This is a genomic window from Sulfitobacter maritimus (genome assembly GCF_013346665.1).
Taxonomy (GTDB): Bacteria; Pseudomonadota; Alphaproteobacteria; order Rhodobacterales; family Rhodobacteraceae; genus Sulfitobacter; species Sulfitobacter maritimus.
Genome location: NZ_JABVBB010000038.1, coordinates 1 through 55062 on the forward strand (window position 1 = coordinate 1; position 55062 = coordinate 55062).

Consider the following 55062-nt stretch of genomic DNA (forward strand, 5'->3'; position numbering starts at 1 on the left):
CGCAGGCCGTTTTCCATGGCGATCGGTGCGATCAGCTCAACGCCGAAGGACACGTTGTCGCCGGGCATGACCATCTCGGTGCCTTCTGCCAGCTGAACGGTGCCGGTCACGTCAGTTGTACGGAAGTAGAACTGCGGACGGTAGTTCGCGAAGAACGGCGTGTGACGGCCACCTTCCTCTTTGGTGAGGATGTAGGCTTCGGCTTCGAACTTGGTGTGCGGTGTCACGGAGCCGGGCTTGCAGAGAACCTGACCACGCTCAACGCCGTCACGCTCAACGCCGCGCAGCAGGGCGCCGATGTTGTCGCCAGCTTCACCACGGTCCAGCAGCTTGCGGAACATTTCCACACCGGTGCAGGTGGTTTTCTTGGTGTCGCGGATGCCGACGATTTCAATTTCGTCACCAACGTTGATCACGCCACGCTCAACACGGCCTGTCACAACGGTACCGCGACCGGAGATCGAGAACACGTCTTCGACGGGCATCAGGAAGGGCTGGTCCACGGCGCGCTCAGGCGTCGGGATGTACTCGTCCACAGCAGCCATCAGCTTCTTGATCGCTTCTTCGCCGATCTCGGGCTTGTTGCCTTCCATCGCCGCCAGAGCGGAACCTGCAACAACAGGGATGTCGTCGCCGGGGTAGTCGTAGGAGGACAGCAGCTCGCGGATTTCCATTTCCACCAGCTCAAGCAGCTCTTCGTCGTCGACTTGGTCAACTTTGTTCATGAAGACGACCATGGCAGGGATGCCAACCTGACGGCCGAGCAGGATGTGCTCGCGGGTCTGGGGCATCGGGCCGTCGGCCGCGTTCACAACCAGGATCGCGCCGTCCATCTGCGCGGCACCGGTGATCATGTTCTTCACATAGTCAGCGTGGCCAGGGCAGTCGACGTGAGCGTAGTGACGGTTCTCGGTCTCATACTCGACGTGCGCGGTCGAGATGGTGATGCCGCGGGCCTTCTCTTCGGGCGCGCCGTCGATCTGGTCATACGCTTGGAAGTCACCGAAATACTTGGTGATCGCCGCGGTCAGCGTGGTTTTACCGTGGTCAACGTGGCCGATTGTGCCGATGTTGACGTGTGGCTTGTTACGTTCAAACTTTGCCTTTGCCATGGTGGCGCCCTTTTAATTGAGGGGCCCCAACGGGGACCCGAACCCTATCTGGCGGGCGATGTATTGGGTCTGGCAGGTAAAATCAAGCAGGACTTGCACCTGTTGTCCTTTTTAAACCCCGCTCTGCACGGTGCCGCGCCCGACGTTCGGCGTTACCTTTCGTCCGAACTGCTTGCCGAGGCTGTCCCGACACCGCCGTTGAACCAGCCCTGCTCGCGGTTTTGCTTCACGAGATAGGTCTCAATCGCCTTAGCGGCGTTCTGGCTGAGGTTTTTCAACTGCTCCTCGGCGGATTTAGTATAGCCCGAGCCGACCACCGGACCTTGGTCAAAGGACTCAAAGACAGTGATCTGATGCGGCTCAGGGTTCAGCTTTTTGTTCTTCGCATCATCCCAGACGGTTAGGTTCAGGATCAGGATCGACTTCGGCGCAAAGACCAGCGGGATGCCGGGTTGCGCCAGCACATAGCCTTCGACGCTGATGCCAAAGTGATAGAAGCGCTCCCCGTCATAGCGATCAAACCGTTCTGCCGTTGCGGCCTGCACGGCGGCGGCCAGTTCATCCTTGCTGACCTCGCGACTGAGCGGGCCTTTCTGTGCTTTCGGTGCCACGACGATATTGTGATGCAGGTTAAAATCCCCCAGCGGCGTCGGCGCATCGCCCAGATCGGAGGCGCCGTTGCAGGCGGCCAAACTCAAAACAGTCATCAGCACGGCAAGAACACGGATCATCAGCACATCCTTTGGGGCGTTAATAATTGCAAAAGGCGTAGCCGATGGGCGCAAGCGGCGCAATCAGTTGCCGCAGTTGCATGGCCGGGGTGTGGCCCTATCTTACCTGAAACTGAGGATAGCATCATGACCCAGCCAGACCGCCTGCCCGTGCGCGTGCCGCTTGTGACCGAACCTGTCGGCCTTTGGGGCAGTCTGCAAATGGCGCGGCGCAATGTGCTGAGCATTATTCCGAAAATCGCCACCACCCAGCCGATGGTTTCGGGCAAGACCGGCAAGCGCTGGCATATGGTCATGGACCCCGGTGCGATCCGACAGATCTTGCTTGATCGGTTGGAGGATTATCCGAAGTCCGACGTCACCAAGAACCTGCTGCGCCCAGCCATCGGGGAGTCGCTCTTTATCGCTGAAGGTGCGCATTGGCGCTGGCAACGCCGTGCCGCAGCGCCTGTGTTCTCCCAGCGTAATGTGCGCAATCTTGCCCCGGTGATGACTGGCGCCGCGAGCCGCGCCACTGACCGGATCGCCGCCGCTGGCCCACGCGCGGTGAATATGCTGGACGAGATGGTGACCACCACCTTTGACGTGATTGGCGATGTGACCTTTTCGGGCGATGGCACCTTTGACCGTGACAAGGTGCATGGTGCGATTGACGACTATATTGCCGAGGCTGGCAAGATCAGCCTGTTCGACATCTTGGGCTTTCCCGACTGGCTGCCGCGTCCGGGGCGGATGATGTCCGGCCAAGCGTTGAAACAGATGAAAGCCATGGCGGATCAGGCTATTGAAGCCCGCGTGGCACGTGGCCATGACGGCACGCCTGACCTGCTGGACCTTCTGCTCGACGGCGTTGACCCCAAGACAAAGCGCAAGATGAACACCGGCGAGCTGCGCGACAATCTGCTGACTTTCATTGTCGCGGGGCATGAGACAACGGCGCTGACGCTGGCGTGGTCAATGTATCTGATGGGATTTGACCAAGAGATGCAGGCCCGCGCCCGCGCCGAGGTGCAGTCAGTTCTGGGCAACCGCCCCTGCACCGGACGGGACGTCGACCAACTGCCACTGGTGCGGATGATCGTGGACGAGGCGCTGCGGCTTTACCCCGCTGCCGGGATCATTTCGCGCACGGCATTGAAGAAGGACACCCTCTGCGACCGCGATATTCTACCCGGCGATACAGTTATGATCCCGATCTATGCGCTCGGTCGCAGCGAACTCCTGTGGGACGAGCCGGATGCCTTTCGCCCTGAGCGGTTTGCTGACCGTAAGGCGATTGATCGCTATGCCTATCTGCCCTTCGGCGATGGGCCGCGCATCTGCATCGGGGCGAGTTTCGCGCTGCAGGAAGCGGTGATCATCCTTGCGACGCTCTTGGGGCGCTTCAAGTTCACCCCGGTGCCGGGCAAAGACCCGGAGCCGGTAATGATCCTCACCCTGCGGCCCGAAGGCGGCGTCTGGATGACCGCAGAACCGCTAGGCTGACCCCGCCCTACGGCGGCGCCTGCCAAATCAGTTGAACTTATTGTCGCGCGGGAAGCCACGGGGTGCCATGCGGCCTGAACTGGCGCGTTTGCCGGTCCATTCCGCCAGATCGACCTCGGTGCGCGTGCGGCCCGCCGGGTCTTGCCAACTGATACCCGCCGCCCGTTCAAAGGTGGTGGCATCCGACAGCCCGCCGTCCTTGTACTTTTGCAACCGCACACCTTTGCCCCGCCCCATTTCGGGCAGTTCATCAAGGCCAAAGACCAGCACCTTGCGGTTCTCGCCCACGGTGGCCACGCTGTCGCCAGACACCGGATGGCACACCAGCGCCACGACACCTTCGCCGCGCACATTTAACACCTGTTTCCCGCTGCGGGTCTGCGCCACAACCTCATCTTCAGGCACGATGAAACCATCCCCAGCCGAAGACGCCACCAGCAGCTTGCGCCCCGGTTGGTGAATAAAGAGCGAGACGATCTGCACCTCATTCGGCAGATCAACCATCAGCCGCAGCGGTTCACCCATGCCCCGCCCACCGGGCAGGTTGGCAGCGGACACGGTGTAGAAACGCCCGTTCGAGCCAAAGACCAGCAAACGATCCGTGGTTTCCGCATGGAAGATAAAACGCGGCCCGTCGCCGTCTTTGAACTTCAACTCGCGGTTCAGGTCGATATGGCCGGTCATGGCGCGGATCCAGCCCATCTGCGAGCAGACCACGGTGATCGGCTCACGATCGATCATCGCCTCGATCGGCACGTCTTCGACCTCGCCCGCGGTTTCAAAGGTGCTGAGACGCTGGCCGCGTTTGACGCCGTCGATGACCCAGTCCTTGCCGAACTGCTTTTTCGTCGCGCGCAACTGGTCGGCGATGGTGGTCCACTGCAACTCTTCGTTCTCAAGCAAGTCCTCTAGACCCGCCCGTTCCGACATCAGCGCATCGCGTTCGCGCACCAACGCGTCTTCTTCCAACCGCCGCAAAGACCGCAGACGCATGTTAAGAATCGCTTCGGCCTGCACATCGGACAGCCCATTCTCGCGGCCCGCATAGCTGTGCGGCACGGCGCGTGTGTCGCCGCTCTCGGCCAATACACCCGTCGCCTGCGCCTCGGCATCGGCGATCATGGCGAGTTTAGAGACATCGACACCGGCGAGCGGGGAGACATAGGCGGCCTCATCCATCGCGCGGGTCAGCGTGTCCTGATGCGTCCGGCTCCAATCCTCATACATCAAGGCGGCTTTGGGGTCGTCATCATAGCGGATGATCTCGATCACCCGGTCGAGGTTCAGGAATGCCGTAATAAGCCCCTGCAAAACCTCCAGCCGGTGGTCGATCTTGTCCATCCGGTGCCGCGAACGGCGTTGCAGCACCTCGCGCCGGTGGTCGAGGAAGGCACGCAGCACCTCTTTGAGCGAGCAGACTTTGGGCGTCTGCCCGTCGATCAACACGTTCATGTTAAGCGAGAACCGCACCTCAAGGTCAGAGTTGCGGAACAGCATCCCCATGAGCACAGCCGGATCAACGTTCTTCGAACGCGGTTCGATGATCATGCGGATGTCGTCAGCAGACTCATCGCGAATGTCGGCGAGAATCGGGATTTTCTTGGTCTGGATCAGCTCCGCGATCTTCTCAATCAGCTTGGATTTCTGAACCTGATAGGGAATTTCGGTGACCACAATCTGCCACGCACCTCGGCCAAGGTCTTCAACCTCCCAACGGCAGCGCAGACGGAAGGAGCCGCGGCCTGTGCGGTAGGCGTTTGCAATGTTCTCAGCCGGTTCAACAATTACGCCGCCTGTGGGGAAATCCGGGCCGGGGACGTAGTTCAGCAGCGTGTCGTCACGGGCATCGGGCGTTTTGATGAGGTGGATACAGGCGTCACAAAGCTCGGCAATGTTATGCGGTGGGATATTGGTGGCCATGCCCACAGCGATCCCCGATGACCCGTTGGCCAGCAGATTCGGGAACTGCGCGGGCAGCACGACCGGCTCGGTCAGCGTGCCGTCATAGTTCTCGCGGAAGTCGACAGCGTTCTCGTTCAGCCCTTCCAGCATCGCCTCAGCGACAGCAGTCATCCGCGCTTCTGTATAGCGCGAAGCGGCGGGGTTATCGCCATCGATATTGCCGAAGTTGCCCTGCCCGTCGACCAGCGGATAACGCACGTTAAAATCCTGCGCCAAACGCGCCATCGCGTCATAGATCGCGGCGTCGCCGTGCGGGTGGTAGTTACCCATCACATCGCCCGAAATCTTGGCCGATTTACGGAAACCGCCGGTGGAGGACAGCTTCAACTCGCGCATTGCAAAAAGAATGCGGCGGTGGACCGGCTTCAGACCATCGCGGGCATCGGGCAAGGCGCGGTGCATGATCGTGCTGAGCGCATAGGTCAGGTAACGCTCCCCCAAGGCGCGGCGCAGCGGCTCAGAAAGATCATTCGGGTCGCGTTCAGGGGGGGTAATTACGTCAGACATGACGGGTCTTTTAGCCAAGCACCTGCGGACGGGCAAGCATCGGTTTCATAAAGACGCGGCTCAGATCACCAAGCATATCACTGTCAAGGGAGGGCAAAGCGCAAAAATTAACCATCCGCGATTTTTTGCCAAAAGGATTTGAACCATCGGCGTAGCTTCGCGTTGGGTCGATGAGAAAACAGTGATGTTCACAGACTTGAGGTATGGCGCAATGAAACGGTTCATTTTTTTGACATTCGGCTTCATGGGCTGGGCTTTCTACGAAATGAGCGGCGGTGCCAGTTTCGACCCTGCAGGCCAGCGCACAGCGCACCTGTCCGACAGCGAGACCGCGCCAATTGCGCAGGCAAAGACAGAGACCGGCAAGCTCGTTACCGCCGCTGCAGAGGAAGCTGCCCGCAAGCGCATCCTGCGTGAACAGCGGATCGCTTCGAAAGACACGAACGTCGACAGAATCGACGATGCAAACGTCACCCGCGTGGCCCTGAACCTCACCACATTAAGCGATCTGCCACGTGCCGGGGATATGCCTATCGTCGAAAAGGCCGTTGCAAAACCCGCCGTGAATAAGGGGGTCGCAACCACCACCGCGTCTATCAGCGACACAGGCGCGAAGGTTATCAAGGCTTCTGCCACTGTTCCGCAGACCGCTGGCTACACCGTGACCTCCACCCAGACACCAGCCATCATCCCCAGCCTGATCGACCCAAACGACGACGGTAAGATCGACGCAAGCACCACAACTCACGTCAGCACATCGCAGCAGGACATCCGCACCGTGAGCGGCAACCGCGTGAACGTGCGCCGTGGGCCGGGGACGAACTTTGGTATCGTTGGCAAACTGAACGCCGGCACTGCGGTAAAGGTAATCGAAGACAATGGCGCCGGCTGGGTACGTTTGCGGGCATTGGACAGCAACGAAATGGGTTGGATGGCTGAATTTCTGCTCTCCGCTGGCTAACTTGCTAATTCGCGAACATCACGCGATGAAGGGCCTTTCACTTGAAAGGCCCTTTTCATGTCTGCCACGCGTTCGATCCTGATTACCGGTTGCTCCAGCGGGATCGGCTATGCCGCTGCACATGGGATGCGCGCCCGCGGCTGGCGCGTTTTTGCAGCCTGCCGCCAGCAAGAAGATTGCAATCGACTCGCAGCAGAGGGTTTTGACGCACCTCGACTGGATTACACCGACGAGGCCAGCATCCACTCTGCACTCGCGCATGTGCTGGATCAAACGGGCGGGACTTTGGACGCACTGTTCAACAATGGCGCCCATGCCACGCCCGGCCTTGTCGAAGACCTGCCCACAAACGCGCTGCGCGAAATATTTGAAGCGAATTTCTTTGGCTGGCACAGTCTGACCCGCGCGGTCATCCCGGTAATGCGCGCGCAGGGTCATGGGCGGATTGTGCAATGTTCCTCGGTGCTTGGCATGGTCGCAATGCCGTGGCGGGGGGCGTATAACGCTACCAAATTCGCGCTCGAAGGCCTGACGGATACCCTACGGCTTGAGATGCGCGGCACCGGGGTGCGCCTGATCCTGATCGAACCCGGCCCTGTCACGTCCAAGCTGCGAACCAAAGCGATCCCACGGTTTGAACGTTGGATCGACTGGAAGAACAGTCCCCGCGCGACGGAGTATGAAACCACCATGCGCCCTCGGCTCTATGATGACAGCGGCAAGGACCGCTTTGAATTGCCCCCTGAGGCGGTGGTCGAGAAGCTCGCCCATGCTGTCGAATCTCGTCGCCCCCACCCGCGCTATTTCGTCACAACCCCCACCCATATCGCCGGTATTTTACGCCGTATTCTGCCGACACGGGCCTTGGATTGGGTCACCAGCCGTTGATTTTTGTTGCGCGGCGGTCTGCTGCCGCTACATCTCGAACCAACGAAAGGACAGCCCATGCCAAATGATCCGTTTTTCGTGATCGTCCTGCTTGCCGTGGTCGCGGTCGCCGTCGTGCTCCTGATGGGGTTGGGCGGCTTTGCCACAGGCGGCAAGTTCAACAAACGCAACGCCAACAAGCTGATGCGCTGGCGGATTATCGCACAGTTTATCGCCGTGCTGCTGATCCTCGCCTATGTTTATTTCCGTGGAGGGACGATTTAATGGTGGTGCTGAACAAGATTTACACCCGCACTGGCGACAAGGGCACAACTGCACTTGGCAATGGGGAGCGCGTGGCGAAACACGACGCGCGGGTCGAAGCCTATGGCACGTCAGATGAATTGAACTGCTTTGTCGGCGTTGCACGGCTTGAGGCCACGGACGCCACGGACGAAGCGTTGGCCCGCATCCAGAACGACCTTTTCGATCTTGGCGCAGACCTCTGCCGCCCGGACATGGAAGCCGACCGCGACGCGGAGTACCCTCCCCTGCGCGTGACGCAGGAGCAAGTTGACCGGCTTGAGCGCGAGATCGACGTGATGAACGCCGAGTTGGAACCGCTACGCAGCTTTATCCTGCCCGGTGGCCGCGCGCTGGCGGCGCATCTGCATGTCTGCCGCACCGTGGCGCGCCGTGCCGAGCGACTGGCAGTGCTGCTGTCCGAACAGACCGACATTAACCCCGCCACCGTCACCTACCTGAACCGCCTGAGCGATTGGTTCTTCGTCGCGGCCCGCATGGCAAATAACGCGGGTAAGGAAGATGTGCTCTGGGTACCGGGCGCGAACCGCTAGATTATTAGCGCTAACAAAGAAAAACCGAGGAAACGCCGCGTTCAAAACAGTCAGAAATCCGATTTTGGCCTGTTTTGTCCTGATTTGCTTCGTTACACCCATCTTGAGAATTAGGGAGACCGGGCCAAGCCCGCGTCACAAACTGAGGAGAGAGACCGCATGAAGGTACTGGTACCTGTCAAACGCGTGATCGACTATAACGTGAAAGTTCGCGTCAAAGCGGACGGATCGGGTGTCGATCTTGCCAACGTAAAAATGTCGATGAACCCTTTCGATGAGATCGCCGTCGAGCAGGCGATCCGCCTGAAAGAAGCCGGTCAGGCCGAGGAAATCGTCGCGGTCTCCATCGGTGTGAAGCAGGCGCAGGAAACTCTGCGCACGGCGCTGGCAATGGGCGCAGACCGCGCGATTCTGGTTGTCGCATCGGACGATGTCCACAAGGACATCGAGCCGCTGGCCGTGGCCAAGATCCTGAAAGCGATTGTCGATGAAGAGCAGCCGGGCCTCGTGCTCTGCGGCAAGCAAGCGATCGACAATGACATGAACGCCACCGGGCAGATGCTTTCGGCGCTGATGGGCTGGTCGCAGGCAACATTCGCCTCTGACATTGCCATCGAAGGCGACAAGGCCAAGGTCACCCGCGAAGTTGACGGCGGCTTGCAGACCATTGAAGTCACCATGCCGACAGTCGTCACCGTGGACCTGCGGCTTAACGAGCCGCGCTATGCCTCGCTGCCTAACATCATGAAGGCCAAGAAAAAGCCGTTGGATGAGAAAACCGCCGAAGACTACGGCGTCGATGTCTCCAACCGGTTGGAAATCGTCAAAACCGTCGAGCCTGCTGAGCGTGCCGCTGGCATCAAGGTCGGTTCGGTTGACGAGCTTGTGGCGAAACTCAAAGAAGCGGGGGCTGTGTAATGGCTGTTCTTCTGATTGCCGAAATTTCCGATGGCGAATTGTCCATGGACGCAACCGCCAAGGCCGTGACCGCGGCCAAGGCTCTGGGCGACGTGACCGTTCTAGCGGCTGGCAGTTCTGCTGCGGCGGCGGGCGAAGCAGCCTCCAAGATCGACGGCGTGTCTAAGGTGCTGGTCGCGGAAGACCCGATGTTGGGCCACCGTCTGGCCGAAGCCACAGCGGCGCTGATCGTGTCGCTGGCGGGTGACTATGACCACATCGTGGCCCCTGCCACCACCGACGCTAAGAACGTGATGCCCCGCGTCGCGGCGCTCTTGGATGTCATGGTGATCTCTGACGTCTCCGGTGTTGTCGATGCCGACACATTCGAGCGTCCTATCTATGCCGGTAACGCGGTTCAGACTGTGAAATCCAACGATGCCAAAAAAGTCATCACCTTCCGCACATCGACCTTCGATGCGGCGGGTGAAGGGGGCTCTGCCTCGGTCGAGACCATCTCGGCTGCGGAAAACCCCGGCCTGTCCACATGGGTCGAAGACAAGGTCGCGGAATCCGACCGTCCTGAGCTGACAAGCGCGGGCGTAGTGGTTTCCGGTGGCCGTGGCGTTGGGTCCGAAGAGGACTTCGCGCTGATCGAGAAGCTGGCCGACAAGCTGGGTGCCGCCGTTGGCGCGTCCCGCGCGGCGGTCGACTCGGGTTATGCCCCGAACGACTGGCAAGTTGGTCAGACCGGTAAGGTCGTAGCGCCGGACCTCTATGTTGCGGTTGGCATCTCCGGCGCGATCCAGCACCTTGCGGGCATGAAGGACTCCAAGATCATCGTCGCGATCAACAAAGACGAAGAATCGCCGATCTTCCAAGTCGCGGACTACGGTCTGGTCGCCGACCTCTTCGACGCGGTGCCTGAGCTGATCGAAAAGCTGTAAGGCTCTTCACGTGAAACAATGAAAGGCCCGCCAATTTTGGCGGGCCTTTTCGTTTTGCGCGGTGCTTTCATGCGCCACTTGCCTCGCGATACGTGGGATGCCGCTACAACAGGCCATGCAACACAGTGGAAACTGCCGCCGCCGCATCGCGATGCGCTCGCGGCCCGAGCATCTCGGACGCAGCCAGCGCCTCCATCTGACCAAAGATCATGCCCTCAGCCGGTTCCCTCGTCGCGCCTTTAGGTGCGACCACCTGCACCACGGCTGTGGCATGCTGGGAGACTTCTTTCATCATCTCCTCTGTCACAAACAACGGGTCCGCACCGAGGTTCGTCGCGCCCTTGCGGCCTTCGGGTTGTGGCGCGTGATCGGCAAGCCAAAGCAGAATGGTTTTGCCTTTGATCTGCCCTAGCATCAGCCGCATTCGCGCCTGCCACGCCTGCTGAAGCTCATGCCGTACGGCGTCAAACCGTTCTGGGGACAGCTGCAACAAATGGTTCAGCATGTGGCGGGTAAAGTGGAACTCCGAAAAATCCACCTCCCGGTAAATCGTTTGAAGCAAGGGAGAGGCACCCACGAACCGATCATTGCGGCGCGGGTGGACCGAGTAGAAACGATTTGTCATATTTTGAGCGCCCATGATCTGGACCACAGTCACATCTGCTTCCGATGCTGCCTGTGCGACAAAAGGATCATGGGCAAAAACATCAATACCGGCATTGGGAAAGCCAAAGTTTACGCAAGTCCGCCCGAGCGTTTCCTCGACCAGAGCCGGAAACGGTTTCTCAATAAACTTTCCATAGGTCTCTGTCCCGCCTAGGAAAGCGATATAAGGCGCCTCAAGATTGCGGCGCGGACCGCGGAACATAAGTTTCGACGTACCATATCGGCACGGCAGATAATCCAGAGGCCCCGGCCCCAGTGCATCATAGGTCATAACACCCACCTTTTTCATTCACCCAAAGCCAGATTGCATGGGCGGGGCTGCGATTCTGTTAACGGGTGAATTTTGCGCAAGATTTCCTAAACACCTGCCCTTGCGGCACCCCCGCAACGCACCCTATTGTGCGCCGAAGCAATGCAAAGGACAGGCCATGGACATCCAGACAATCGGTATCGTGGGCGCGGGGCAGATGGGCAACGGCATCGCCCATGTCATGGCGCTGGCGGGCTATGACGTGCTGCTGAACGATGTGAGTGCAGATGCGCTCGCCAGAGCAATGAAGACCATTACCGGCAATCTGGACCGTCAAGTGAGCCGCGAGAAGATTTCGGCTTCTGACCGCGACTCGGCTCTGGCGCGGATCACCACCACAGAGACGCTCAGCGATCTGGGGAAAAGCGATCTGGTGATCGAGGCGGCCACTGAGCGCGAGACCGTAAAACAGGCCATCTTTGAAGACCTGATTCCGCATTTAAAACCGGACACCATTCTCACCTCGAACACCTCGTCGATCTCCATCACCCGTTTGGCCAGCCGCACCGACCGGCCTGAGAAATTCATGGGGTTCCACTTTATGAACCCGGTGCCGGTGATGCAGTTGGTCGAATTGATCCGCGGGATCGCCACGGACCGCGAGACTTATGATGCCTGTAAAGCTGTGGTGGAACGCCTCGGCAAAACAGCCGCTTCAGCAGAGGATTTCCCGGCCTTCATCGTCAACCGGATCCTGATGCCGATGATCAATGAAGCGGTTTATACGCTGTATGAAGGGGTCGGTAATGTGCAGTCGATTGATAGTTCGATGAAACTGGGCGCCAACCATCCGATGGGGCCGTTGGAATTGGCGGATTTCATCGGGTTGGACACCTGTCTTGCTATTATGAACGTCCTGCACGACGGATTGGCAGACACCAAATACCGCCCCTGCCCATTGCTAACCAAATATGTTGAGGCGGGCTGGCTGGGCCGCAAGACGCAGCGTGGGTTCTATGATTATCGCGGGGAAAAGCCGGTGCCGACGCGCTAAGCGATGAGATCTTTGGGGGCGCTGTCCCGCTGTTAAATGCAACCTCCCGAAGCGGTTACGGAAATATAACGTGTTGGCGTTTTTCGCTGACCGAGGTCGTCACCGTATTCTTAGTATGAAGTGGTGACTGCCCGTAATTGTCGAGCGGCTCTGTATGCGTTGGCAGGGGGGCGCCGCCCCCATCGCGCCAAGGCGCGATTCCCCCGCGGGTATTTGTAAAAGGATGAAGTTTAGTCGGTCAGCGCCAGCGTATGAGCGCGCAGCCATGCCATAAAGCCGCGCGGGTCGTCTGCCCAACGGTCAATCTCGGCTTGGCTCAGCGGATGGCCCACGATGGGGGCCTGGGGCTTGCCGCAGGCATGTGCGATTTCATGCAACAGCAGGCCTTGGCGCAGGATGGGGCTAATTTGGTTCGCGATCTGGTAGGCGCGGCTGTTTTGACCGGGAAACCGCATGGGCACCACCTGCGCACCGGAGCGGCGGATCATCTTGGCGGTAAAGACGTTCCATTCCGCCTCGACCGCTGGCCCCCACCATGTTTCCGATGCAGCGACCACGCCGGAAGGAAACAGCGCCACCACGCCGCCGTTTTTCAGATGCGCCATCGCTTTAGCGCGCATTTCCACCCCTTTGCGCTGTGCGTCAGGGTCGTGCGGGAATGGCACCGGGATCATGTAGCTGCCGGCGACCTCGTCAATTGAGGTGAGCAAGGAGCGGGTCAGGATACGGTAGTCAGGGCGGGCGCGGCCGATAAGGTCGGCAAAGATCATGCCGTCGACCATGCCATGCGGGTGATTGGCAACGACCACCACTGGCCCCTCTTTCGGGATGCGGTCAAGTTGGTGCTGCGGGGTTGTCAGGTCAATGCCCATTGTGTCGAGCGCCGCGCGCCAGAAGGCTTGGCCGGACGGCGTGCCGCGGCGCTCAAACTTTCGGGTGAGGCGCAGGATTTTCAGTTTGCCGGTAAAGAGTTCCAGCGCCGAGATGACGCGGGCTTTCCATGGGTCATCGAAAGTTGAGGCATAGGACAGGCTGCGCCGGTCATACTTGGTAAATGTCACCGTGCCATCTGTCGCAGGTCGGCTGTGCGGCTCTGACTGCTCTGTGTCTTCCATGAGATAGGATGATCCTTGTCGTCGCCGGGTGGTTCAGAAACCTTCGCCGAATTTATCGGCCACCAGTGCTGTTAATGCGTCGGCCAAGGCTTCGGCATCCGGACCAGAGGTCTGCACATCAATGGTTGTACCGCGTGCAGCGCCCAGCATGAGAAGCCCCATGATGCTGTCGCCGGAGGCCGACATGCCATCCTTGCTGACTTCGGCACGGGCGTCGAATGCTTCTACCACCTCCACCAGTTTGGCAGAGGCGCGGGCGTGTAGCCCTTTTTCATTTACGATTTTAAGGGAAAATTCGGGCATTCGAACAAGGGCCTTTTAACCTGCACTGATATTCTGACTATCAATATATTTCTTACCCGCTTCGAGTGCTGCACGCACGGCATCGGGGACTTCCATCTGGCGGGATTTTGCGAGCTTGATCAGCATCGGCAAGTTCGCGCCATAGATGATGCGTCGGTTTTCGGGACGGCAGGCCAAAAGGCTGAGGTTCGACGGGGAGCCGCCAAAGAGGTCGGTGACCACGACGACACCAGCACCTTGATCGACTTCGTCAGCGGCGGCGCAGATCTCACGCTCTTTGTCAGCCCGGTCGTGATCAGGCTCGATCGCGATAGCGCGGACGCCGTATTGAGATCCCACGACATGTTCGATGGCGGCAAGATATTCCTGCGCCAATCCCCCATGTGCGACGATCACGATCCCGATCACGGCTTGCTTCCTTCACGCTGCTGGCGGTCCAGTTCCCGGTGCCTAATTGACACCTGCCACCCCTGCTCTGCAAGGCGCAAAGCATGGTTTTCGGCCATGGCAACGGAACGGTGCTGCCCGCCCGTGCAGCCAAAGGCGATGGCGATATGGGATTTGCCCTCCTCGCGGTAGGCGGGCAGCAGCAGCAGGCTGAGATCCAGTACCTTACCCGCGAAGGCGGCGAACCGTTTGTCGCCGGCGACATGGGAGGCCACAGCGGCATCGCGGCCATCGCCGCTGCGCAGTTCCGGGACCCAGTAGGGGTTGCGCAGAAAGCGGCAGTCATGGACGACATCCACCCCGCGCGGCAAGCCGCGTTTGTAGGAGAAGCTCTGCACGGAAACTGTAAGATGGTGCTGGCCACCGGGGGCAAACCACCGTTCCACCTCAGCGCGCAACTCATGTACGTTGAGCGTTGTCGTATCGATCAGAACATCGGCGCGGGCGCGGATCGGGTGTAGCAGGTCCTGCTCGCGGCGGATTCCGTCAGCGGGGCGGTCTTCGGGTGCCAGCGGGTGGCGACGGCGGGTTTCGGAAAACCGTTGCAACAAGACATCCGGGGCACAATCGAGATACAAGACTTCGGTGCTCCAACCGGGCAGCGCAGCCAGACGGCCGAGCAGTTCCAGCACCCCTTCGGTGGAGAAATCCCGGTTGCGCGCATCAATGCCCAGAGCCACTGAATGCGCATCGCCTGGTCGATCCAGTAAGACAGGCAGCAACCGCAAGGGCAGGTTGTCGATCGCCTCAAATCCCGCATCCTCCAGCACATTGAGCGCAGAAGATCGGCCGGCGCCCGAAGGACCGGTTACGAGGACCAAGCGGCGGTGCAGCTGGTCGGGCGTGGGAGGCTGAGAGGTCAAATCCTATGGTCCATACTGCTTGTCATATACAGATGAAGTGCTGCCGGAAAATGAGCGCTATCGCATTTGTGATAACAGGGCAACGCGACACCCTGTATCAGGTGCGTATGCTGCTCCGGCAAACGCTGCTGTTCAGTCTGGTCCAGATCGACAACAAGGGCCAGAGGCACCGGTCCGAAATCCGCAACACGCAGCAGTCCGACAAAACGCGCTTCGATCAGCCCCCTGATGCGGGCGGGCGCGCTGGCGATTACCTGATCCCCGACCCGTTCAACATCCGTGCGATCGTCAGCCACCAGACTGGCGCCAAGCGCCATCAATTGCAGCGCCAAGGCAGATTTCCCCGCGCCTGAGGCGCCCAAGATGAGCACCCCGCGCCCGGCAATGGCCACGCAGCTGGCGTGTAGGTTTTCCGGTTCAACCGTCATATTTGCCCCGGCATTTCAGGCTCTAGGGGGCCGCTCAGGTTGGCAAGCCTACAACGAAACGGGCGCCGAGCGGCTCAGAGGTGATGTCGGCTTCGGTTGGGCGAATGTTTTCAGCCCAGATCACGCCGCCATGTGCTTCCACGATCTGTTTAGAGATCGCCAGACCAAGACCGGAGTTGTTGCCAAAATGCTCTTCAGGACGCTGCGAATAGAACCGTTTGAAGATTTTCCCAAGCGCCTGATCGGGGATGCCGGGGCCGGTGTCTTCGACCACGATCAGCACGCGATTGGCCCGTTTGCGTGCCCACACGCGGATTGCATCGCCATCCTCGCAAAAGGAAATTGCGTTGGTGATGAGGTTGACGAAAACCTGTGCCAAACGCGCTTCAAGCCCATGTACGATAATTGGTGCTGCAGGGAGATCAGTGATGAAGTCAATGCCCTGCGCCTTTGCGTCTTCGCCGAGGTATTGCCCGAGATTGCCCAGCATCTGCAGCAGATCGAAGGGTTCTTCCTCTTCCTTGACCAGTTCTGAATCCAGCCGCGACGCGTTGGAGATATCGCTGACCAACCGGTCCAGACGGCGCACGTCATGTTCAATAACGTCCAGCAGTTTGTCCCGTTGATCGTCACGCTTGACCACGCGCAAAGTGCCGACCGCAGAGCGTAGGGAGGCCAGCGGGTTCTTGATCTCATGCGCCACATCCGCGGCGAATTGTTCGTTACCGTCGATGCGATTGTAAAGCGCCGAGACCATGCCGCGTAACGCACCAGAGAGGCGGCCGATTTCATCGGGACGCGCGGTCAAATCAGGGATGCGAATGCGACCGGGATTCATCTTACGCGCATCCTTGTCGCGGCTCAGTTCGGCAGCGGCAGAGAGATCGGCCAGCGGATTGGCGATGGTGGACGCCAGCACGAGGCTAAGACCAATCGACACCAGCGTGGCGATAACGAACATCTGCAAGACACGCTCACGCTCGCTGCGCACGAGCTTGTCAATTTCGCCCGCCGCAGAGGCCACGGCGACCACCCCCACAGGCTGATCGCCCTGCATGATCGGCGTTGCAACGCTGAACAGCGTGCTGCCAGCCATATCGATATTGTCTCTGAGTTGGGTGCCGTCCTTCAGGCTTTGAGACACCATCGCACGCAACTGATCTTCGAGCGGCGGCGGGGCAACTGCACCTGCGCTGAACGGGGCCGAGACCCGCTCCCACAGCCAGTTCAACCCGTCGTTCAGCAGGGTCCGGTCCTCGGCCTGCGCGGCGGCGAGCGTGTCGGAGATTGTCAGACTGCCCGCGCTGCGCGACACCAGCGTTTCTGCCGGATCATAGACCAAGACCTCAATCCCGCCGCGCAGGTCCAGCCCAGCCAATGTGTCCGCCACATCGATCCCGTCTCCGGTGGTGAGGTTAACAGGTGCGCCGGCAGGCAGTTGCGCTTCAATCACATCAGCGATGAGCTCCGCTTCCGAGATAAGCGCCGCAGCGCGCTGCACCGCGAGACTGTCGCGAGAAGAATTAAGGTAGAGAATACCGGCAACCAGCACATTCAACGCGATTAGGTTAAACGTGATAATCTTGCGTGTCAGCGGTGAAGAGCGCAGCGAGAACAGGCCGCGCCGCTCCCGCTTAACGCGGATTTCATCCGGCGCGGCATTGTCCGGCGTGACCCAATCGTCACCCAGAACAACGTCCCCGTCCCTACCTGCAGCCATGTCCCGCACAAGTGTCCTTTCGACCAGCGTTAACCGCTGTATTTACTCTTCGTTGTATCTGTAGCCGATGCCGTAAAGCGTTTCGATCGCCGAGAATTCATCATCGGCGCTGCGCATCTTTTTGCGCAGGCGTTTGATGTGGCTGTCGATCGTGCGGTCATCCACATAGACCTGATCGTCATAGGCCACGTCCATCAGTTGATCCCGCGATTTTACGAAACCGGGGCGCTGCGCCAGCGCTTGCAGCAGCAGGAATTCGGTGACGGTCAGGGACACGTCCTTGCCCTTCCAGCTTACTGCGTGACGCAGTGGGTCCATCCGCAGATCGCCGCGCTCCATGACTTTGGTCTCTTCGGTGTCGCCGACCTCATCTGTGGCCACTGCGTCCTGACGGCGCAGCAGCGCGCGAATACGCTCAACCAAAAGACGCTGGCTAAAAGGCTTTTTGACGTAGTCGTCAGCCCCCATGCGCAGGCCCAGCACCTCGTCAATCTCGTCATCCTTGGAGGTCAGAAAGATCACCGGCATCGCGGTTTTCTGACGCAGCCGCTGAAGCAGGTCCATCCCGTCCATCCGCGGCATCTTGATATCCAGCACGGCCATATCAGGAAGCTTTTTGTTGAAAGCGTCCAGCGCGGCCTGCCCGTCGTTGTAGGTTTCCACCTCAAAACCTTCGGCTTCAAGAGTCATCGAAACGGATGTCAGGATGTTCCTGTCATCGTCCACCAATGCAATCTTCGACATTGCCTGCTTCCTTATACTGCTCAATTCATTCTTAATTTTTGGAGCCAGTGATCCGCAATATTGCCGATCGAATCAATCCTTAAGTGCGAATCGTGCCTTTGAGATGCGCCAATTCGGTCATAATTTGGTTAGGAATGGCTAAATTGCCGCACATTGGACTGCAAGATTCTCACCGACCGTGGGCGACTGGCTGCGCGTCGGGGGTAGAAAATGGTCAGGTCGAAACAAAGTTTTAGATGGTGGCGCTAACTGTGACAAAGCCGCCTGTTCAAGCTCAAAACCGCCGTGTTAAGAGGCTCGCACGGTCTTAATTGGCCCCGGGCAATACAGCCCAGTCGGATACGTTTTGCGCCTCTCATGCGCCGCTACAGGAGACATCACATGACATTTGGACGGGTAAACCCGCAGTTCAGCCTCGAAGATCAGCAGATCACCGGGCTCGGCGATGTCTATTACAACCTGACCGAACCTGCGCTGGTTGAAACCGCGGTAAAGCGTGGCGAAGGCACCCTGGGCAAAGGCGGCGCGTTTTTGGTCACCACCGGCAAGTTCACGGGCCGCTCGCCCAAGGACAAACATGTTGTCAAGACCGACAGCGTGGCCGACAGCATCTGGTGGGAAAACAACGCCGAGATGTCGCCCGAAGGCTTTGACGCGCTTTACGAAGACATGATCGCCCATATGCAGGGCAAGGACTATTTCGTCCAGGACCTCGTGGGCGGTGCCGACCCCAAACACGCGATCAATGTCCGTATGGTCACCGAACTGGCCTGGCATGGGCTTTTCATCCGCACCATGCTGCGTCGCCCCGACGCGGAGGCCATCAAGGACTTTACCGCTGATTTTACCGTCATCAACTGTCCGAGCTTCCAAGCCGATCCGGCCAAGCACGATTGCCGCAGCGAGACCGTCATCGCGATGAACTTTGACCGCAAGATGATCCTTATCGGCGGCACCGAATACGCAGGCGAGAACAAGAAGTCGGTCTTTACCCTGCTGAACTACCTGCTGCCCGAAAAAGGCATCATGCCGATGCACTGCTCGGCCAACCACGCCACTGGCAACCCGGTCGATACGGCGGTTTTCTTTGGCCTGTCCGGCACCGGCAAGACCACCCTCTCCGCCGACCCTGAGCGGACGCTCATTGGCGATGATGAACACGGCTGGTCCGACAACGGCACCTTCAACTTCGAAGGCGGCTGCTATGCCAAGACGATCAACCTCAGCCCTGAGGCCGAGCCGGAAATTTACGCGACGACATCCAAGTTCGGCACGGTGATTGAGAACATGGTGTTCGACCCCCACACCTTTGAGTTGGACTTTGATGACGACTCACTCACGGCCAACATGCGTGCCGCCTACCCGCTGCACTACATCTCCAACGCCAGCGAGAAGGCCGTCGGCGGTCACCCCAAGAACATCATCATGCTGACTTGCGATGCCTTCGGCGTGCTGCCTCCGATTGCGCGGCTGAGCCCGGCGCAGGCGATGTACCACTTCCTCTCGGGCTTCACCTCCAAAGTGGCGGGCACCGAGCGTGGCGTGACCGAGCCTGAGCCGACCTTCTCCACCTGCTTTGGCGCGCCTTTCATGCCCCGGCGCCCCGAGGTTTACGGCAACCTGCTGCGCGAAAAGATCGCCCAGCACGGTGCAACCTGTTGGCTGGTCAACACGGGCTGGACCGGCGGCGCCCATGGCACTGGCTCGCGTATGCCGATCAAAGCCACACGTGCGCTGCTGAGCGCTGCGCTTGAAGGGCGCTTGGCGGATGTGGAATACCGCAAAGACCCCAACTTCGGCTTTGACGTGCCTGTTTCGGTGAATGGCGTGGCAGACATCCTGCTCGACCCGCGCCGCACTTGGGATAACCCCGAAGCCTATGACCGTCAGGCGGCAAAACTGATCAAGATGTTCTCGGACAACTTTGAACAGTATCTGCCGCACATCGATGATGACGTGAAAGCTGCTGCGATCGGGTAAGACCTAACGGCAACCGGACAGTCAAAAGGGCGGCCAGTTTAGGCCGCCCTTTTTGTATCCAATCTCATGTCTTGGCGGCTACGACCGCAGAGCGCGGCGACCGACCCTCGGACCGATCACCCGTCGAAATTCACCTTGGCATCGGACGGCATCTCATCAAGGAACTGCTGATCGACCCCCTCAATATTCACGGTCGAAGAACGGTCAATCGCGGCAATCAGGGCAAAGCTCTTGTCGGGATACCGCCCAGCCATCAACAACCGCTTATAGGCCAGTGGCATCGCCGCGCCGCCCTCTTCGCGCGGGACACGGGTAACCACTTCATCAAACCTGATCCCCTTGGTCGCCTGTACCTCGCGAAAGGCGTAGTTCAGCATATCTTCAAAATCCGGGCCGCCTGCGAACTGCTTCAGCGGACGGCCAATGCTGCTGCGGGCATTCGCCCAGCCCCACCATCGGGTATAAAAGGACTTCTCACCAACCTCGGTACAGATCCAACCGTTCGGCGAGTCGCGATAGACCAGAACATAGGGCCGGATAACACGAAAAGCCTCGCTTTCAAGCCGCCCTCGGCTGTGGGTCCAGGCATCGAGCGCCGCTTGCAGCATCGGAGACCCGCCATCCCAAAGCAGGGTCAATGGCTGCTGTTGCTGATAAAACGACCAGCCCTTCTGGTCAGCATAAGAAAGCCTCTGCAATCCGTGCGTGTGGCGCGACTTGCCTTCGATCCACAACTTTCCCCGCGCCAGAATATCCCGCGCCGCGGGCAGCGCATCAATCGCGGCAGGGGTGAGGGAGTAGCGACGCGCGTCAATCTCAAACAGCGGCGTTCCCATCGCATCTTCCAACTGCTGGATATGACGCCGCACGGTCTGCCGGGTGCTGTTTAGCTCCAACACGGCATGGCTAAGATTCAACGTGTTTGCCAAAGTGACGAAGGAGCGGATCATCTCGAACAAAAGCGGCGGTGCCGGCTCTTTTAAAGAGAGGGGCGGCACCGGATGTACGGGTTCGTGAAGTGGCAAATGTTGGTTCATAGGGGCCTGATGGTACAGTAATCACCCATCACTGCAACGATTTTCACCTATCAGTTAAATAAAAATGAACGGAAAGCACACATATCTGTGCAATTGAACGCTAACTTCCACTGAGTACTGAATTAAGAAGCACAACTAGAGGTACTCACTTATGGCTCATCCCGTAGATGCACATGTAGGTCTGCGGCTTAAACAAGCGCGCACCCTGCGCCGCATGTCTCAGACTGACGTGGCGCGCAAGCTCGACCTGTCTTTTCAGCAGATCCAAAAATACGAAATCGGTTCCAATCGGGTCGCGGCCAGCCGCTTGTTTGATCTGGCGCAGATATTGGACGTGACCCCCGGATATTTCTTCGAGGGCATGGAAGAAGCCGAAGGCAAAGGCGAGCGCAAAGATCCAACGATGGACATCGTCAACGCTATCGCATCCATCAAGGATGACGGCGTAAAGACCCGTATTCTAACGTTTATCGAAGACGTCGCGGGCGTGACCGTTGCACGTCGTGGCTAGGATAGCTGCTCCCGACGGGGGCGCGCAGCCTCCCCCGGCAACGCGCGGGCTTTAACCCGCATCGGTGATTATCTCCGCCTGATAAGGCGAGAGTTCCCGACCTATATCACGCAACCAGCGTTTCCGCTTTTTTCAAATCGACAGAGACCAGCTGACTGACCCCCTGCTCCGCCATGGTCACGCCAAACAGCCGATCCATACGCGCCATTGTCACCGCGTGGTGGGTGATAATGAGGAATCGCGTGTCCGTCCGGCGGCACATTTCGTCCAGCAGATCACAGAACCGGGTCACATTTGCGTCATCAAGCGGGGCATCGACCTCGTCCAGCACACAAATCGGCGCCGGATTGGCAAGGAATACCGCGAAGATCAGCGCCATTGCGGTCAAGGTCTGCTCACCACCAGACAGCAAGCTCAGGGTGCTGAGCCGTTTGCCCGGCGGCTGACACATGATCTCCAGACCTGCCTCAAGGGGATCGTCGCTTTCGACCATCACCAAATTGGCCTCGCCGCCGCCGAAGAGATGGGTGAACAACATCGAGAAATTGGCGTTCACCTGCTCAAAGGCCGTCAGCAACCGCTCCCGGCCCTCTCGGTTCAGCCCCGCGATCCCGCTGCGCAATGTCTTGATCGCCTCTTCAAGATCGCCCTTTTCGGTAAACAGGTTGTCGTGCTCCTCCTGCACCGCCTTAGCATCATCCTCAGCCCGCAGGTTTACCGCACCCAGTGAATCGCGCTGACGCTTGTGGCGATTCACCTCCTCTTCCAACGTCTCAATGGCGGGAATCTCGGCGGCCTCGATTTTCAGCGACGAAAGAAGTTGCCCTGCGGTCATCTGGCGGTCATCACTGATCCGGCTTTCCGCCAGTTCCACGGTTTCGCGAGCGGCATCGTTGCGGGCCTCTGCCCGCGCACGGGCTTCGCGTGCGTCAGAGGCTTGGCGTTCCGCATCGCGTTCGGCGGCGGTAGCGGCTTTCAGGGCAGTCTCTGCTGCTGCCAAAGTCTCTGTTGCGTGGGCGCGACGGGCTTCAGCGCTGGCAATCGCCTCTGACAGTTCTTCGCGTTTGGCGGCGATCTCGGCGGGCGCGGCGCTGGCTTCGGCCAACTCCGCTTCTGACGCAGTCTTGCGCTCCACCAACTCGGTTGAGCGTTTCTCAGCCGTTTCTAACCGCTGGCGCCAACTGGTGACCTCTTGCGTCACCTCGCCCTGCCGTTTGCGGCGGGCCTCCCCCTCGCGGCGCAGTTCGTCATGCGCGGCGCGGCGGGTCATCATGGTGATGCGCGCGGCTTCGACCGTCATGCGCAGATCGTCCACCGCTGCCCGTGCCGCGGCCAAATCCTCCAACTCTGCCAAAGCCTGCTCTGCCTCTTGAACCTCGGCGCGGGCGGCAGTTGCGGTATCCTCGTGACGCTTTACGGCCAGACCCAGTGATTCGAGTTTGCTTTGCAAAAGGTTGCGATCTGCTTCGGCACGGCTCAGGGCGCGGCCTGCATCAGCCACCTGTCGGTCTGCATCGCGGCGCGCGTCGCGGGCGCGTTTGTCGGCCTCGGCCTGCTCAGCCAATTGTTTTTGCAATGCCTCATGTGCCTCGCGGGCGACATCGGCGCGCTGGCGGGCCTGCGCCAATGCCTGTTTCAAAACCTCAAGCCGGTTAAGCTGCTGCAACCGCAGCGCTGCTGCCGAAGGCGCATCTTCGGCAGCAGCGCGGAATCCGTCCCACCGCCACAGATCGCCATCGACAGACACCAACCGCTGCCCCGGCAACAGCGTGGCCTGCAGGTGGTGTCCTTGGTTCGCATCGACAAGGCCGACTTGGCTCATTCGCCGCGAAAGCACGCCGGGGATCGTCACATGCGCAGTGAGCGGTGTGGCCCCATCTGGCAGCGGCTGCGCCTGCGCGTAGGCGGGCAGCATGGCCCAACCCGACGGTCCCTCCCTGGCCACTTCAGGTGCGCGAAGATCATCGGCCAACGCGGCGCCAAGCGCCTTTTCAAACCCCTGTTCGACTTGCAACTGGTCAAGGATCTGCCCGCCCTCAGCGGCATCCCGCTCAACAAGCTTTGCCAAAGCTGCGGCCTCAGCCCGCAACGCGTTCATCTCGCCCTCCGCCTCAGAACGCTCCGCCCGCGCTTCAGCCTCGCGCATTTGCGTGTCTGTGCGGGCGTCCTCTGCCGCAATAAGGGCCGCGTCCGCAGCAGCGGCGGCAACGATGGCAGCCTGTTCGGCTTGTTGCGCTGCCGCGAAGTCATCCTTCGCCTTGTTCAGCGTGGCTTGGCTCTGTGCCACGGTCTCGCGGGCCTTGCGACCCTCGGCCTCAGCCCTCTCAAGAGTTCGACGGCTGTCCTGCAACAGCCGTTCGGCAGAACTGTGTCGGGCCGCCAGCCGGGCGACGTCTTCGGTCTGCTGGGCCAGCTCACCTTCCCGCGCCTGCAGGACACTTGCGGCGGCCTGTGCGGCTTCGGCAGCGGCTGCAAGCGTAGCCTCATGCCCCTCGTCTGACTGGGCTAAATCCTGCGCTTCGAGTTCTAGGCGATTGATCGTCTCATGGGCGTCGCGGTTCAACTCCCCTTCGCGTTCGATGTCCCTGCTAAGCTGCGCGATGCGGCCATTCAGCACCTCAATCAACGTGCGCGCCCGGTCCTCCTGCTCGGCCAATGTGTCCCGCTGCGTCGTGACGCGTTGCAAAATCGCCGTGGCGATGGCCTCTTCCTCGCGCAAGACGGGCAAGGCATCTTCGGCCTCCATCCGAGCTTTGGCCATGTCGCGCACCGCGGCTTCGGCCTGCGCGGTGGCGGCGACACGGTCGCGCAGCGCTTCCTCTGCTGCGGTGCGGGCCTCATCAGCCTCGCGCCAGCGGCGGTAAAGCAGCATGCCTTCGCCCCGCCGCAACGCATCGCCGATTTCGCGGTAGCGGGCGGCTTGGCGTGCCTGGCGGGCCAAGGTTGCCAGCTGCGCGGCAAGCTGGTCGATGACATCATCAACCCGCGCGAGGTTGGTCTCTGCACTGTTTAATTTGAGTTCGGCCTCATGCCGACGCTGGTAAAGGCCAGAGATGCCCGCCGCTTCTTCCAAGATACGACGGCGGCTTTTCGGCTTGGCGTTGATCAGTTCTGCGATCTGGCCCTGCCGAACCAATGCCGGACTATGCGCCCCCGTCGACGCGTCGGCAAAAAGCATCTGCACATCGCGGGCGCGCACATCTTTGCCGTTCACCTTATAGGCACTGCCCACGTCCCGCGTGATGCGGCGGACGATCTCAAGCGCGTCGTGCTGGTTGAACCCGGCAGGCGCCAGACGGTCGCGATTGTCCAGATGCAGCGACACTTCGGCGAAGTTTCGGGCGGGCCGCGACGCGGCGCCTGCAAAGATCACATCTTCCATCCCGCCGCCGCGCATCGCGGTCGGTCGGTTTTCCCCCATGACCCAGCGAAGCGCTTCGAGCAGGTTGGATTTGCCGCAGCCATTCGGCCCGACGACCCCGGTGAGCCCGTCCGAGATGACAAGGTCTGTCGGGTCGACGAAGCTTTTAAAGCCCGTCAGTCTGAGTTTGGAAAAGCGCAAGTTTGACCTGTCGTATCTGATTCTCGCCTGAGCGGCGAACTTGCCGTTGGGCGGGGGGGCAAGTCAATCAAAAGCCCCAAGGGGAAGGGCTGCGTCGGCGGTTATCCACAAGATATTGTCTGCATTATAATGCCGAGCAGGTGATATCGACATCAATTTGCCTGTCGAGCACGCCCGCGGTTCCCGGCACCGGCGCGCATTCGAGCGCCATGCGCCCTTCCCGCGGTTTCTTTCGACCTTTGCCACAGTCCAGCAGGCCAAGAGCCAGCGCCTGATCCCCTCGCACCTCAGTCACCTCGCAACCGCTGACCAGTGCCATGGCCTTACCCGCGCGGGCGCGGATTGGGCCAAAGCGGGGGGCATATTGCATGTTGATCCGCATCGCCTCCGCCAGTTCGTCACGCACGCGGACGTCAAAGGTCGACCCCTCAACCGTCACCCGTGTGGCGGGGAGGCCACGAAAATGGGGTCCCGCGGTGTTGCAGGCCAAAAGCACACTTAAAAAGAAGAGAGAGGTGATCCATCGCATATCGTGAGGGTGGATCATCGCGGTTAACAAAACCTTACCCGCCAAAGAAAAAGCCCCGGCGGAACCGGGGCTTTCTTAACTCAATATTAAGCAGCTTAGTGCAGCTTGGCTTCGACCTGTGCGATGCCATCGTCGATCAGCTTGTTGCTCTGCGCGGCGGTCATCTGCTTGGCGATCACGTCGCGCGCCGCAGCCACGGCAATGGTCACGGCCTGGTCGCGGACTTCCTTCACAGCGGCGGCCTCGGCCGAGCTGATCTGGTCCTTCGCGGCGGCCATACGACGCTCAAGCGATTTGGCCATATCCGCCCGCGCCTGTTCGGCGGCGAGACGGGCATCTTCCTTAGCGGAAGACACGATGCGGTCCGCTTGGTCCTGCACCTCTTTCTGCTTGCGCTCGTAAGAGGCCAACAGGGTTTGCGCTTCTTCACGCAGAGCGCGGGCTTCTTCAAGCTCGGTCTTGATGCCCTCTGACCGTTTGTCGAGCATACCGACGAGCAGGCTTGGCACCTTGAAGTAGATCAAGATCCCGAGGAACAGCAGGAACGCGAGCAACACGATGAAGTCCGTGTTGCGCAGCGAGAAGAAAGGCCCGGTGGCCGCAAAAGCAGGCGAAGCCACCACGCCAGCGAGCAGGGTCGAAAGTGCCAGGCGCATGGATTTGGTCATGGCTTATCCTTTCATCCGCGCATCGACGGCGGCATCAACAGTGGTTGCATCTGCCGTACCACCCAAAGCGATAACGAGGGCTTCGGCGGTGTCTTTGGCAACGGCTTGTACGTTTTCCATAGCACCGGCGCGGATTTCGGCGATGGCTTTTTCCGACTCTGCCACTTGCGCGGCAATCTCGGCGTCAGCCTTGGCCATTTCGGCATCCAGATCAGCCTGCATGTCCGCTTTTGCTTGGGCCACGATCTGCTGTGCCTCGGCACGGGCGTCGATCAGGGCCTTGTCATAGGCGGCTTCGGCTTCCTGTGCTTTGACCTTGAGGTCTTCGGCAGCCGCGATGTCATTGGTGATGGTCCCCTGGCGTTCCGCCAGAACCGCACCGATACGCGGCAGAGCCACGCGCGACAGGATCAGGTAGGTGGCGATCAGCGCCAGGATCAGCCAGAAAATCTGGTTGCCCCAGTGATCGAAGTTCAGCTGCGGCATGCCCGGCGTTTCGGCGGCATGGGTCGCAATGCCGGTCGCGTCGGCCAGCCCGTCGCTGGTTGTTACAGTTGCCATCGTGGCTTCTCCTTGGAAACTTTGCCGTTACAGCCGGGCAGACACGGCGTTGCGCGCCTGCCCGCTCGTAAGGATTACAGTTCCGAGAGCTTAGACAGCGAACATCAGCAGCAGAGCGACGAGGAACGAGAAGATCCCCAGAGCTTCTGCAAACGCGATGCCGATGAACAGGGTCGCTGTCTGGCTTGCGGCTGCCGATGGGTTGCGCAGTGCGCCGGACAGGAAGTTGGCGGCAACGTTGCCGACACCCAGGGCTGCGATGCCTGTGCCGAGACCTGCAATGCCTGCGCCGATATGTGCGAGTTGACCTTCCATGGGGGTATCTCCTTACGATTGGAAGTTAAAACTTTGGCGGGAAACCCCGCCGTTGTTGGGGTTGTTAGTGTGCGGGGTGCAGCGCGTCCTTGAGGTACACGCATGTCAGGATGGTAAAGACATAGGCCTGAATAAAGGCCACCAGCACTTCGAGACCGTACATCGCGGTGATCGCGACGACCGACACTGGCGAGATCACTGCGATGGCAGCAAAACCAGCGAAAACTTTGATCACCGCGTGGCCCGCCATGACGTTACCCGCCAGACGAATGGAGTGGCTAACAGGGCGCACGAAATAGCTGATCAATTCGATGATCGCCAGCACCGGACGCAGAGCCAGAGGCGCCGAGGACACCCAGAAGAGGCTGAGGAACGCCGCGCCGTTTTTGACAAAGCCGACCACGGTCACGGTGATGAACACCGCCAGTGCCAAGACCACAGTCACAGCGAAGTGGGACGTCGGCGTAAAGGCTGTCGGGATCAGGCCGAGGAAGTTGGCCATTACGATGAACATGAACAAGGTCATGATGTAGGGGAAGAACTTCAGCCCTTCTTTGCCGCAGATGTCTTCGACCATCTTGTGGATGAAGCCATAAGCCAGTTCCGCGACCGATTGCATCCGGCCTGGCACGACAGAGCGACGCGCGCTGCCCAACACCAGCAGGGCGAAGGTCGCCAGAACCGCCAGCGCCATCCAGAAAGTGGCGTTGGTGATGGTGTACCAAGCAACGGAAGCATCGTCACCAAAGAGCGGCGATACGATGAACTGGTCCATCGGGTGGAATTCCAGACCGCCTGTTTCTGCGCCTTCTGTCGTCGTTGCCATCTCAGGCTCCCTCGTCCTTGCCCGAATGGGGCGTATCCTGTTCGGCCGGTTCGGCCTGTTGTTTACCCTGGATTTCCTCAGCGGTGCGGAGCATCGTCTTCACCCCCGCCGCAAGGCCCAGCATTACAAATAGCACCATGAAGATGGGCAGCGTGCCAAAGAGCACATCCAGCCCGTATCCGATGCCGAAACCGATCCCAAGACCGGCCACAAGTTCTATCACCATCCGCCATGCCATATTGGCCTGCGAATAATGCTCATCCGCCCGAGGCTTGGGTGCGCTGCGTTGCTTTGCAGCTGCCAGTTTGGCCTCAAGCTGCTCCATCTGCTGCCGTTGGTCCGGGCTGGTCACACCAAAATCCCCATCGGAATATCTGCTGCGGTGCTAATGTCAGGGGGTGTTAGAGTCAACTGCGATTAGCCTCGCAGAACTCGACGTAAAAACAGTGACTTAAGCACTCGCACCCGGAACGACAGCGGGCGGCGCTCCCGCGAACCGCACTTCATCCTTATTTAACCTGCGGGTTAAGAGACCGCTGGCAGCGCTTCCCCACACCTCCGGTCCGCGCTATGGGAGGGTATGACAAAAGATCTAGATCAGGTGTTCGCCGCCCTCGCTGATCCCACGCGCCGCGCCATTCTTGCGATGCTATTGGAAGACGATATGGCAGTGACGGATGTAGCAGAGCCCTTCGAGATGTCGCTGGTGGCAATCTCAAAGCACCTCGGTGTGCTGACAGCCGCAGGGCTGATCAGTCAAGAAAAACGCGGGCGTGTGAAATGGTGCAAGCTGGAGCCAGATGCGCTGCGGGATGCGTCGATCTGGATGCAGGGGTTCGGGCAGTTCGAGCCGGTGAACCTTGAGGCCTTCGAACGCTTTCTGGAAAGCGAGTTGCCGGATGTGGTGGAAGGCGCCGCGCCACACGCGGAGTAGAGAGTGATCTCCCCTTGCCACGAGGTAAATAAGACAAGGGGAAGATCAATCGGCGATCAGATGACGCCGAATGCAAAACGCAAAATAGCCAAAACCACTACGATCAAACCGATCAGGTATAAAATGCTACGCATGGAGTATCCTTTTACTTTGATTTCACCCCCCAACGCAGCGCCATAGGGCTGGGTTCCAGGAAAACCCAAAAATTCCGCAAATCTATGATTTTTCTCGGCTATCGTCGCGCAAAAGCAGGTAGAGCGCCAAAATCGTGAGGGCAACGCCTCCCCAAACCAGCGTGCCGGGCAAGGCGTTGCCAAAGCCCGCTTCCCATAAGATTACCCAGCTTGGCGTAAGATAGGTATAAGCCATCACCTTGGCAGAGGGCAGCCGCAAAGCGGCAAACTGCAACAGCACCACCGTGGCCGCTGTGGCAAAGACCGCGACATATAGGATCGTGATCCAAACCAACGGCCTTAGCCCGGCCCAATCGGTTTGCACAAGGTCGGACCAACCATAGACCGTGAGCAAAACCGTCCCGGCGAACAACGTGCCAAAGGTAAAGAGCACGGCACTCTCACCGCGGTTCAACCAACGCACCATCGGCGCATAGATGGCATGGCAGATGCAACCGACAAAATAGATCGCCTCACCTCGCCCAACGTCAAACGTCAGAAATGCGGATAGATCACCACGAAAAATCACCCAAAGCGCCCCGGCCCCGCCGATCGCGAGCGCGAGCGCCATGCGCGGTGTCATCACCTGCCGCATCAGCAGCCACGCCACCCCCGCCGACATGACCGGCACAAGCGTAAACACCGCCGCTGCCGAGACCGGGGGCGCCGTCTTCAACCCTTCGAACATCAACACGAAATAAAGCGTAAACAGCCCCGCGAGCACAAAATACCGCCAAGGCGCGGCAAAGCCTGTGCGAAACCGATCCCCACGCGCCCAGGCCAAGCCGCCCACCAAGAGCGTTGCCAAAGCAAAACGGACGGCGTTCAGGACCGTCGGCCCGATCTCGTTCGCCACCTGCGCCCCAAGCGAGAAAGACCCAGCCACCAACGCTGAAAAGCACAGCATTGCCAAATGGCCCTGCGCCGCAGCGCTTAGTCGGGACATGCGACGGCGCCCTCGGCGTGCTCTTTTAGAAAGGCCAGCACCGCTTGCACCTTGCTGGTGCGGTGCAGATCGACATGGGTTACCAGCCAAAGCGCACTGGCCCAATCCGCGCGGGGGGCGTGGATCTCAACAAGATCCGGGTCGCCCCGCCCCTGCGCCGCCGGCAGCGCCCCGATCCCGGCCCCGGCCCGCAGCGCCGCCTCCATTGCGGCACCACTGGAACTGCGCCACGTGATGCTGTCCTCTGGCACCGTCGCCCAGAGCCATTTTTGATAGGGCGCTCGGCTGTCGCGGTTGTCCTCTGCAATGAACCGATGTTTGGCGTAGTCCTCTGGCCCCTGTGGGACGCCGTATTGCTTGACGTAGTCGCGACTCGCATAGGCTCCTACGGCTAGCTGTGCATAGGGCTGCACCACGTTGTCGGGCTGATCCGGCGCGGCCCCGGCACGCACGGCGACATGCGCCTCGCCGTATTCAAGCCGGAACAGGCGATCGCCGATCAGGTAGCGCACCACTAACTCGGGGTTCTGCCGCTGGAACTCGGTCAACAACGGCGCCAGCCGGGGGGCAAGGAAATCCAGTGAGGTGATTACCAACTCGCCTGAAACATCGCTCCCTCGGCCTTTGATCCGCCCGGCCAATTGGCTAAACTGATCGTCGGTCGCCCGCGCCACCCGCAGCAGGTCTTCGCCCGCCTCTGTGGCGGTGTAGCCTCGGGCATGACGTTGAAACAGCTTCACGCCAAGTCGCCCCTCCAAGGCATCGATATGCCGGATCACCGTGGCATGATGTACGCCCAGCACATCCGCCGCACCGCTTACCGTGCCAAGCTGCGCCACCTGATAGGCCGTTCTAATTTCGTCCCAGTTGTCCATTCGGCCCCCTGCCAATCAAATCTGTGCGTCAGTGAACATAGCCACCCGCATTCTGGCAGTTGCGTTCGCGCACGCAATGCCCAATTCCTCGGCAACACTTTTCTTACCCTAGATAAAGAGCCATTCCATGACCGTCCTACGTATCGAAACATCTGTGAACCGCGAAAATTCCGTCACCCGTAAGCTGATGGACCGCATCATTTCCACCCTCGGCGATAGCGAGGTTGTTACCCGAGACATCGCCAGTGATCCGCTGCCGCTGATTGATTCCACATGGGCCAGCGCCCGCGTGAAGTCCGAAGACGAGCGTAGCGCCTTGGATGATGAAGCGCTCGCTTTGTCCAACGCGTTGATTGCCGAAGTGCAAGCCGCCGACACCATCGTCATCGGTGCGCCGATCTACAACTTTACCATTCCGGCCTCGCTCAAGGCGTGGATCGACCTTATTGCCCGCGTCGGTGTGACCTTCCGTTATACTGAGAATGGCCCCGAAGGACTGTTGGAGAACAAGCGGGTCATCGTGGCCTTCGCCTCGGGCGGCACCGGCATTGATTCCACCGCAGATTTCGCCAGCGGCTACCTGCGGTTTGTGCTGGGCTTTTTGGGCATCACGGATGTGACCTTTGTGGCTGCCGACCAATTGGCCGTGGACGCAGAAAGCACCATTGCCCGCGCCAACGCTCAAATCGACGCGCTGAGCGCCGCCTGACCTTTCGCGCGGGGCGTCTTACCGCCCCGCGCCACCGCTGGCTTGACTCGTCCGCCGTCAGCGCGTAAATGCCACCCAATCTCCGGAAGCATTGCCTTCCGGTCCCGGCTTGTGGTCGGGATCGCCCCCAGTCAGCGCGTTGCGCCCACTGGGGCATTTGTGCATTTTCGCGCGCGTCCTTAAATAGGGGCAAGTGCAACCGACCCGAAAGGCCCTGTGCCCATGTTTGAAAATCTTAGCGAACGGCTCTCTGGTGTCTTTGACCGCCTGACCAAGCAAGGCGCGCTCAGCGACGAAGACGTCAAAACCGCCCTGCGCGAAGTGCGCGTCGCCCTGCTGGAGGCCGACGTCTCGCTGCCCGTGGCGCGTGAATTCGTCAAAACGGTTCAGGAAAAGGCCACCGGCCAAGCGGTGACCAAATCGGTCACGCCGGGCCAGCAGGTCGTTAAGATCGTTCATGACGCGCTGATCGACGTGCTGAAAGGCGAAGGCGAACCCGGTTCGCTGAAGATCGACAGCCCGCCCGCGCCGATCCTCATGGTCGGCCTGCAGGGGGGCGGTAAGACCACCACCACAGCAAAACTCGCCAAACGCATGAAAGAGCGTGATGGCAAGCGCGTGCTGATGGCCTCGCTCGACGTGAACCGCCCCGCGGCGATGGAGCAGTTGGCAATCCTCGGCACGCAGATCGGCGTCGACACGCTGCCGATCGTTAAGGGCGAAAGCCCCGTGCAGATTGCCAAGCGCGCCAAAACGCAGGCGGGTCTGGGCGGCTATGACGTCTATATGCTCGACACCGCGGGCCGCCTGTCCATCGACGAAGAGTTGATGCAACAGGTCAAAGCCGTGCGCGACGTGGCCAATCCACGTGAAACATTGCTGGTGGTCGATGGCCTAACGGGCCAAGACGCCGTGCACACCGCCGAGAACTTTGACGAGCGGATCGGCATCACCGGCGTCGTCCTCACCCGGATGGACGGCGACGGCCGTGGCGGTGCCGCGCTGTCGATGCGTGCGGTCACCGGCAAGCCGATCAAATTCGTCGGCCTGGGCGAGAAGATGGACGCGCTCGAGACCTTCGAGCCTGAGCGCATCGCAGGCCGTATCCTTGGCATGGGCGACATCGTCGCGCTGGTCGAGAAGGCCCAAGAAACCATCGAGGCCGAACAGGCCGAGAAGATGATGAAGCGCATGGCCAAGGGTCAGTTCAACATGAACGACCTCAAGATGCAGCTTGAACAGATGATCAAGATGGGCGGCATGCAGGGCATGATGGGCATGATGCCCGGCATGGGGAAAATGGCGAAACAGGTCGAGGACGCCGGTTTCGACGACAAGATCCTCAAGCAACAGATCGCGCTGATCCAGTCCATGACCAAGAAAGAACGCGCCAACCCTGCCCTGCTGCAGGCCAGCCGCAAGAAGCGTATCGCCAAAGGTGCCGGCATGGAGGTCTCTGACCTCAACAAGCTGATGAAGATGCACCGCCAGATGTCCGACATGATGAAGAAGATGGGCAAAATGGGCAAAGGCGGTATGCTCAAGCAGGCCATGAAAGGCATGATGGGCAAAGGCGGTATGCCCGGCGGCATGGACCCGTCGCAGATGGACCCCAAAGCGCTGGAAGCGGCGGCCAAGCAGATGGGCGGCAAGCTGCCCGGTGGTCTGGGCGGCATGGGTGGCGGCATGGGTCTGCCCAGCGGGCTTAGCGGTTTCGGGAAGAAGAAATGACCGACACCACCACAGATACCGCCGCCCGCGCCGCCGAGTTGCTGAAAGAGCACCGCGCCAGCATCGACCGGCTCGACGCGATCCTCGTCTATACGCTGGGCGAGCGGTTCAAACACACACAGGCCGTGGGGAAACTTAAGGCCACACACGACCTTCCCCCGTCCGATCCGGCCCGCGAAGCGGCTCAGATCGAGCGGCTCGAAGATTTGGCGGAAGCAGCGGACCTTGACCCTGTATTCGCCAAGAAGTTCCTGAACTTCATCATCGCCGAAGTCATTCGGCACCACAAAACCCACCAAGAATAGGACGGCCTCCCGTCCCCCCAACCAACCTAAAGGACTACTCACCATGGCCATGAAAATTCGTCTCGCCCGCGGCGGCTCCAAAAAGCGCCCCTTCTACCGTATCGTTGCCGCCGACAGCCGCATGCCACGCGACGGCCGCTTCATCGAGAAGCTGGGCACCTACAACCCGCTGCTGCCGAAAGACAGCGAAGAGCGCGTGAAAATGGACGTTGAAAAGATCCAAGAATGGATCGCCAAAGGCGCCCAGCCCACAGAGCGTGTGACACGCATGTTGGAAGCCGCTGGCGTCAAAGAAAAGACCGAGCGCAACAACCCCAAGAAGGGCACACCGGGCAAGAAAGCCCAAGAGCGCGCTCAGGAAAAAGCCGACAAAGCCGCAGCCGCTGCCGAAGCTGCTAACGCGCCTGCCGAAGAAGCCTCCGCAGAATAATCTGCGAGCGCCCGGCATGGATGAATTCTCTGAAGACTTCCGCGCCGGGCTGCACGACCTGATGCGATGGCGGCGCGATGTGCGCCGCTTTCGCACAGACCCGCTGGACGAGGCGCTGGTGCAAACCTGCCTCGACAGCTTCTCTCTCGCCCCTTCTGTGGGCCTGTCGGAACCGTGGCGGATCATCCGCGTGAGGTCTGACACCGCGCGCCAAGCCGCGCTTGAAAATTTTCAAACAGCCAATGCCCGCGCCCTTGCCGGATACGACGGCGAGAAGGCAGAGCGCTACGCCGGGCTTAAGCTCTCGGGCATGAGCGATGCGCCGGAGCAACTGGCGATTTACTGCGATGACAGCACCGACAAAGGCAGCGGTCTTGGCGCTGGAACCATGTCCGAGATGCGCCGCTATTCCGTGGTCGGTGCGATCAGCCTGATGTGGCTCACCGCCCGCGCCCACGGGCTTGGGCTGGGCTGGGTCTCAGTGCTTGACCCCGCGCGGCTGAACCGCGACCTTGAGGTGCCAAAGGACTGGTCGCTGGTGGCCTATCTCTGCATGGGCTGGCCAGAGGACAACAGCCTGACGCCGGAACTGGAAACCAAGGGTTGGGAGACCCGCGCCCCAAGTCTGAAGATCGAGACCCGTTGATGAGAAAATTGCTGTTCCTTCTGGCCGTGCTGGTGCTCGGCTTTGTCCTTGGCATCCGCTATGATCGGCAGTTAATGCAGGACGAATGCAAAGCCGGTGCCGGGGAATGGACCGGGACGATCTGTGTGAATTCGGAGTTGTTGCAATGAGTGACCAAGACCTGATCTGCGTCGGTGCCATCGCCGGCGCCTACGGCGTGCGCGGCGAAGTGCGCGTGAAAAGCTATTGCGCCGAGCCGGAGGATATCGAGACCTACCGCCCCCTTTACACCGAAGACGGCAGCCGGACCTTTAACCTCGCGCTGCTGCATCCGGTCAAAAACGGATTTGCGGCGCGGGTTACTGAGATTGCGACGAAGGAAGAAGCCGATGCGTTGCGCGGCGTCTCGCTCTTTGCCGCGCGCGACCAACTGCCCGGCCTGCCGGATGATGAATTTTACCACGCCGATCTGATCGGGCTTGAGGTCTATGACACTGGCGGCGTGCTCTTGGGCCGTGTGAAGACGGTTCAGAACCACGGAGCAGACGACTTGCTGGAACTGCAATTGGCCGGCACGTCGGCCACCACCTTCCTGCCCTTTACCAAGGCCGCAGTGCCGACGGTCGATCTTGCATCAGGCCGTATCGTCGCCGACCCGCCCTTGGGTGTGCTGCCGGATAGCACAGACGACTAACAAAGGTGCCGAAGGATGCCAGCGGATCAGTTTCAGGCTTTGCTTGACGTCAACCGCGAACACGCCGATGACCCTGTCGCGCGCCGCCGCGCCGAGACCGCCCTACACAAACAGGCAGGAACCGCATGAAACCGACCCGCTCTCACGGACGCCAAAGCGCACGGCCTAGCCTAAAACCTCGCGCCTTGATGCAAGATGCGCCAGACTACGCCGATGTTTGGCAAGCGCGGATCGTGACATTGTTTCCTGATCTCTTCCCTGGCGTATTGGGGGCGAGCCTGACCGGGAAGGCGCTGCAAGACGGGCGCTGGCAGTTGCACACCCATGACCTGCGCGAATTCGGGATCGGCAAACACCGCAACGTTGATGATACGCCCGCGGGCGGTGGCGCGGGAATGGTGATACGGGCCGATGTGGTTGGCCCGGCCCTTGCCAAGGCGCAGAGCCATGCGCGGGGGCGCTGGCCGATCCTCTATATGTCACCGCGCGGGCGGCGGTTCGATCAGGCGATGGCCCGCGATCTGGCAGATTGCGCGGGGGTCACCATGCTCTGTGGCCGGTTTGAGGGTGTAGATGAGCGCGTGATAGAGCATTTCGGCATCACCGAAGTGAGCTTGGGTGATTTCGTCATGACCGGGGGCGAGTTGGCCGCGCAGGCGATGATCGATGCGACTGTGCGCTTGCTGCCCGGCGTGCTGGGCAACGCTGAAAGCATCGAAGAAGAAAGCCATGCCTCTGGCCTGTTAGAGCATCCGCAATACACCCGCCCCGCCGAATGGGAGGGACGCGAAATTCCTCCCGTTCTGATGTCGGGCAACCACGGTGAGATTGCCAAATGGCGGCAGGCGCAGGCCGAGGATCTTACCCGCAGGCGCCGCCCCGATATGTGGGCCAAACATCAAGAGAAGGGCTAAGACAGGCGGCTTAAGGAACCGCTGCTCTTAACCTCGCGTTGATCCTTCACATTGGAGGGAGACAACACATGCTAGAGATTATTCTTATTTTGCTCATCGTCGCCGCCGTGGCGGCACTCTTGGGTTTTGGCCGGGTATCCGGTGCCGCGATGACGGGGGCGAAGGTGCTTATCGGCATTGTGCTGGTGCTGTTTTTGCTCGTTGTCTTGGGCGTGATCGCGCTGGCCTAGCCTTATGCGGGATCAAGGCAGGCAACAGCCCCTTGATCCTGCAATCCCTTGCCCCTATACCCCGATCATCCGGAATCGCTTTGGCGGCTCCGGTGCTTTGCGTTTACGCAAAAGACTAAGGAATGACGACGATACCTCCGGCGGGGGCCTTGCGGTCTGAACAGATCACGGCGCTGCCCGACAGAACCCGAAGCTCTGGGTCGCAACATAATTTCGTGGAATACCGCGAACATCATAGGAGAATGGTCAGATGAACCTGATCGCAGAGATCGAGGCGGAACAAGTCGCCGAACTGGGGAAAGAAATCCCCGACTTCCGTGCCGGTGACACCATTCGTGTTGGCTTTAAAGTCACCGAAGGCACCCGCACCCGTGTGCAGAACTACGAAGGCGTTTGCATTTCGCGCAAGAACGGCCATGGCATTGCCGGGTCCTTCACCGTGCGCAAAATTTCCTTCGGCGAAGGTGTGGAACGTGTGTTCCCGCTGCACTCGACCAACATCGACAGCATCACCGTTGTGCGCCGTGGCCGCGTTCGTCGCGCCAAGCTGTACTACCTGCGCAGCCGTCGCGGTAAATCCGCACGGATCGTCGAAAACGCCCACTACAAGCCTCGCGCGAACGCATAAAGGACTGATCGATGAAAACCGATACACATCCCGATTACCACATCATCAACGTCAAAATGACCGATGGTACCGTTGTGGAAATGAAATCGACGTGGGGCAAAGAGGGCGACCAGCTGGCGCTCGACATCGACCCCTCCGTACACCCCGCGTGGACCGGCGGCACTGGCCGTATCATGGACACCGGCGGCCGCGTGTCGAAGTTCAAGAACAAATACGCAGGTCTGGGCTTCTAAGCCTTTACCCTATGCGAGAGTTGGAAGGCGCGGCCCATGGGCTGCGCCTTTTGCGTTTGGGGGCCGGAGCGTTCACACCGCGAACCCTCTGCGCGTTGGGCCGTTGTGCACGGTATTTAACAAAGGATGAAGAGAAGGGGGAGGTGGCCGTTAGCTGCGGTGCTCTTGGAGCGGGGCGTGGGCACCATAGCGGTGTAGATGAGACAGCACTGCGCCATAGGCGATCAGCAGATAGGCCAATAGTTCCGTGCCCTCCTGCACAGTGGTTTTGACCTGCGGCATATAGGCTGCACCCATTACGGCCTCCCAAAGAGCGCTGGTTCCGAAGGTGCGCGAGAAGAACAGCAAGAGTACGATGCCGATATAGACGAAGGTGGCAGATCGTGTGGAGAGGTGATGCAGCAATGGCAGGCGGGTTGTGCCTCTATTGCGCCATGCGATCCATATGCCGATGAAGAATACCGCCAGCGCCGGATAGATCCAGAAACCATGCTGAATACGGTCTAAGGCAGCATCATATTCGCGCAGGAACATACAGGTGAACAGGGTTGCCGCGAGGGTTAAATAGCCGCGCAACTCAGTGAGCTGATAGGCGCCCAAGGCAAAGAGCGCGGCGGCGATTGCCAAAAGCGTGTTGTGCAGATGTTCGGTGATCGAGTCTTCGGACACGCCGTCACCCCAGACGGCGGTATCAAGATAGACAGTGACCGGCACGAGCGCCACGAACAGGCAGAAGAGCAGCAATTCGGCGAACACGGTCTTAAGTGTCGGCAACCCTTGAGGGTGCTCCGCGGCGGGCCTGTCGCCTATATGCTGTGTTGTCTTTGACACCTTGCTACCCTTCAAACCTGTGCATCACCTTGTGCGGGGCGAATTTGATTTTGGACTTAGCACCATAATGCGCATTGCACGCTCTGCAAAGATGCCACAGCACTCCACCCTCTGACCGTGGCAATAGGGCCTCGCCACTTTCCAAAGCTGCAAACCCTACATATAGTGCGGTTCAACAATATCTTGCTGAAACAGCAGGCGCGAAGGGACAGCAGCATGGCGCATATTATCGTCGTCGGTAACGAAAAAGGCGGCGCGGGAAAATCGACCGTTTCGATGCATGTGGCGACAGCCTTGGCGCGTTTGGGGCATAAGGTCAGCGGGCTCGATCTGGACCTGCGCCAGCGCACCTTTGCCCGCTATATAGAGAACCGGAAGAACTTTACCCGCGAGGCTGGGCTGGAGCTGGCCAGCCCCTCGCTGTGTGAGTTGCCCGACGTCGAGGCGAGCAGCCTGCGGCCGGGTGAGAATATGTACGACCATCGGCTCAGCGCGGCGGTGGCGGCACTTGAGCCTGACAATGACTTTATCCTGATCGACTGCCCCGGCTCGCATACCCGGCTTAGTCAGGTGGCGCATTCGCTGGCTGACACCTTGATCACCCCGCTTAACGACAGTTTTATCGATTTCGATCTTCTGGCGCATATCGATGCCAATGGGGAAAAGATCACCGGGCCTTCGGTCTATTCAGAGATGGTTTGGAACGCGCGGCAGTTGCGAGCGCAGGCGGGGCTTTCTGCCATTGACTGGATCGTGGTGCGCAACCGCTTGGGTGCGCAGCGTATGGTGAACAAAGAAAAGATGGAACGTGCCATCGGCAACCTCAGCAAGCGCATTGGCTTTCGCCCGGCACCGGGGTTCAATGAGCGGGTGATTTTCCGCGAGTTGTTCCCGCGCGGGCTGACCTTGCTTGACCTTAAGGATATTGGGGTGAAGCAGTTGAACATCTCTAATATCGCCGCCCGGCAAGAGCTGCGTGAGTTGATCAAAGCGCTTGAATTGCCCGGTGTAACGCCAGACTTTTAAGGTCAGTGGCGCGGCATCGGTGGCACTACGCGGCGGCGCCGTGACAGGGCGATGAGGTTCGACAGGAACAGCGCGCCTAGCACAATGCCCCCGCCGATCAGTGCATAGATGCCCGGATCTTCGCCTAACACAGCCCAGACCAGCAGCGGCGCCAGCACGGATTCCAGCAAGACCAGCAACCCCACTTCGGCGCTGCTGATATAGCGCGGGCCCAAAGAGATCAGCCCGGTACTGAGCCCGATAAACAACGCATAGAGCGCCAGCTGAGGCATTTCGCTGGCGGGCATGGCGAGAGGGTCTGCAATGGGCAGCACGGCAATTGCGGCGATCAAATAGGCCAGTGCCACCGCCGGCACCATCGAGATCGCCCGCGCGTGGCGCGCCGCCGTAAGAGCGGCCGCGAAAATAGCCGAAATGGCTAGAGCTACGAGATCGCCTGCCAGCGAAGCGTTCTCGGATGTGCCTGAACCATAGGCAATAACGGCGAGCCCCAAGAGCACAGCCGCGATGGTAAAGAGCATCCGTCGGCTGATCGCTTCGCCCAGAAACACCCGGCTATAGAGCGCGGCAAAGACCGGCAGGGACGCGAGGATAAAGACCACATTGGCCACTGAAGTCAGCCGCACCGCCAACACAAAGCCCACACCGGCGCAGGCCGCGCCGCCGACATAGATCGCGCTGGCCCAGCCCCCTTGGCGCAGGGCTCGGAACGGCGCTGTGCCTTGTATGACCAAGAGGCCCACACTAATGGCGACACCGACCAAAGCCACCTTCCAAAAGGCCAGCGTCAGTGTTGGCGCGTCGATCACCCGCACGAAAAGCGCTTCTGGGACGATGCATATCACGCCTAGAAAGGTGAGCAGGAGGCCTTTGGTTTGATCTGTCATGGCGCATCGGTGACGCTTTGAGGGGGTTAAGTAAAGCCCCCCGGTCGGGCCTCGGATAATTTCCTGAGCACACGGCGCAGCAGCTCAGCCTCTGCCGGGTCGAGCGCATTTAAAAGTTCGGCGTCATAGCGTTGTGCGACGTCACGCAATTCGGCATAGGCCGCCAGCCCTTGGCGGGTAAGCGCCAGATGTTCAACACGCCGGTCGTCTTCATCCCGGCGGCGGGTGACGAAGCGGCGTTCCGTCAGGCGATGCACGGCGCGACTAATCTTGGTCTTATGCATCCTCGCGCGCTGGCCAATTTCGCTTGCCGTTAGTTGCCCATAAAGACCCAAGTGAAACAGCACGCGCCATTCGGTGCGCAGCATCCCGTAGCGGTTTTTGTAGTATTTCTGAAACTCCAGTGACGAGGCCTCTGCTGCTTGGTTCAGCAGGTAAGGCAAGAAGTCTTGTAAGTCGAAATTGTCGGTTTCCATGCGGGATCGCTTGTTAGTTACAAAACCAACTATTACAAACGCAACAGATTCCGCAAGGGGACCGAGATGACCAGCGAGACCACGGCATTGACGATCAACAACAGGCCACCTGCTGCGCTTGTGGGGGTGTCCTTCATGTTCGAGGCGTGCATGACCATATCGACAGCTGGGAAAGCCTTGAGAAAAATTTGACGGCCCGCCGGGAAAGAAGTGACCCGGCAGCCCCCGAAAGGACCGATATGACTCTGATGACCTCTTGGGTGGAGAGCGCCAACTCAGCTTCCACTGACTTTCCGCTGAACAACCTGCCCTACGGCGTGTTTTCCACCAACAGGCTAGAGGCGCGCTGCGGCGTGGCGGTTGGGGATCAGATCCTCGACATCGCCGCGCTTGAGGAAGACGGGTTGATCACTCTTGCCGAAGAGCCGGTGTTTGACGTGCCTTATTGGAACGATGTGATGGAGCTTGGGCCAGACGCTTGGACCGTCCTGCGCACCCGGCTGATTGACCTGCTCAGCACCGACGCCCCTGACCAAGCCAGTGTTGCGCCGCATCTCGTGCCGATGGCCGAGGCGCGGTTGCATATGCCGATGGTGGTGTCGGAATATACTGATTTCTACGCCGGGAAGCATCACGCCACCAATGTCGGCACGATGTTCCGCGGGGCTGAGAATGCGCTGCCGCCGAACTGGCTGCACATTCCTATTGGCTATAATGGCCGCGCCTCGACCGTCGTTGTCTCGGGCACGGATATCACGCGGCCCAACGGCCAATTGAAAGCCCCCGACGCCGACGCGCCGCATTTTCGCCCCTGCCAAAAGCTCGACATCGAGTTGGAGATGGGCGCGATCGTCGGCACCTCGACCGAGATGGGCCAGCCGATCGACATTGAAGAAGCGGATGAGATGATCTTTGGCTACGTGCTGCTTAACGATTGGTCAGCGCGGGACATTCAGGCGTGGGAATACCAGCCACTGGGGCCGTTTCAGGCCAAAGCCTTTGCCACGTCGATCTCCCCCTGGATCGTGACCCGTGCCGCGCTTGAGCCGTTTCGCACCTCGACCCCTGAGCGGGAGAAAGAGCTGCTGCCCTATCTGCGTGAGAGCAAACCCGGCCTTTACGACATCGACCTGTCGGTGCTGCTCCAACCCGAAGGCGGCGAGGCTGAGGAAATTGCCCGCACCAATTACCGCGAGATGTATTACTCCGCCGCGCAGCAACTCACGCATCACGCTTCCTCCGGCTGCGCGATGAACGCAGGCGATCTTTTAGGTTCCGGCACGATCTCCGGCCCCGAGAAATCGCAGCGCGGGTCGCTGCTGGAACTATCATGGGGCGGCAAGGAGCCGATCACCCTCGCAGACGGCAGCACTCGCAGCTTTGTCGAAGACGGCGACACGCTGACCCTTACCGGGCACGCGCAGGGCGATGGCTTCCGCGTGGGTTTTGGCAGCTGCTCCGGCAAAATCCGTCCAGCAATCGACTTTTCATGAACAAGCCGCGCTTCCGCGCTGGCAAAACAAGACAGAAGGACATCACATGGCCAAGCAATTCGCATCACAAGGCGATATGACCGAAAAGGAAATCTCCTTCACCGAGGTGGGCGAGGGTCTTTACGCCTTCACCGCCGAGGGAGACCCGAACTCCGGCGTGATCATCGGCGACGATAGCGTGATGATTATCGAAGCACAGGCCACGCCCCGGTTGGCGAACAAGGTTATCGAATGCGTCCGCTCGGTCACCGACAAGCCGATCAGCCATGTGGTGCTGACCCATTACCATGCGGTGCGTGTCTTGGGGGCGTCGGCGTTCGGCGCGCAGCAGATCATCATGTCCGAGAAAGCCCGCGCCATGGTGGCCGAACGGGGGCAAGAGGACTGGGACAGCGAGTTCGAACGCTTCCCCCGCCTGTTCGAAGGCCATGAAAGCATCCCCGGCCTGACATGGCCCACCACCACCTTTAACGGGCGGATGAGCGTTTACCTTGGCAAGCGTCGGGTCGACATCATGCAGTTGGGTCGCGCCCATACGGCGGGTGATGCGGTGATCTATGTGCCGGATCAGAACGTCATGTTCACCGGCGATATCGTCGAATACCACTCCGCCTGCTATTGCGGCGACGGGCATTTCCACGACTGGCCCGGCACGCTGGAACGCATCCGCGCCTTTGACCTTGACGCCATCGCACCGGGGCGGGGTGATGCGCTCGTTGGGCGCGAGATGGTCAATGCCGCAATCGACAGCACCGCCGACTTCGTCCGTTCTACCTACCGTCCCGCAGCCCGCGTGGCTTTGCGCGGCGGCACGTTGAAAGAGGCATGGGACGCCGTGCGCGCTGAATGTGATCCCAAGTTCGGCGACTACGCGATCTATGAGCATTGCCTGCCCTTCAACGTCGCCCGCGCCTATGACGAAGCGCTCGACATTGACACGCCGCGCATCTGGACCGCCAAACGTGACAAGGAGATGTGGGAGGCACTGTCGGACTGATCCCCGACGCCTGCTTTCTGACGATAAGGATGCCGCCATGGCCTATGCCTACACGCCTTTCCCCTACAGCCCGCCGCTCGGTCTAACCACGCCCGAGCCGCGGCACCCGGTGGTGATCGTCGGCGCTGGCCCCATTGGCCTGTCGATGGCGGTGGATCTTGCCCTGCGCGGCGTAAAATCCGTGGTGCTGGACGACAACAACGTCGTCTCCCTCGGCTCTCGCGCGATCTGCTGGGCCAAACGAACGCTGGAGATTTTCGACAGGCTCGGCATCGGGGAGCGGATGCTGGACAAGGGTGTCACGTGGAAAGTGGGCCGCCAGTTTCACGGCGAGCAGGAGGTTTACAACTTCGACCTCCTGCCAGAGCCGGGGCATAAATACCCGGCTTTCGTGAACCTTCAGCAGTATTACGTCGAAGAATACCTCGTTGAACGTGCGCAGGACTTCCCCGAACTGATCGACCTGCGCTTCCTGAATAAGGTCATCGATCACAAAGGCCATGCCGATCACGTCGAACTGACGGTTGAGACACCCGACGGCCCCTACCGGCTGGAGGCAGACTGGTACATCGCCTGCGACGGCGCGGGCTCCGCCACCCGTAAACGTATGAACCTGCCTTTCGAGGGCCAGACCTTCGACGAACACTTTCTGATCGCTGATGTGGAGATGGAGACCTCCCCCTTTGGCGACCACGATACGCCCGAGCGCTGGTTCTGGTTCGCCCCGCCCTTTCACAACGGCCAATCCGCGCTGCTGCACAAACAGCCGGACAATATCTACCGCATCGACCTGCAACTCGGGCCAGAGACCGACCCAAAGGCCGAAGCGACCGAGGAAAAGGTCGTCCCGCGTCTGAAACAAATGCTCGGCGATGCGCCTTTCCGACTAGATTGGATGAGCGTTTACAAATTTCGCTGTGCGCGGCTGGAGAAGTTCGTCCATGACCGCGTGATTTTTGTCGGCGACAGCGCCCATGTGGTCAGCCCCTTTGGCGCGCGGGGCGGCAATGGCGGGGTGCAGGATGTCGATAACCTCGGCTGGAAGCTCGCCGCCGTGGTGCAGGGTAAGGCACAGCCCAGCTTGATCGAGACCTACGACATCGAGCGCGGTCACGGCGCAGAAGAGAACATGCGCAACTCGGCCCGCGCGACCAATTTCATGACGCCAAAATCGCCCATCGAAGCGCTGTTTCGCGATGAGGTGCTAAAGCTTGCAGGCAAACACCCTTTCGCCCGCAAACTGATCAACTCAGGCCGTCTTTCCCGGCCCTGTTCGCTTGGCGAGAGCCCTTTGCAAAGCGCGGCAGATGCCCCCCTGAAACCGGGAGAAGCCTTATTAGACGCGCCTTTGGTCGGTGCTGCGGGTCAGACATGGCTGATCCGCGAGGCACAGGGGCGTTTTGCGCTCTTGGCGATTGGTGACATCACCGCGCCTGAGTTGCCGAACATTGCCCGTATCGGCATCAATCAAGACGCGGCGGACTACCCCTGTTTTACCGATGCGGAAGGTCACGCTGTGCAACGCTATGGCAGCGAACGCCTCTACCTGCTGCGCCCCGACGGCCATGTCTGCGCCTGTTTCACCCAGCCCGACAGCGCGGCGATCCAAGCCGCCCATACACGCGCCTTAGGAGCCAGCACATGACCAGTTTAACATTAGAAGACCGCCTTGGCTCCGAAGGCGATGCTGTCTACGCCGCGCTCATGACCGCACATGCGGGGCTGACCGAAGAGCAAAGCCATGCGCTCAATGCCCGGCTGGTGTTAATGCTGGCGAATGAGATCGGGGACCGCGACCGGCTTGAAGCCCTGTTCAGCGCCGCTCGCGAGATTGAGTGATTTCGTTTCTCTGAGGCTGCAAGCTTGCCCGCCTTCGCCGCGACGCTACCTCCGATGCTATATAACCAAGACCAGCTTGACCTAAGTAGCCTGATCGTCAGACTGACAGGACACAGCCCGTCAAAACGGTGAGACAAGCAGGTCAACTGGTGCACCTGACCCAAGCCCCAAAGGGGGTCTTCGCAATCGCTTCGGCATGCGCGACAACAGAGAGGAAAATCATGGAGTTCTTCACCCGCACAGGAAAGCCACTGCCGCAATCTGTGTTGAGGTCGGCCAATCGAGCCAAGAGCGATCCTGTCAGTCGACGTGAATTCTTAGCCGTTGCCAGTGCCTTTGGTGCGACCTCTGCCACGGCCTATGCGATGCTCGGCATGTCCCGCCCCGCCCAGGCCGAAACCCCGTCCAATCTGCAACAGGGCGGCACCGTGCGGATGCAGATGGAAGTGCGCGCGTTGAAAGACCCTCGGGCGTTTGATTGGTCGCAGATCGCCAATTTCACGCGCGGCTGGCTGGAATACCTCGCAATCTGGGAGAACGACGGCACCTTCACCCCTGCCCTGCTGGAAAGCTGGGAGATCAACGACGACGCAACAGAATACCTGCTGCACGTCCGCAAAGGTGTCAAATGGAACGACGGCAGCGATTTCACCGCGCAGGACGTGGCACGCAATATCGAAGGCTGGTGCGACAAGTCGGTGGAGGGCAACTCCATGGCGGGGCGTTTCGCCACGCTGGTGGATGACGAGACCGGCAAAGCCATTGAGGGCGCGATTGAGGTTGTGGATGATCACACCGTAAAACTGACGCTACCCAAATCCGATATCACGTTGATCCCCGGCATGGCCGACTACCCCGCCGCGATTACGCCCGAAGGATTTGATCCAGACAACATGCTGGAAAACCCAATCGGCACAGGCCCCTACCTGCCAGAGTCGCTTGAAGTGGGCATCAAGAGCGTGTTGGTCAAAAACCCGGACCATACATGGTGGGGGACCGAGGTCTTTGGTGGCCCCTATATCGACCGGCTAGAATACATCGACTATGGCACCGATCCCTCCACTTGGATCGACGCGGCCAAGGCCGAAGAGGTCGATGCGCTCTATTCCATGGAAGGCGAGTATATCGACATTATGAACGCGCTAGAGGGTTGGGTCGAAAACGAGATCACAACCGCCGCGACCATTGTCATCCGCCCGAACCAATTGGCCGAGGTTGATGGCAAAAAGCCCTATGCGGACAAGCGTGTGCGCCAAGCACTGGCGCTGGCGGTGGACAATGCGGTGCTGCTTGAGCTTGGCTATGCCGGGCGCGGGATCATGGCAGAGAACCACCACGTCGGCCCCATGCACCCGGAATATGCCAAGATCGACCCACCCAAAGCCGACCCCGCCGCCGCCCGAGCGATGATGGAAGAGGCGGGCATGGCCGATTACGAACACCAGCTTTTCTCCATCGACGACGCTTGGCGCAAGGACACCACCGATGCGGTCGCCGCGCAGTTGCGTGATGCAGGTATTTTGGTGAAACGCACGATCTTACCCGGCTCAACCTTTTGGAACGACTGGAATAACTACCCTTTCTCCTCGACCGACTGGAACGCGCGCCCCTTGGGCGTGCAAATCTGGGCGCTGGCCTATCGGTCGAATGAGGCATGGAATGAGTTTGGCTATTCGAATCCAGAGTTTGATGCGCTGGTATCCAAGGCGTTGGCCACCGCAGATGTCGATGCCCGGCGCAAGATCATGGCCAAGGGTGAAAAGATGTTGCAAGAGGACGGCGTGACAATCCAGCCCTACTGGCGGTCGCTTTATAACCATACCCGCGAGGGGCTGGTCGGCGCGGGCCATCATATCGGGTTTGAATATCACCCCGCGCGCATGGCGTGGACAAAGTGATTTAGTCAAAGGGCCGCAGCTATGTCGGCCCTTTGCTGTTCAAGGGCTTAGCCGCCGATCAACGCCTTGGCCATCATCATATGCACGCCTTTTTCGCGGTTCACCGTTTGGGTCACGCGCAAATCCCCGGCCAAACTGCACAGAACATAGGCGTCTTCGCGGCTGATCCCGGCCCGCTCTGAGACCAGCGCGATCATGTCGCGCAGCGCCATTTCCGCACAGAGGTCGAGGCTCGGAGCCATGCCCATCGTGATCACATGCGTCGGCGTTTCGGCCTGCGGATAGGAAAGCGGTTTGTCTTTCATCACGGTCAAACGGAACCGCCCCTGCAAGGCGGTCTCAATGGCGGTGACGCAGACCTCGCCATCCCCCTGCGCACCATGTCCATCGCCGCAAGAAAACAGCGCACCTTCGGCATGGACCGGCAGATAAAGCGTGGTCCCGGCCACCAGTTCCTTGTTGTCGATATTGCCCCCATGTTTGCGCGGCTCAATTGTCGCGATCCGGCCCCATTCAGGCGGCGGAGCAACCGCCATAACGCCAAAGAACGGCGCAAGAGGCAGTTCCAACCCCCAAGGCAAACGGGCGATGCCGCGTTCTGTATCCAGCGGGATATGGCTGTGATAGGTTTCGTTGAAATCCTGAGGCAACGTGCCGGCCAAGGGGCGGATAAAGTTGTAGCCCCAATCCTGCCGCAGCGTGACGTCTAGGATATCTACTTGCAGCACATCCCCCGGCATCGCGCCTTCGACAGCCACCGGCCCGGTCAATATATGGCCGGGCATCGGTGGCGGGCCAGCAGCGTGGATCTCGTATAGCTCGGGCGGTACGTGAAACCCTTCGGGCGGCAGGCAGTTCGGTGCGCCGGAAACGGTATTGATGATGACCTCTTCCCCGCTTTGGATCGTCAACGCCGCGGGGCGTGCGGCTTCGAAATAGCCCCAGTGACAGGTCTCGGGCGAAGCGTTTAGCGTTGCAGTCATGGGTGCGTCCTTTTCTGGCCCAAGATCCCTTCAATCAGGATTTGCACCCGCAGCGCCTCTTGCGGGGTGGCCAAACGGCTGGGGTCGCCCACCATCAATCGCGCCATATCGTCAAGCTGCGCCTTCAGGCTGGTGGCGCGGGTATCGGCAAGGGCGTCGCTAGTTGGGGCGAAAGCGCCCCCCGTTGAAACGGTATCGATCGAGAATTCGGATATACGACGACTGGCTTTTTCGCCCTTCACCGTCACTTCTTGACGATCCGGCTGCGCGCCGCCGACACTACCAAGGACCGACACGGGCAGACCGTCACGGTTCACAAGCCGGGCGGCGACGTGGGTCTCGCAAAGCGTGTCATCGGGATATTCGGCATGGGCCCAAGACAGGCTCAACGGTCCCAGCACCCGTTCGCTCAGGAATAGGAAATGCGAGATGACTTCGCGGGTCATGCCCCCTTCGGCGGCAAAGCGCAGCCAGTCTGCATCCTTTTGCCACGCGCGTGGCCAAGCCGAATAAGTGACGATGATATCGATACCGCAGAGCGGGCCAAGGGCGCCCGCGTCGATAGAGCGGCGCAGATCGGTCAGCGCTGCCCCTGCGGCTTGGGTAAAGTTCACCGCCGCCGGGACGCCTGCGGCCTCCAGTTCGGCCACCAAAGCGCGGCTTTCGTCAATGTCCACACCAAGCGGCTTTTCCAGAAAGATCGCTTTCCCAGTGGCCGCAGCCTCTAACGCATAGGCTTTGCGCGGGGCGGGTGGACAGGCGAGATAGACCAGATCGACATCGGCCATGGCCTCCGACGCAGAAGCGGCCAGAACCGCATCCGGGGCCACTGCCTGTGCCGCCGCGCAGGCCTTCGGGTCTGGATCCCACATAGTGGCTACGGTGAAGTCCGGGTGCAGCACCATATGTTCGGCCATCCGCCGCCCCATAATGCCCAAACCAATTACCGCAGTCCTGATCGCCATATGTCTCTCCCTCACGTTGCCGCGCGATAAGACGCCGCAACGCGAAGGACTGCAACCGTTCGCCGCGAAAAAGCGGGGTCAGCCCTCGGCGCGGACTAGAGGTTCGATCACTTTGCGCAGTTCTTCGGGGGCCGGTTGGCTTTCAAACACATCCGCGCGGGTAAAGACACAGGTGAACGACCCTTCGAAACACAAAACGCCGTTCTGCCGGGCCTTCATGCCAAAGGTGATGGACTTATTGCCAAGCCGCGTCGGATAGGTCTCGCACAGGAGTTTATGGCGAGGGGTGACCGGGCTGCGGAAGTCCATCGCAAGGTTCACGAAGGGCGTGCCGATGTTGCGGTCAAGCTCAAGCTGAAACCAACCGTCTCCGTCAAAATGCGCCTCCCACCACGCGTTGATCGCATCCAGCGCGAAATAAGGCAGCCGCGCGGTATAGGCGATTTTCGCCGGGTCGCAATCGCCCCAAGTGACGTTGATCTCATGCACGAAGTTTTCGGAGGTCATAGCAGGTTCCATTGGTCAGGGCCGCAAGGCAGGGCCAAACACTTCTAGCCCTTCCTGCGCCATGCGCAACCTGCCCTACCCAGGCAAGAGAAACAGCGTGATCGCCGGGAAAGCCACCAAGAGGATGACGCGCACAATGTCGGAGCCAACAAAGTACATGACCGCCCGGTAGGTTTCGCGCATCGGAGTATCACGGTCCATCGCGTTGATGATGAACAGGTTCATCCCCACTGGCGGCGTGATCAGCCCGACCTCTACCACGATCAGCACCAAGATACCAAACCAGATCGCCAGATGCTCCGCGCTCATCCCGAAATCCATGGCCGAGATGACAGGAAAGAAGATTGGCACAGTCAGCAGGATCATCGACAGGCTGTCCATCAGACAGCCGAAGATCAGGTAGAACAGGAGGATAACTAGCAAGACCGTTAGGGGCGCATAGCCCTGTGTTGTGACCCATTCCGCCATGAACTGCGGCACGCCCGAAAGCGCCAGAAAACCGTTGTAAAATCCGGCCCCCAAGACGATGAAAAAGATCATCGCCGTGGTCTTGGCCGTGCCAAGTAGGCTGTCGCGCAGCACCGCCCAATTCAGCGAACCGGCGAGCAAAGCAGCAAGCCCGGTGCCAGCCGCACCGATGGCCGACCCTTCGGTCGGGGTGAACCAGCCTGCATAGATGCCGCCAACCACGACGACAAAGATCACAAGCACCGGCCAGGTGTCCGCCAAAGCGCCAAAGCGTTCGCGCATCGGCACCGGCGCGCGGGTCCCCGCACTTTCGGGGTTAAGCCGGACGTAGAGCGAAATCGTAGCGATATAGCCAAGCGCCGCGAGGATACCGGGGATAAAGGCAGCGAGGAACAGTTTGGCGATATTCTGTTCAGTCAAAATGGCGTAGATCACCAAGATCACCGAGGGCGGGATCAGGATGCCCAAAGTCCCGCCAGCGGCCAGTGTGGCCGTGGAAAAGCCCCCCGAATACCCGTAGCGCCGCAGCTCTGGCAGCGCGACCTTGGACATGGTGGCCGCCGTCGCCAGAGAGGAGCCACAGATCGCGCCAAAGCCCGCACAAGCCCCCACAGCGGCCATGGCAACACCGCCACGCCGGTGGCCAAGAAAGCTCTCTGCCGCGCGGAACAGTTTGGAGGACATGCCCGACAGCGTGGCGAACTGCCCCATCAGCAGAAACATCGGGATGATGCTCAGCGAATAGCTTGAAAAGGTCGTGTAGGTCTCAGACTTCAGCTTGGCCAGCAGCGGCGTGGGGTTGCCGCCCATCGCGAAGTACCAACCGCCGAAACCGCAGAGCAGCATCGCCAACCCAATTGGGGCGCGCAGAAACACCATGATCAGCAACACAGGGAAGGACCAAAAGCCCAGTTCGAGGTTGGTCATTTCAATGCCCCCCGTGATCGCGTGGCAAAAGCGGCTTGCCGACAAGCGCTTCGCCCACCCGCATCACCGCGCAATAGACCGCTGTAAGGCAAGCCACCACACCGGCAGCAAAGCTTGCCGCATAGGCCCACCAGACCGGGAACTGTAGAAAGAGCGTCGTCTCCCCATTGCCGATGTAGCGCTGCATCCCTTCGTAAAGCCGCCAGATCAGCAGCAGAATGACCAAGGTCAGCACGATCTCCCAAAAGGCGGCGATCCAAACGGTGATCCGGTCCGGCAACATCGCCGTGAAGATATCAACGCTGGCATGGGCGCCATAAAGCTGGCAGATCGGCAGGAAAGCAAAGATCGCAAAGGCGACCCCGGCTTCCAGAATTTCGTAATTGCCGTTGATCTCTCCCACACCGAGGTCCAGCACGAATTGGGCAAGGCCGGTCAGCGTGCTGTCAAAGAAATCATTGTGCAGGGTTTTGTTGATCGTCCGTCCGATGATCGACAGGGTCGTGAGCAGCACAAGAGCCATCAGCGCCAGACCACCAGCAAGCGCGGCACCTCGGGCAAGAAAGAAGATCGTTCGGTGCATGGGACGCCTTTGCTCCGGGTAGAAAACGATCTGCGACGGGTGGTGCCGTCGCAGATCATGGTCGTGGACGGAGCTTACTTGTCGTAATCGGCCATCAAGGCACGGGCTTCGTCGATGAGCGCTTGCCCATCAATGTCTTTTTCCTTCATCTCAGCGATCCATTCGTCATAGATCGGCTGTGCAGCCTCACGCCAGACCTCGGCTTCTTCTTCGGTCAGGGTGACGATGTTATTGCCCAGATCAACCGCCACTTGACGCGCCGGACCATCCGCATCCGCTTGGGTGCCGCCAGCAAAGATCGAGAATTCGAGACCGGAATTATCATCCACGACCTTTTTCAGATCATCGGGCAGGCTCTCATATTTGTCTTTGTTCATCGCTAGGACAAAGGTCAGAACGTAGAGCGCATTGCCGCTGAATTCGGTGTGATTATCGACCAGTTCGGAAATTTTGAGTGCGGGGGTGACCTCCCATGGAATGGTGGTGCCGTCGATCACCCCCTTGGACAGGCCTTCGGGGATCGCCGGGACTGGCATGCCCACAGGGGTCGCGCCGACCTTTTCCAGCAGTTTGTTGGCCAAACGCGACCCGCCGCGGATCTTCATTCCCTGTAGGTCGTCTGGCGTACGCACTTCTTTGTTGGTGTGGAGCATACCGGGGCCATGCACCCAAGCGCCAAGGATATGCACGTCCTTAAACTCGGTATCCTTCATGTGTTTTTCGAACATCTGCCAATAGGCCGAAGACGCCGCGCGGGCGTTGGTCATCATGAAGGGCAGTTCGAAAACTTCGGTGCTGGGATAGCGGCCGGGAGTATAGCCGACCACGGTCCAAACCACATCGGCCACACCGTCAATCGCTTGGTCGATAAGCTCCGGCGGGGTGCCGCCCAATTGCATTGAGGGGTAGCGCTCGACCTTGATGCGGCCTTCGCTCGCCTCTTCGACATTGTCGGCCCAGACGTCGAGGATCAGCTTTGGCACATTGGCCTGCGGCGGCAGGAATTGGTGCAGGCGCAATGTCACCTCCTGCGCCAGGGCCGACGTGGCCCCCAACCCCATCGCAAGGGCCGTGGCACCTGCAAGTTTCAAGAATCCGTGACGTGTGAAATTCATCTCTCTCTCTCCCTGTCGACGCGCGTCCGGTTTGCCCGGCCTGCTGCGTTTTCTTTCTGTAGGCTGACGCTAAGCGACCCGTTGTTTCTTGTCACGACGAATATGACGTGAGAGCGGCCCACGCGATGCAGGGAGGCAGCAATTTGTCGGAGACTGACAGGAGGGAGGTGGTGGCGTTACCTGGATTTGAACCAGGGACCTAACGATTATGAGTCGTTCGCTCTAACCAACTGAGCTATAACGCCGTAGGCGCGGGAGGTACCGCCGCATCGCCAAGTCGTCAAGGGCGAAAAATGCCGATTGATGGAATTTTTGGATAAAAATGCCGATGCGGGGGGAGGCGCGGCGTTTGCAAGACGGCTGCAGTAGGCACATGTCGTGCAGCCGGGGGCGCCGCCCCCATCGCGCTTACTGCGCGATTCCCCCGCGGGTATTTTTCAAAGGATGAAGGGGGCCGTATGCCTGCACTAGTGAGCGGGGGCGGAAACAACGTCCAGAAGGGTGCGCCCGCCGTCGATGGTCATGATCTCACCTGTCATAAAACCGGAGCTTTCCGCAGCGAGGAATTGCACCGCCTCGCACAACTCATTCGGCCCTGCGATCCGGCCCAACGGTGTGTGGGCGCGGATATCGTCGCGCCAATCGCGGTTCTCGGCCACGGCGGCGCGCAGGGAAGCACTCATCACGGAGCCGAAGGAAATTGCGTTTACGCGAATCCTGTGCGGCGCCAGAACGAGGGCCAGCGAGCGCGTCATCTGTTGCACGGCAGCTGAGGCAATGGAGTAGCCCATAAGATCCGGCTGATGCTGACGAGCGGCGATGGAACTTAGGTTGATGATCGACCCGACCTGCCCTTCGGTTTGTCCCTCGGCCTGTTTCATCATCCGCCTTGCGACCTGTTGCGACAGTTGCAAGGCGGTGATTAGGTTTTGCTGCAGGAGCATTTCGACAGAGGAGTCTTCAACGTCCAATGGATCGGTCGTCATGACTTGCCGCGAGGCGTTGACCAGAATGTCGACCTGATCATAGGCGTCGATGGTTGCAGAGACGAGGTTGGCGATGGTCAGACGCTGGCGGAGGTCTCCGGCAAAGACGCGGATATTGCCCTCATCCGGGGTGTCGCCCAGCTCTTCCATCAGTTTTTTTTCATTCGAGTCGGCGCACATGACATTGGCGCCCCGGTCAGCGAGATGCCGGGCGATGGCAAGGCCAATGCCGTCTGCAGCGCCGGTGATGATTGCTGTCTTGCCGGAGATTGAGAAGGACATCGGGAAGCTCCCTTTTGGCTCAGCGGCGGCGGGCGAGCGGACGCGTGGCGTGGAATAGCTTGAACCGCGCGTCGCCCCCTAGTTCGGCCACCTGAGCAAAGCGTTTTTTCAGTTCCGCCTCATAGGGCAGATGCCGGTTCGCGACCATCCAAAGGTCGCCTTGGCTCGACAGGATGCGCGCGGCAGCGGCGACGAAGGCTTGGCCGATCTGCGGCTCTGCGGCGCGCCCTGTGTGGAAGGGCGGGTTCATCACCACCGTGTCCATCCGGTGCGGTGGCTGCCATTTAGTGGCATCCTCCCAGTGGAACACGGCGCGGTCGTCGGTGACATTGTGGCGCGCGCATTCCAGCGCGAGATGTCCCGCCTCGACCAGATGCACGGTTTTTACCTTGGGCCGGGTCAGCACATGAGCCGAAAGGAACCCCCAGCCAGCGCCAAGGTCAGCGACTTCAGCGCCGAGGTTATCAGGCAGGATATCGACCAGTAGCGCCGAGGCGAGATCGACACCATCGGCTGAAAACACCCCCGGCGCAGTCCAAAAGCCGCCATCGGTCTGAGCGGGGCCAGCTTGCCAATCGGTGAAAAAATCACTCGCGCCTGCGTCGATCCAATAGAGCTTGCCATGCGCTTTGGAAATTGGCCCATGAACAGTGACCCGCGCGCGCATCTCGCGTAGGATTGAATCTGCGCCATCGGTTTTCTGGCCATCCACCACGACCGGCCCGTCACTTACCGCACAGGCTTGAGCGATCAGCGCGCGGGCCTCATGTTTGGCGCGGGGCAGACAGACGATGGCGGCGGCATAGTGCCCCTCGACTGAATGGCTCGCCTCATAGCCTCGGGCGGCCCAAGCGTCATAGGCTGGCTTATAGTCGTGGATGATCTTGCAGCGCTCTGGCGGAAAATCAGCCAAATCAGCCTCTACCGGGGGCTGGAACACAGCGATCACGCCCTCGTCAGGTAGGTCCAGCCCACCGCCGTTCAGGGCCAGTTCCAATCGCGGGTCAATCACGTGTTATTCTTCTTTTTCCATAGTGCATTGCAGCGGGTGCTGGTGCCGCCGGGCGAAATCCATCACCTGCGCGACCTTGGTCTCGGCGATTTCGTGGCTAAAGACACCCACAACCGCCAGACCTTTTTTATGTACGGTCAGCATGATCTCGAAGGCTTGCGCATGGTTGAGGCCAAAGAACCGCTCTAGCACATGCACAACGAACTCCATCGGGGTGAAGTCATCGTTAAGTAGCATCACCTTATACATGGGCGGGCGTTTGGTCTTTGGCCGGGTTTTGGTCAACAGTTCGGTGTCGTCACCGTCCTGCGGTCCGCCCGCCATCATCCACGCTCCCCGCTGGCGGGGGTCGGCTGTCGGATTTGTCCAAGTTGCCTTTGGGTCGTCACGGTGCATTGCTGCTCCTGCCGCTGAGGGATGTCGCTTCTTTAATGTGCAGGCGTCTATATAACCCC

At 60.0% G+C, this 55062-nt stretch carries 62 protein-coding genes and 1 tRNA gene; 29 read left to right on the top strand and 34 right to left on the bottom strand.

Features of this window, described 5'->3' with window-relative positions:
* Both tuf and HTT03_RS14725 read right to left on the bottom strand, forming a co-directional pair.
* Positions 1-1112 (bottom strand): elongation factor Tu (gene tuf / locus HTT03_RS14720; RefSeq protein WP_174859647.1); only part of this gene is annotated, 1112 nt, incomplete at its 3' end.
* 152 nt (positions 1113-1264) lie between these two features.
* Complete coding sequence (locus HTT03_RS14725; protein ID WP_246253557.1) at positions 1265-1843, bottom strand: hypothetical protein; 579 nt, start codon at positions 1841-1843, stop codon at positions 1265-1267.
* Positions 1844-1969: 126 nt separating this feature from the next.
* On the opposite strand from HTT03_RS14725, the gene HTT03_RS14730 reads away from it, so the two are divergent.
* Positions 1970-3328, top strand: a complete 1359-nt coding sequence (locus tag HTT03_RS14730; protein WP_174860547.1) for a cytochrome P450 — start codon at positions 1970-1972, stop codon at positions 3326-3328.
* Between the two features lie 27 nt (positions 3329-3355).
* On the opposite strand, the gene HTT03_RS14735 is transcribed toward HTT03_RS14730, so the two are convergent.
* Complete coding sequence (locus tag HTT03_RS14735; RefSeq protein ID WP_174860548.1) at positions 3356-5797, bottom strand: DNA topoisomerase IV subunit A; 2442 nt, start codon at positions 5795-5797, stop codon at positions 3356-3358.
* Positions 5798-6008: 211 nt separating this feature from the next.
* Here HTT03_RS14735 and HTT03_RS18750 point away from each other — a divergent pair, with 211 nt between their 5' ends.
* The 6 genes from HTT03_RS18750 to HTT03_RS14765 all read left to right on the top strand — a co-directional run bounded on the left by HTT03_RS18750 (position 6009) and on the right by HTT03_RS14765 (position 10326).
* Positions 6009-6758, top strand: a complete 750-nt coding sequence (locus HTT03_RS18750; RefSeq protein ID WP_246253559.1) for an SH3 domain-containing protein — start codon at positions 6009-6011, stop codon at positions 6756-6758.
* A 57-nt stretch (positions 6759-6815) separates the two neighbouring features.
* Positions 6816-7646, top strand: a complete 831-nt coding sequence (locus tag HTT03_RS14745) for an SDR family NAD(P)-dependent oxidoreductase (protein ID WP_174860549.1) — start codon at positions 6816-6818, stop codon at positions 7644-7646.
* A 57-nt stretch (positions 7647-7703) separates the two neighbouring features.
* Positions 7704-7910 carry a twin transmembrane helix small protein gene (locus HTT03_RS14750; protein WP_174860550.1) on the top strand — a complete coding sequence of 69 codons (207 nt, stop codon included), beginning with the start codon at positions 7704-7706 and terminating at the stop codon, positions 7908-7910.
* Positions 7910-8482: a cob(I)yrinic acid a,c-diamide adenosyltransferase gene (locus HTT03_RS14755; RefSeq protein ID WP_174860551.1), complete on the top strand. Its 573-nt coding sequence runs from the start codon at positions 7910-7912 to the stop codon at positions 8480-8482. The genes HTT03_RS14750 and HTT03_RS14755 overlap by 1 nt, the downstream gene beginning before the upstream one ends.
* Positions 8483-8641: 159 nt before the next feature.
* A complete protein-coding gene (locus tag HTT03_RS14760) occupies positions 8642-9400 on the top strand; it encodes an electron transfer flavoprotein subunit beta/FixA family protein (RefSeq protein ID WP_174860552.1) in 759 nt (252 codons plus the stop codon).
* Positions 9400-10326: an electron transfer flavoprotein subunit alpha/FixB family protein gene (locus HTT03_RS14765; protein ID WP_174860553.1), complete on the top strand. Its 927-nt coding sequence runs from the start codon at positions 9400-9402 to the stop codon at positions 10324-10326. The genes HTT03_RS14760 and HTT03_RS14765 overlap by 1 nt, the downstream gene beginning before the upstream one ends.
* Before the next feature lie 103 nt (positions 10327-10429).
* Here the strand turns inward: HTT03_RS14765 and HTT03_RS14770 are convergent, their stop codons facing one another.
* Positions 10430-11263, bottom strand: a complete 834-nt coding sequence (locus HTT03_RS14770; RefSeq protein WP_174860554.1) for a DUF6473 family protein — start codon at positions 11261-11263, stop codon at positions 10430-10432.
* A 157-nt stretch (positions 11264-11420) separates the two neighbouring features.
* Here HTT03_RS14770 and HTT03_RS14775 point away from each other — a divergent pair, with 157 nt between their 5' ends.
* Complete coding sequence (locus HTT03_RS14775) at positions 11421-12296, top strand: 3-hydroxybutyryl-CoA dehydrogenase (RefSeq protein WP_174860555.1); 876 nt, start codon at positions 11421-11423, stop codon at positions 12294-12296.
* Positions 12297-12526: 230 nt separating this feature from the next.
* On the opposite strand, the gene HTT03_RS14780 is transcribed toward HTT03_RS14775, so the two are convergent.
* From HTT03_RS14780 to HTT03_RS14810, 7 genes are read right to left on the bottom strand one after another with little or no spacing between them, the layout of a single operon-like run.
* Positions 12527-13411 carry a lysophospholipid acyltransferase family protein gene (locus HTT03_RS14780; protein WP_174860556.1) on the bottom strand — a complete coding sequence of 295 codons (885 nt, stop codon included), beginning with the start codon at positions 13409-13411 and terminating at the stop codon, positions 12527-12529.
* 33 nt (positions 13412-13444) lie between these two features.
* Positions 13445-13714: an HPr family phosphocarrier protein gene (locus HTT03_RS14785; protein WP_174860557.1), complete on the bottom strand. Its 270-nt coding sequence runs from the start codon at positions 13712-13714 to the stop codon at positions 13445-13447.
* 15 nt (positions 13715-13729) lie between these two features.
* Positions 13730-14122 (bottom strand): PTS sugar transporter subunit IIA domain-containing protein, encoded by a 393-nt coding sequence (locus tag HTT03_RS14790; RefSeq protein WP_174860558.1) that lies wholly within the window; start codon positions 14120-14122, stop codon positions 13730-13732.
* Positions 14119-15024 (bottom strand): RNase adapter RapZ, encoded by a 906-nt coding sequence (gene rapZ, locus HTT03_RS14795; protein WP_174860559.1) that lies wholly within the window; start codon positions 15022-15024, stop codon positions 14119-14121. Before rapZ ends, HTT03_RS14790 begins: the two co-directional genes overlap by 4 nt.
* On the bottom strand, positions 15021-15452 hold the full coding sequence (locus HTT03_RS14800; protein WP_174860560.1) for an HPr kinase/phosphorylase: 432 nt from the start codon (positions 15450-15452) through the stop codon (positions 15021-15023). The genes rapZ and HTT03_RS14800 overlap by 4 nt, the downstream gene beginning before the upstream one ends.
* Positions 15453-15486: 34 nt before the next feature.
* Positions 15487-17172, bottom strand: a complete 1686-nt coding sequence (locus HTT03_RS14805; protein WP_174860561.1) for a sensor histidine kinase — start codon at positions 17170-17172, stop codon at positions 15487-15489.
* Between the two features lie 42 nt (positions 17173-17214).
* Positions 17215-17916: a response regulator transcription factor gene (locus HTT03_RS14810; protein WP_093738079.1), complete on the bottom strand. Its 702-nt coding sequence runs from the start codon at positions 17914-17916 to the stop codon at positions 17215-17217.
* 381 nt (positions 17917-18297) lie between these two features.
* On the opposite strand from HTT03_RS14810, the gene HTT03_RS14815 reads away from it, so the two are divergent.
* The gene (locus tag HTT03_RS14815) at positions 18298-19896 is read left to right on the top strand and encodes a phosphoenolpyruvate carboxykinase (RefSeq protein ID WP_174860562.1); all 1599 of its coding nucleotides are present in this window, start codon (positions 18298-18300) and stop codon (positions 19894-19896) included.
* A 116-nt stretch (positions 19897-20012) separates the two neighbouring features.
* On the opposite strand, the gene HTT03_RS14820 is transcribed toward HTT03_RS14815, so the two are convergent.
* Positions 20013-20921, bottom strand: coding sequence for a LysR family transcriptional regulator (locus tag HTT03_RS14820; RefSeq protein ID WP_246253560.1), 909 nt, complete (start codon positions 20919-20921; stop codon positions 20013-20015).
* Positions 20922-21084: 163 nt separating this feature from the next.
* Between HTT03_RS14820 and HTT03_RS14825 the strand changes: the two genes are divergently transcribed.
* Positions 21085-21444 (top strand): helix-turn-helix domain-containing protein, encoded by a 360-nt coding sequence (locus tag HTT03_RS14825; protein WP_174860563.1) that lies wholly within the window; start codon positions 21085-21087, stop codon positions 21442-21444.
* Positions 21445-21550: 106 nt separating this feature from the next.
* On the opposite strand, the gene smc is transcribed toward HTT03_RS14825, so the two are convergent.
* The 7 genes from smc to HTT03_RS14860 all read right to left on the bottom strand — a co-directional run bounded on the left by smc (position 21551) and on the right by HTT03_RS14860 (position 28257).
* Positions 21551-25006 carry a chromosome segregation protein SMC gene (gene smc / locus HTT03_RS14830; protein WP_174860564.1) on the bottom strand — a complete coding sequence of 1152 codons (3456 nt, stop codon included), beginning with the start codon at positions 25004-25006 and terminating at the stop codon, positions 21551-21553.
* A gap of 124 nt (positions 25007-25130) precedes the next feature.
* Positions 25131-25553 carry a hypothetical protein gene (locus HTT03_RS14835; protein WP_246253562.1) on the bottom strand — a complete coding sequence of 141 codons (423 nt, stop codon included), beginning with the start codon at positions 25551-25553 and terminating at the stop codon, positions 25131-25133.
* Between the two features lie 77 nt (positions 25554-25630).
* The gene (locus HTT03_RS14840) at positions 25631-26191 is read right to left on the bottom strand and encodes a F0F1 ATP synthase subunit B (RefSeq protein ID WP_174861241.1); all 561 of its coding nucleotides are present in this window, start codon (positions 26189-26191) and stop codon (positions 25631-25633) included.
* A gap of 15 nt (positions 26192-26206) precedes the next feature.
* Positions 26207-26764, bottom strand: a complete 558-nt coding sequence (locus HTT03_RS14845; protein WP_174860565.1) for a F0F1 ATP synthase subunit B' — start codon at positions 26762-26764, stop codon at positions 26207-26209.
* 90 nt (positions 26765-26854) lie between these two features.
* Positions 26855-27079: a F0F1 ATP synthase subunit C gene (locus HTT03_RS14850; RefSeq protein ID WP_007118046.1), complete on the bottom strand. Its 225-nt coding sequence runs from the start codon at positions 27077-27079 to the stop codon at positions 26855-26857.
* 64 nt (positions 27080-27143) lie between these two features.
* Positions 27144-27905, bottom strand: coding sequence for a F0F1 ATP synthase subunit A (locus tag HTT03_RS14855; protein ID WP_174860566.1), 762 nt, complete (start codon positions 27903-27905; stop codon positions 27144-27146).
* 1 nt (position 27906) lies between these two features.
* A complete protein-coding gene (locus tag HTT03_RS14860) occupies positions 27907-28257 on the bottom strand; it encodes an AtpZ/AtpI family protein (protein WP_174860567.1) in 351 nt (116 codons plus the stop codon).
* Between the two features lie 228 nt (positions 28258-28485).
* Between HTT03_RS14860 and HTT03_RS14865 the strand changes: the two genes are divergently transcribed.
* Positions 28486-28839, top strand: a complete 354-nt coding sequence (locus HTT03_RS14865; protein ID WP_174860568.1) for an ArsR/SmtB family transcription factor — start codon at positions 28486-28488, stop codon at positions 28837-28839.
* Positions 28840-29055: 216 nt separating this feature from the next.
* On the opposite strand, the gene HTT03_RS14870 is transcribed toward HTT03_RS14865, so the two are convergent.
* Together HTT03_RS14870 and HTT03_RS14875 are read right to left on the bottom strand one after the other, a co-directional pair.
* On the bottom strand, positions 29056-29958 hold the full coding sequence (locus HTT03_RS14870) for a DMT family transporter (protein WP_174860569.1): 903 nt from the start codon (positions 29956-29958) through the stop codon (positions 29056-29058).
* A complete protein-coding gene (locus tag HTT03_RS14875) occupies positions 29946-30833 on the bottom strand; it encodes a LysR family transcriptional regulator (RefSeq protein WP_174860570.1) in 888 nt (295 codons plus the stop codon). The genes HTT03_RS14870 and HTT03_RS14875 overlap by 13 nt, the downstream gene beginning before the upstream one ends.
* Positions 30834-30960: 127 nt before the next feature.
* Here HTT03_RS14875 and HTT03_RS14880 point away from each other — a divergent pair, with 127 nt between their 5' ends.
* The 11 genes from HTT03_RS14880 to rpmE all read left to right on the top strand — a co-directional run bounded on the left by HTT03_RS14880 (position 30961) and on the right by rpmE (position 37332).
* Positions 30961-31542 (top strand): FMN-dependent NADH-azoreductase, encoded by a 582-nt coding sequence (locus HTT03_RS14880; protein ID WP_174860571.1) that lies wholly within the window; start codon positions 30961-30963, stop codon positions 31540-31542.
* Positions 31543-31764: 222 nt separating this feature from the next.
* Positions 31765-33273 carry a signal recognition particle protein gene (gene ffh, locus HTT03_RS14885; protein ID WP_174860572.1) on the top strand — a complete coding sequence of 503 codons (1509 nt, stop codon included), beginning with the start codon at positions 31765-31767 and terminating at the stop codon, positions 33271-33273.
* A complete protein-coding gene (locus HTT03_RS14890; protein ID WP_174860573.1) occupies positions 33270-33578 on the top strand; it encodes a chorismate mutase in 309 nt (102 codons plus the stop codon). Before ffh ends, HTT03_RS14890 begins: the two co-directional genes overlap by 4 nt.
* A gap of 43 nt (positions 33579-33621) precedes the next feature.
* The gene (gene rpsP / locus HTT03_RS14895; protein WP_174860574.1) at positions 33622-34008 is read left to right on the top strand and encodes a 30S ribosomal protein S16; all 387 of its coding nucleotides are present in this window, start codon (positions 33622-33624) and stop codon (positions 34006-34008) included.
* A gap of 16 nt (positions 34009-34024) precedes the next feature.
* A complete protein-coding gene (gene bluB, locus HTT03_RS14900) occupies positions 34025-34654 on the top strand; it encodes a 5,6-dimethylbenzimidazole synthase (protein WP_174860575.1) in 630 nt (209 codons plus the stop codon).
* Positions 34654-34803, top strand: a complete 150-nt coding sequence (locus HTT03_RS14905) for a hypothetical protein (protein WP_174860576.1) — start codon at positions 34654-34656, stop codon at positions 34801-34803. The genes bluB and HTT03_RS14905 overlap by 1 nt, the downstream gene beginning before the upstream one ends.
* Positions 34800-35327: a ribosome maturation factor RimM gene (gene rimM / locus HTT03_RS14910; RefSeq protein WP_174860577.1), complete on the top strand. Its 528-nt coding sequence runs from the start codon at positions 34800-34802 to the stop codon at positions 35325-35327. The genes HTT03_RS14905 and rimM overlap by 4 nt, the downstream gene beginning before the upstream one ends.
* A 125-nt stretch (positions 35328-35452) precedes the next feature.
* On the top strand, positions 35453-36241 hold the full coding sequence (trmD, locus tag HTT03_RS14915) for a tRNA (guanosine(37)-N1)-methyltransferase TrmD (RefSeq protein WP_174860578.1): 789 nt from the start codon (positions 35453-35455) through the stop codon (positions 36239-36241).
* A 68-nt stretch (positions 36242-36309) separates the two neighbouring features.
* A complete protein-coding gene (locus HTT03_RS14920) occupies positions 36310-36471 on the top strand; it encodes a DUF1328 family protein (protein ID WP_174860579.1) in 162 nt (53 codons plus the stop codon).
* Positions 36472-36721: 250 nt separating this feature from the next.
* Positions 36722-37099 carry a 50S ribosomal protein L19 gene (gene rplS, locus HTT03_RS14925; RefSeq protein ID WP_093927311.1) on the top strand — a complete coding sequence of 126 codons (378 nt, stop codon included), beginning with the start codon at positions 36722-36724 and terminating at the stop codon, positions 37097-37099.
* A gap of 11 nt (positions 37100-37110) precedes the next feature.
* Complete coding sequence (rpmE, locus tag HTT03_RS14930; RefSeq protein ID WP_174860580.1) at positions 37111-37332, top strand: 50S ribosomal protein L31; 222 nt, start codon at positions 37111-37113, stop codon at positions 37330-37332.
* 150 nt (positions 37333-37482) lie between these two features.
* On the opposite strand, the gene HTT03_RS14935 is transcribed toward rpmE, so the two are convergent.
* Positions 37483-38163: a hypothetical protein gene (locus HTT03_RS14935; RefSeq protein WP_174860581.1), complete on the bottom strand. Its 681-nt coding sequence runs from the start codon at positions 38161-38163 to the stop codon at positions 37483-37485.
* 216 nt (positions 38164-38379) lie between these two features.
* Here HTT03_RS14935 and HTT03_RS14940 point away from each other — a divergent pair, with 216 nt between their 5' ends.
* Positions 38380-39189, top strand: coding sequence for a division plane positioning ATPase MipZ (locus tag HTT03_RS14940; protein WP_174860582.1), 810 nt, complete (start codon positions 38380-38382; stop codon positions 39187-39189).
* Between the two features lie 2 nt (positions 39190-39191).
* Here the strand turns inward: HTT03_RS14940 and HTT03_RS14945 are convergent, their stop codons facing one another.
* Positions 39192-40076, bottom strand: a complete 885-nt coding sequence (locus HTT03_RS14945; protein ID WP_174860583.1) for a DMT family transporter — start codon at positions 40074-40076, stop codon at positions 39192-39194.
* Between the two features lie 26 nt (positions 40077-40102).
* Positions 40103-40552, bottom strand: a complete 450-nt coding sequence (locus tag HTT03_RS14950) for a MarR family winged helix-turn-helix transcriptional regulator (protein WP_174860584.1) — start codon at positions 40550-40552, stop codon at positions 40103-40105.
* A gap of 66 nt (positions 40553-40618) precedes the next feature.
* On the opposite strand from HTT03_RS14950, the gene HTT03_RS18855 reads away from it, so the two are divergent.
* From HTT03_RS18855 to HTT03_RS14975, 6 genes are all read left to right on the top strand, one after another.
* Positions 40619-40744 carry a hypothetical protein gene (locus HTT03_RS18855; RefSeq protein ID WP_281361070.1) on the top strand — a complete coding sequence of 42 codons (126 nt, stop codon included), beginning with the start codon at positions 40619-40621 and terminating at the stop codon, positions 40742-40744.
* A gap of 47 nt (positions 40745-40791) precedes the next feature.
* Entirely contained in the window at positions 40792-42045 is a 1254-nt protein-coding gene (fahA, locus tag HTT03_RS14955; RefSeq protein ID WP_174860585.1) for a fumarylacetoacetase, read from the top strand.
* 46 nt (positions 42046-42091) lie between these two features.
* Complete coding sequence (locus tag HTT03_RS14960) at positions 42092-43042, top strand: MBL fold metallo-hydrolase (protein WP_174860586.1); 951 nt, start codon at positions 42092-42094, stop codon at positions 43040-43042.
* A gap of 37 nt (positions 43043-43079) precedes the next feature.
* Positions 43080-44687: an FAD-dependent oxidoreductase gene (locus HTT03_RS14965; protein WP_174860587.1), complete on the top strand. Its 1608-nt coding sequence runs from the start codon at positions 43080-43082 to the stop codon at positions 44685-44687.
* Positions 44684-44881, top strand: coding sequence for a DUF2783 domain-containing protein (locus HTT03_RS14970; protein ID WP_174860588.1), 198 nt, complete (start codon positions 44684-44686; stop codon positions 44879-44881). Before HTT03_RS14965 ends, HTT03_RS14970 begins: the two co-directional genes overlap by 4 nt.
* 221 nt (positions 44882-45102) lie before the next feature.
* Positions 45103-46779, top strand: coding sequence for an ABC transporter substrate-binding protein (locus HTT03_RS14975; RefSeq protein WP_174860589.1), 1677 nt, complete (start codon positions 45103-45105; stop codon positions 46777-46779).
* A gap of 47 nt (positions 46780-46826) precedes the next feature.
* Here HTT03_RS14975 and HTT03_RS14980 read toward each other — a convergent pair whose 3' ends face one another.
* The 10 genes from HTT03_RS14980 to clpS all read right to left on the bottom strand — a co-directional run bounded on the left by HTT03_RS14980 (position 46827) and on the right by clpS (position 54934).
* On the bottom strand, positions 46827-47762 hold the full coding sequence (locus HTT03_RS14980; protein WP_174860590.1) for an acetamidase/formamidase family protein: 936 nt from the start codon (positions 47760-47762) through the stop codon (positions 46827-46829).
* Positions 47759-48727 carry a Gfo/Idh/MocA family protein gene (locus tag HTT03_RS14985; protein ID WP_174860591.1) on the bottom strand — a complete coding sequence of 323 codons (969 nt, stop codon included), beginning with the start codon at positions 48725-48727 and terminating at the stop codon, positions 47759-47761. Before HTT03_RS14985 ends, HTT03_RS14980 begins: the two co-directional genes overlap by 4 nt.
* A gap of 78 nt (positions 48728-48805) precedes the next feature.
* A complete protein-coding gene (locus tag HTT03_RS14990) occupies positions 48806-49234 on the bottom strand; it encodes an acyl-CoA thioesterase (RefSeq protein WP_246253564.1) in 429 nt (142 codons plus the stop codon).
* A 75-nt stretch (positions 49235-49309) separates the two neighbouring features.
* Positions 49310-50629: a TRAP transporter large permease gene (locus tag HTT03_RS14995; protein WP_174860593.1), complete on the bottom strand. Its 1320-nt coding sequence runs from the start codon at positions 50627-50629 to the stop codon at positions 49310-49312.
* Between the two features lies 1 nt (position 50630).
* Positions 50631-51212, bottom strand: coding sequence for a TRAP transporter small permease (locus HTT03_RS15000; protein ID WP_174860594.1), 582 nt, complete (start codon positions 51210-51212; stop codon positions 50631-50633).
* A gap of 74 nt (positions 51213-51286) precedes the next feature.
* A complete protein-coding gene (locus HTT03_RS15005; RefSeq protein WP_174860595.1) occupies positions 51287-52327 on the bottom strand; it encodes a TRAP transporter substrate-binding protein in 1041 nt (346 codons plus the stop codon).
* A gap of 168 nt (positions 52328-52495) precedes the next feature.
* Positions 52496-52572: transfer RNA gene (locus tag HTT03_RS15010), tRNA-Met, on the bottom strand.
* Positions 52573-52794: 222 nt separating this feature from the next.
* Entirely contained in the window at positions 52795-53595 is an 801-nt protein-coding gene (locus tag HTT03_RS15015) for an SDR family NAD(P)-dependent oxidoreductase (RefSeq protein ID WP_174860596.1), read from the bottom strand.
* A gap of 19 nt (positions 53596-53614) precedes the next feature.
* Positions 53615-54607, bottom strand: a complete 993-nt coding sequence (locus HTT03_RS15020) for a methyltransferase (protein ID WP_174860597.1) — start codon at positions 54605-54607, stop codon at positions 53615-53617.
* A 3-nt stretch (positions 54608-54610) separates the two neighbouring features.
* A complete protein-coding gene (gene clpS, locus HTT03_RS15025) occupies positions 54611-54934 on the bottom strand; it encodes an ATP-dependent Clp protease adapter ClpS (RefSeq protein WP_425506333.1) in 324 nt (107 codons plus the stop codon).
* Positions 54935-55062 lie beyond the last annotated feature (128 nt).

Bases quoted from the DNA above. Each gene is read 5' to 3' on its own strand.
- HTT03_RS14775 (WP_174860555.1), top strand. From the start codon at position 11,421: ATGGACATCCAGACAATCGGTATCGTGGGCGCGGGGCAGATGGGCAAC.
- HTT03_RS14850 (WP_007118046.1), bottom strand. From the start codon at position 27,079: ATGGAAGGTCAACTCGCACATATCGGCGCAGGCATTGCAGGTCTCGGC.
- HTT03_RS14870 (WP_174860569.1), bottom strand. From the start codon at position 29,958: ATGTCCCGACTAAGCGCTGCGGCGCAGGGCCATTTGGCAATGCTGTGC.
- HTT03_RS15000 (WP_174860594.1), bottom strand. From the start codon at position 51,212: ATGCACCGAACGATCTTCTTTCTTGCCCGAGGTGCCGCGCTTGCTGGT.
- HTT03_RS14730 (WP_174860547.1), top strand. From the start codon at position 1,970: ATGACCCAGCCAGACCGCCTGCCCGTGCGCGTGCCGCTTGTGACCGAA.
- rplS (WP_093927311.1), top strand. From the start codon at position 36,722: ATGAACCTGATCGCAGAGATCGAGGCGGAACAAGTCGCCGAACTGGGG.
- HTT03_RS14855 (WP_174860566.1), bottom strand. From the start codon at position 27,905: ATGGCAACGACGACAGAAGGCGCAGAAACAGGCGGTCTGGAATTCCAC.
- HTT03_RS14840 (WP_174861241.1), bottom strand. From the start codon at position 26,191: ATGCGCCTGGCACTTTCGACCCTGCTCGCTGGCGTGGTGGCTTCGCCT.
- HTT03_RS14880 (WP_174860571.1), top strand. From the start codon at position 30,961: ATGACCGTCCTACGTATCGAAACATCTGTGAACCGCGAAAATTCCGTC.
- HTT03_RS14975 (WP_174860589.1), top strand. From the start codon at position 45,103: ATGGAGTTCTTCACCCGCACAGGAAAGCCACTGCCGCAATCTGTGTTG.
- HTT03_RS14815 (WP_174860562.1), top strand. From the start codon at position 18,298: ATGACATTTGGACGGGTAAACCCGCAGTTCAGCCTCGAAGATCAGCAG.
- HTT03_RS14945 (WP_174860583.1), bottom strand. From the start codon at position 40,076: ATGACAGATCAAACCAAAGGCCTCCTGCTCACCTTTCTAGGCGTGATA.
- HTT03_RS14735 (WP_174860548.1), bottom strand. From the start codon at position 5,797: ATGTCTGACGTAATTACCCCCCCTGAACGCGACCCGAATGATCTTTCT.
- HTT03_RS14835 (WP_246253562.1), bottom strand. From the start codon at position 25,553: ATGATCCACCCTCACGATATGCGATGGATCACCTCTCTCTTCTTTTTA.
- bluB (WP_174860575.1), top strand. From the start codon at position 34,025: ATGGATGAATTCTCTGAAGACTTCCGCGCCGGGCTGCACGACCTGATG.
- HTT03_RS14800 (WP_174860560.1), bottom strand. From the start codon at position 15,452: ATGACGGTTGAACCGGAAAACCTACACGCCAGCTGCGTGGCCATTGCC.
- HTT03_RS14750 (WP_174860550.1), top strand. From the start codon at position 7,704: ATGCCAAATGATCCGTTTTTCGTGATCGTCCTGCTTGCCGTGGTCGCG.
- HTT03_RS14970 (WP_174860588.1), top strand. From the start codon at position 44,684: ATGACCAGTTTAACATTAGAAGACCGCCTTGGCTCCGAAGGCGATGCT.
- HTT03_RS14845 (WP_174860565.1), bottom strand. From the start codon at position 26,764: ATGGCAACTGTAACAACCAGCGACGGGCTGGCCGACGCGACCGGCATT.
- fahA (WP_174860585.1), top strand. From the start codon at position 40,792: ATGACTCTGATGACCTCTTGGGTGGAGAGCGCCAACTCAGCTTCCACT.
- HTT03_RS14940 (WP_174860582.1), top strand. From the start codon at position 38,380: ATGGCGCATATTATCGTCGTCGGTAACGAAAAAGGCGGCGCGGGAAAA.
- HTT03_RS14825 (WP_174860563.1), top strand. From the start codon at position 21,085: ATGGCTCATCCCGTAGATGCACATGTAGGTCTGCGGCTTAAACAAGCG.
- HTT03_RS14780 (WP_174860556.1), bottom strand. From the start codon at position 13,411: ATGGAAGACACAGAGCAGTCAGAGCCGCACAGCCGACCTGCGACAGAT.
- HTT03_RS14890 (WP_174860573.1), top strand. From the start codon at position 33,270: ATGACCGACACCACCACAGATACCGCCGCCCGCGCCGCCGAGTTGCTG.
- HTT03_RS14950 (WP_174860584.1), bottom strand. From the start codon at position 40,552: ATGGAAACCGACAATTTCGACTTACAAGACTTCTTGCCTTACCTGCTG.
- rpsP (WP_174860574.1), top strand. From the start codon at position 33,622: ATGGCCATGAAAATTCGTCTCGCCCGCGGCGGCTCCAAAAAGCGCCCC.
- HTT03_RS14865 (WP_174860568.1), top strand. From the start codon at position 28,486: ATGACAAAAGATCTAGATCAGGTGTTCGCCGCCCTCGCTGATCCCACG.
- HTT03_RS14810 (WP_093738079.1), bottom strand. From the start codon at position 17,916: ATGTCGAAGATTGCATTGGTGGACGATGACAGGAACATCCTGACATCC.
- HTT03_RS14960 (WP_174860586.1), top strand. From the start codon at position 42,092: ATGGCCAAGCAATTCGCATCACAAGGCGATATGACCGAAAAGGAAATC.
- HTT03_RS14875 (WP_174860570.1), bottom strand. From the start codon at position 30,833: ATGGACAACTGGGACGAAATTAGAACGGCCTATCAGGTGGCGCAGCTT.
- HTT03_RS14755 (WP_174860551.1), top strand. From the start codon at position 7,910: ATGGTGGTGCTGAACAAGATTTACACCCGCACTGGCGACAAGGGCACA.
- HTT03_RS14745 (WP_174860549.1), top strand. From the start codon at position 6,816: ATGTCTGCCACGCGTTCGATCCTGATTACCGGTTGCTCCAGCGGGATC.
- HTT03_RS14985 (WP_174860591.1), bottom strand. From the start codon at position 48,727: ATGGCGATCAGGACTGCGGTAATTGGTTTGGGCATTATGGGGCGGCGG.
- HTT03_RS14905 (WP_174860576.1), top strand. From the start codon at position 34,654: ATGAGAAAATTGCTGTTCCTTCTGGCCGTGCTGGTGCTCGGCTTTGTC.
- HTT03_RS14980 (WP_174860590.1), bottom strand. From the start codon at position 47,762: ATGACTGCAACGCTAAACGCTTCGCCCGAGACCTGTCACTGGGGCTAT.
- HTT03_RS14770 (WP_174860554.1), bottom strand. From the start codon at position 11,263: ATGACCTATGATGCACTGGGGCCGGGGCCTCTGGATTATCTGCCGTGC.
- HTT03_RS15005 (WP_174860595.1), bottom strand. From the start codon at position 52,327: ATGAATTTCACACGTCACGGATTCTTGAAACTTGCAGGTGCCACGGCC.
- HTT03_RS14785 (WP_174860557.1), bottom strand. From the start codon at position 13,714: ATGCCCGAATTTTCCCTTAAAATCGTAAATGAAAAAGGGCTACACGCC.
- HTT03_RS18855 (WP_281361070.1), top strand. From the start codon at position 40,619: ATGACCAGCGAGACCACGGCATTGACGATCAACAACAGGCCACCTGCT.
- HTT03_RS14990 (WP_246253564.1), bottom strand. From the start codon at position 49,234: ATGACCTCCGAAAACTTCGTGCATGAGATCAACGTCACTTGGGGCGAT.
- HTT03_RS18750 (WP_246253559.1), top strand. From the start codon at position 6,009: ATGAAACGGTTCATTTTTTTGACATTCGGCTTCATGGGCTGGGCTTTC.
- rimM (WP_174860577.1), top strand. From the start codon at position 34,800: ATGAGTGACCAAGACCTGATCTGCGTCGGTGCCATCGCCGGCGCCTAC.
- HTT03_RS14765 (WP_174860553.1), top strand. From the start codon at position 9,400: ATGGCTGTTCTTCTGATTGCCGAAATTTCCGATGGCGAATTGTCCATG.
- HTT03_RS14725 (WP_246253557.1), bottom strand. From the start codon at position 1,843: ATGATCCGTGTTCTTGCCGTGCTGATGACTGTTTTGAGTTTGGCCGCC.
- trmD (WP_174860578.1), top strand. From the start codon at position 35,453: ATGAAACCGACCCGCTCTCACGGACGCCAAAGCGCACGGCCTAGCCTA.
- HTT03_RS14760 (WP_174860552.1), top strand. From the start codon at position 8,642: ATGAAGGTACTGGTACCTGTCAAACGCGTGATCGACTATAACGTGAAA.
- HTT03_RS14995 (WP_174860593.1), bottom strand. From the start codon at position 50,629: ATGACCAACCTCGAACTGGGCTTTTGGTCCTTCCCTGTGTTGCTGATC.
- HTT03_RS14920 (WP_174860579.1), top strand. From the start codon at position 36,310: ATGCTAGAGATTATTCTTATTTTGCTCATCGTCGCCGCCGTGGCGGCA.
- HTT03_RS14965 (WP_174860587.1), top strand. From the start codon at position 43,080: ATGGCCTATGCCTACACGCCTTTCCCCTACAGCCCGCCGCTCGGTCTA.
- clpS (WP_425506333.1), bottom strand. From the start codon at position 54,934: ATGATGGCGGGCGGACCGCAGGACGGTGACGACACCGAACTGTTGACC.
- HTT03_RS15015 (WP_174860596.1), bottom strand. From the start codon at position 53,595: ATGTCCTTCTCAATCTCCGGCAAGACAGCAATCATCACCGGCGCTGCA.
- ffh (WP_174860572.1), top strand. From the start codon at position 31,765: ATGTTTGAAAATCTTAGCGAACGGCTCTCTGGTGTCTTTGACCGCCTG.
- HTT03_RS14805 (WP_174860561.1), bottom strand. From the start codon at position 17,172: ATGGCTGCAGGTAGGGACGGGGACGTTGTTCTGGGTGACGATTGGGTC.
- rpmE (WP_174860580.1), top strand. From the start codon at position 37,111: ATGAAAACCGATACACATCCCGATTACCACATCATCAACGTCAAAATG.